This window comes from Bartonella sp. B10834G3, assembly GCF_016102505.1.
Taxonomy (GTDB): Bacteria; Pseudomonadota; Alphaproteobacteria; order Rhizobiales; family Rhizobiaceae; genus Bartonella; species Bartonella choladocola.
In genome coordinates this window covers 1153429-1211099 of record NZ_JACFOM010000001.1, presented here as the reverse complement: position 1 = coordinate 1211099, position 57671 = coordinate 1153429, and the positions used below count along the sequence as shown (strand labels likewise).

The 57671-nt window shown below is 46.8% G+C and carries 55 protein-coding genes, 3 tRNA genes and 1 other RNA gene (2 of these 59 only partly in view); 24 read left to right on the top strand and 35 right to left on the bottom strand.

Annotated elements, in window-relative coordinates; genetic code table 11:
- The 8 genes from H3S94_RS05330 to H3S94_RS05295 all read right to left on the bottom strand — a co-directional run.
- Positions 1 to 94: the beginning of a Maf family nucleotide pyrophosphatase gene (locus H3S94_RS05330; protein WP_077993903.1), read on the bottom strand. The gene continues 566 nt to the left of window position 1, outside the view; only the first 94 of its 660 coding nucleotides appear in the window; the start codon lies at positions 92 to 94; the stop codon falls past the left edge of the window.
- Between the two features lies 1 nt (position 95).
- Positions 96 to 314, bottom strand: coding sequence for a translation initiation factor IF-1 (infA, locus tag H3S94_RS05325; protein WP_075869273.1), 219 nt, complete (start codon positions 312 to 314; stop codon positions 96 to 98).
- Between the two features lie 157 nt (positions 315 to 471).
- Entirely contained in the window at positions 472 to 912 is a 441-nt protein-coding gene (locus H3S94_RS05320; protein WP_077993905.1) for a low molecular weight phosphatase family protein, read from the bottom strand.
- Positions 913 to 914: 2 nt separating this feature from the next.
- Positions 915 to 1385 (bottom strand): UPF0262 family protein, encoded by a 471-nt coding sequence (locus H3S94_RS05315; RefSeq protein WP_077993907.1) that lies wholly within the window; start codon positions 1383 to 1385, stop codon positions 915 to 917.
- Between the two features lie 20 nt (positions 1386 to 1405).
- Entirely contained in the window at positions 1406 to 2698 is a 1293-nt protein-coding gene (gene hisD / locus H3S94_RS05310; RefSeq protein ID WP_198230286.1) for a histidinol dehydrogenase, read from the bottom strand.
- A 20-nt stretch (positions 2699 to 2718) separates the two neighbouring features.
- Positions 2719 to 3162 carry a DUF2948 family protein gene (locus tag H3S94_RS05305; protein WP_077993911.1) on the bottom strand — a complete coding sequence of 148 codons (444 nt, stop codon included), beginning with the start codon at positions 3160 to 3162 and terminating at the stop codon, positions 2719 to 2721.
- Positions 3163 to 3219: 57 nt separating this feature from the next.
- A complete protein-coding gene (gene murA / locus H3S94_RS05300) occupies positions 3220 to 4509 on the bottom strand; it encodes a UDP-N-acetylglucosamine 1-carboxyvinyltransferase (protein ID WP_077993913.1) in 1290 nt (429 codons plus the stop codon).
- 239 nt (positions 4510 to 4748) lie between these two features.
- Positions 4749 to 4910, bottom strand: coding sequence for a hypothetical protein (locus H3S94_RS05295; RefSeq protein ID WP_188318049.1), 162 nt, complete (start codon positions 4908 to 4910; stop codon positions 4749 to 4751).
- A 168-nt stretch (positions 4911 to 5078) separates the two neighbouring features.
- Here H3S94_RS05295 and H3S94_RS05290 point away from each other — a divergent pair.
- Both H3S94_RS05290 and H3S94_RS05285 read left to right on the top strand, forming a co-directional pair.
- Positions 5079 to 5153: transfer RNA gene (locus tag H3S94_RS05290), tRNA-Thr, on the top strand.
- Positions 5154 to 5620: 467 nt separating this feature from the next.
- Entirely contained in the window at positions 5621 to 6913 is a 1293-nt protein-coding gene (locus tag H3S94_RS05285; RefSeq protein ID WP_198240446.1) for a L,D-transpeptidase, read from the top strand.
- A gap of 53 nt (positions 6914 to 6966) precedes the next feature.
- Here H3S94_RS05285 and H3S94_RS05280 read toward each other — a convergent pair whose 3' ends face one another.
- A complete protein-coding gene (locus tag H3S94_RS05280; protein ID WP_198240445.1) occupies positions 6967 to 8964 on the bottom strand; it encodes a hypothetical protein in 1998 nt (665 codons plus the stop codon).
- 86 nt (positions 8965 to 9050) lie between these two features.
- Between H3S94_RS05280 and H3S94_RS05275 the strand changes: the two genes are divergently transcribed.
- Positions 9051 to 9767, top strand: a complete 717-nt coding sequence (locus H3S94_RS05275) for an NAD-dependent deacylase (RefSeq protein WP_198240444.1) — start codon at positions 9051 to 9053, stop codon at positions 9765 to 9767.
- Between the two features lie 373 nt (positions 9768 to 10140).
- On the opposite strand, the gene arsC is transcribed toward H3S94_RS05275, so the two are convergent.
- Together arsC and H3S94_RS05265 are read right to left on the bottom strand one after the other, a co-directional pair.
- Positions 10141 to 10512, bottom strand: a complete 372-nt coding sequence (arsC, locus tag H3S94_RS05270) for an arsenate reductase (glutaredoxin) (protein WP_077993919.1) — start codon at positions 10510 to 10512, stop codon at positions 10141 to 10143.
- 413 nt (positions 10513 to 10925) lie between these two features.
- Positions 10926 to 11011, bottom strand: a tRNA-Leu gene (locus H3S94_RS05265).
- Positions 11012 to 11180: 169 nt separating this feature from the next.
- On the opposite strand from H3S94_RS05265, the gene H3S94_RS05260 reads away from it, so the two are divergent.
- From H3S94_RS05260 to dut, 6 genes are all read left to right on the top strand, one after another.
- Positions 11181 to 11768, top strand: a complete 588-nt coding sequence (locus tag H3S94_RS05260; protein WP_077993921.1) for a YqaA family protein — start codon at positions 11181 to 11183, stop codon at positions 11766 to 11768.
- Positions 11769 to 11842: 74 nt separating this feature from the next.
- Positions 11843 to 12322 carry a disulfide bond formation protein B gene (locus tag H3S94_RS05255; RefSeq protein ID WP_198240502.1) on the top strand — a complete coding sequence of 160 codons (480 nt, stop codon included), beginning with the start codon at positions 11843 to 11845 and terminating at the stop codon, positions 12320 to 12322.
- Complete coding sequence (gluQRS, locus tag H3S94_RS05250; RefSeq protein WP_198240443.1) at positions 12309 to 13187, top strand: tRNA glutamyl-Q(34) synthetase GluQRS; 879 nt, start codon at positions 12309 to 12311, stop codon at positions 13185 to 13187. Before H3S94_RS05255 ends, gluQRS begins: the two co-directional genes overlap by 14 nt.
- A gap of 81 nt (positions 13188 to 13268) precedes the next feature.
- Positions 13269 to 13760 (top strand): GNAT family N-acetyltransferase, encoded by a 492-nt coding sequence (locus H3S94_RS05245; protein ID WP_198240442.1) that lies wholly within the window; start codon positions 13269 to 13271, stop codon positions 13758 to 13760.
- 634 nt (positions 13761 to 14394) lie between these two features.
- Entirely contained in the window at positions 14395 to 15381 is a 987-nt protein-coding gene (gene mbfA, locus H3S94_RS05240) for an iron exporter MbfA (protein WP_198230288.1), read from the top strand.
- An 85-nt stretch (positions 15382 to 15466) separates the two neighbouring features.
- The gene (gene dut / locus H3S94_RS05235; RefSeq protein ID WP_198240441.1) at positions 15467 to 15937 is read left to right on the top strand and encodes a dUTP diphosphatase; all 471 of its coding nucleotides are present in this window, start codon (positions 15467 to 15469) and stop codon (positions 15935 to 15937) included.
- A 226-nt stretch (positions 15938 to 16163) separates the two neighbouring features.
- On the opposite strand, the gene H3S94_RS05230 is transcribed toward dut, so the two are convergent.
- From H3S94_RS05230 to fdnG, 3 genes are read right to left on the bottom strand one after another with little or no spacing between them, the layout of a single operon-like run.
- On the bottom strand, positions 16164 to 16844 hold the full coding sequence (locus tag H3S94_RS05230) for a formate dehydrogenase subunit gamma (protein WP_077993929.1): 681 nt from the start codon (positions 16842 to 16844) through the stop codon (positions 16164 to 16166).
- Positions 16834 to 17778 (bottom strand): formate dehydrogenase subunit beta, encoded by a 945-nt coding sequence (gene fdxH, locus H3S94_RS05225; RefSeq protein ID WP_198240440.1) that lies wholly within the window; start codon positions 17776 to 17778, stop codon positions 16834 to 16836. The genes H3S94_RS05230 and fdxH overlap by 11 nt, the downstream gene beginning before the upstream one ends.
- Positions 17775 to 20873, bottom strand: a complete 3099-nt coding sequence (gene fdnG / locus H3S94_RS05220) for a formate dehydrogenase-N subunit alpha (RefSeq protein WP_198240439.1) — start codon at positions 20871 to 20873, stop codon at positions 17775 to 17777. Before fdnG ends, fdxH begins: the two co-directional genes overlap by 4 nt.
- A gap of 383 nt (positions 20874 to 21256) precedes the next feature.
- On the opposite strand from fdnG, the gene selD reads away from it, so the two are divergent.
- The gene (gene selD, locus H3S94_RS05215) at positions 21257 to 22300 is read left to right on the top strand and encodes a selenide, water dikinase SelD (protein ID WP_198240438.1); all 1044 of its coding nucleotides are present in this window, start codon (positions 21257 to 21259) and stop codon (positions 22298 to 22300) included.
- Between the two features lie 375 nt (positions 22301 to 22675).
- The gene (locus tag H3S94_RS05210) at positions 22676 to 23335 is read left to right on the top strand and encodes a DUF4167 domain-containing protein (protein ID WP_077993940.1); all 660 of its coding nucleotides are present in this window, start codon (positions 22676 to 22678) and stop codon (positions 23333 to 23335) included.
- A gap of 399 nt (positions 23336 to 23734) precedes the next feature.
- On the opposite strand, the gene H3S94_RS05205 is transcribed toward H3S94_RS05210, so the two are convergent.
- The 7 genes from H3S94_RS05205 to H3S94_RS05175 form a co-directional block, all read right to left on the bottom strand.
- Positions 23735 to 23830, bottom strand: a tRNA-Sec gene (locus tag H3S94_RS05205).
- A gap of 37 nt (positions 23831 to 23867) precedes the next feature.
- Complete coding sequence (gene selB, locus H3S94_RS05200; RefSeq protein ID WP_198240437.1) at positions 23868 to 25796, bottom strand: selenocysteine-specific translation elongation factor; 1929 nt, start codon at positions 25794 to 25796, stop codon at positions 23868 to 23870.
- Positions 25793 to 27175, bottom strand: a complete 1383-nt coding sequence (gene selA / locus H3S94_RS05195) for an L-seryl-tRNA(Sec) selenium transferase (protein WP_198240436.1) — start codon at positions 27173 to 27175, stop codon at positions 25793 to 25795. Before selA ends, selB begins: the two co-directional genes overlap by 4 nt.
- On the bottom strand, positions 27175 to 28059 hold the full coding sequence (gene fdhE, locus H3S94_RS05190; RefSeq protein WP_246786406.1) for a formate dehydrogenase accessory protein FdhE: 885 nt from the start codon (positions 28057 to 28059) through the stop codon (positions 27175 to 27177). Before fdhE ends, selA begins: the two co-directional genes overlap by 1 nt.
- A 392-nt stretch (positions 28060 to 28451) precedes the next feature.
- Positions 28452 to 28889, bottom strand: coding sequence for a TonB system transport protein ExbD (exbD, locus tag H3S94_RS05185; protein ID WP_077993950.1), 438 nt, complete (start codon positions 28887 to 28889; stop codon positions 28452 to 28454).
- Between the two features lie 6 nt (positions 28890 to 28895).
- Positions 28896 to 29918 carry a tonB-system energizer ExbB gene (exbB, locus tag H3S94_RS05180; RefSeq protein ID WP_198240434.1) on the bottom strand — a complete coding sequence of 341 codons (1023 nt, stop codon included), beginning with the start codon at positions 29916 to 29918 and terminating at the stop codon, positions 28896 to 28898.
- A gap of 129 nt (positions 29919 to 30047) precedes the next feature.
- A complete protein-coding gene (locus H3S94_RS05175) occupies positions 30048 to 31343 on the bottom strand; it encodes a glycerate kinase (protein WP_198240433.1) in 1296 nt (431 codons plus the stop codon).
- 184 nt (positions 31344 to 31527) lie between these two features.
- Here H3S94_RS05175 and H3S94_RS05170 point away from each other — a divergent pair, with 184 nt between their 5' ends.
- Entirely contained in the window at positions 31528 to 31839 is a 312-nt protein-coding gene (locus H3S94_RS05170) for a YqjD family protein (protein ID WP_077993954.1), read from the top strand.
- Positions 31840 to 31842: 3 nt separating this feature from the next.
- Positions 31843 to 32280 (top strand): phage holin family protein, encoded by a 438-nt coding sequence (locus H3S94_RS05165; protein WP_077993956.1) that lies wholly within the window; start codon positions 31843 to 31845, stop codon positions 32278 to 32280.
- An 82-nt stretch (positions 32281 to 32362) separates the two neighbouring features.
- Here the strand turns inward: H3S94_RS05165 and H3S94_RS05160 are convergent, their stop codons facing one another.
- The 13 genes from H3S94_RS05160 to H3S94_RS05100 all read right to left on the bottom strand — a co-directional run bounded on the left by H3S94_RS05160 (position 32363) and on the right by H3S94_RS05100 (position 47846).
- On the bottom strand, positions 32363 to 33091 hold the full coding sequence (locus tag H3S94_RS05160) for an outer membrane protein (protein ID WP_198240432.1): 729 nt from the start codon (positions 33089 to 33091) through the stop codon (positions 32363 to 32365).
- Between the two features lie 217 nt (positions 33092 to 33308).
- The gene (gene glmM / locus H3S94_RS05155; RefSeq protein ID WP_198230299.1) at positions 33309 to 34661 is read right to left on the bottom strand and encodes a phosphoglucosamine mutase; all 1353 of its coding nucleotides are present in this window, start codon (positions 34659 to 34661) and stop codon (positions 33309 to 33311) included.
- 264 nt (positions 34662 to 34925) lie between these two features.
- Positions 34926 to 37067: an ATP-dependent zinc metalloprotease FtsH gene (gene ftsH / locus H3S94_RS05150; RefSeq protein ID WP_198240431.1), complete on the bottom strand. Its 2142-nt coding sequence runs from the start codon at positions 37065 to 37067 to the stop codon at positions 34926 to 34928.
- A 113-nt stretch (positions 37068 to 37180) separates the two neighbouring features.
- A complete protein-coding gene (tilS, locus tag H3S94_RS05145; protein ID WP_198240430.1) occupies positions 37181 to 38518 on the bottom strand; it encodes a tRNA lysidine(34) synthetase TilS in 1338 nt (445 codons plus the stop codon).
- Positions 38509 to 39564, bottom strand: coding sequence for a tol-pal system protein YbgF (gene ybgF, locus H3S94_RS05140; RefSeq protein WP_077993963.1), 1056 nt, complete (start codon positions 39562 to 39564; stop codon positions 38509 to 38511). Before ybgF ends, tilS begins: the two co-directional genes overlap by 10 nt.
- A gap of 121 nt (positions 39565 to 39685) precedes the next feature.
- Positions 39686 to 40177 (bottom strand): peptidoglycan-associated lipoprotein Pal, encoded by a 492-nt coding sequence (pal, locus tag H3S94_RS05135; protein ID WP_075869304.1) that lies wholly within the window; start codon positions 40175 to 40177, stop codon positions 39686 to 39688.
- A 370-nt stretch (positions 40178 to 40547) separates the two neighbouring features.
- The gene (gene tolB, locus H3S94_RS05130; protein ID WP_246786432.1) at positions 40548 to 41819 is read right to left on the bottom strand and encodes a Tol-Pal system beta propeller repeat protein TolB; all 1272 of its coding nucleotides are present in this window, start codon (positions 41817 to 41819) and stop codon (positions 40548 to 40550) included.
- Between the two features lie 464 nt (positions 41820 to 42283).
- Positions 42284 to 43336 carry a hypothetical protein gene (locus H3S94_RS05125; protein ID WP_198240428.1) on the bottom strand — a complete coding sequence of 351 codons (1053 nt, stop codon included), beginning with the start codon at positions 43334 to 43336 and terminating at the stop codon, positions 42284 to 42286.
- Between the two features lie 21 nt (positions 43337 to 43357).
- Positions 43358 to 43819: a protein TolR gene (gene tolR, locus H3S94_RS05120; protein ID WP_077972976.1), complete on the bottom strand. Its 462-nt coding sequence runs from the start codon at positions 43817 to 43819 to the stop codon at positions 43358 to 43360.
- Positions 43820 to 43832: 13 nt separating this feature from the next.
- Positions 43833 to 44546, bottom strand: coding sequence for a protein TolQ (gene tolQ / locus H3S94_RS05115; RefSeq protein ID WP_077993971.1), 714 nt, complete (start codon positions 44544 to 44546; stop codon positions 43833 to 43835).
- Between the two features lie 731 nt (positions 44547 to 45277).
- Positions 45278 to 45967, bottom strand: a complete 690-nt coding sequence (locus H3S94_RS05110; protein ID WP_077993973.1) for a DUF1013 domain-containing protein — start codon at positions 45965 to 45967, stop codon at positions 45278 to 45280.
- Between the two features lie 131 nt (positions 45968 to 46098).
- A complete protein-coding gene (locus H3S94_RS05105) occupies positions 46099 to 47100 on the bottom strand; it encodes an NAD(P)H-quinone oxidoreductase (protein WP_246786405.1) in 1002 nt (333 codons plus the stop codon).
- 578 nt (positions 47101 to 47678) lie between these two features.
- Positions 47679 to 47846 (bottom strand): YdcH family protein, encoded by a 168-nt coding sequence (locus H3S94_RS05100; RefSeq protein ID WP_077993977.1) that lies wholly within the window; start codon positions 47844 to 47846, stop codon positions 47679 to 47681.
- A 269-nt stretch (positions 47847 to 48115) separates the two neighbouring features.
- On the opposite strand from H3S94_RS05100, the gene H3S94_RS05095 reads away from it, so the two are divergent.
- The 9 genes from H3S94_RS05095 to H3S94_RS05055 all read left to right on the top strand — a co-directional run bounded on the left by H3S94_RS05095 (position 48116) and on the right by H3S94_RS05055 (position 54077).
- Positions 48116 to 48319 carry a YdcH family protein gene (locus H3S94_RS05095; RefSeq protein ID WP_077993980.1) on the top strand — a complete coding sequence of 68 codons (204 nt, stop codon included), beginning with the start codon at positions 48116 to 48118 and terminating at the stop codon, positions 48317 to 48319.
- A gap of 21 nt (positions 48320 to 48340) precedes the next feature.
- A complete protein-coding gene (gene purE / locus H3S94_RS05090; protein ID WP_077993981.1) occupies positions 48341 to 48853 on the top strand; it encodes a 5-(carboxyamino)imidazole ribonucleotide mutase in 513 nt (170 codons plus the stop codon).
- Positions 48840 to 49919, top strand: a complete 1080-nt coding sequence (locus H3S94_RS05085) for a 5-(carboxyamino)imidazole ribonucleotide synthase (protein WP_198240427.1) — start codon at positions 48840 to 48842, stop codon at positions 49917 to 49919. The genes purE and H3S94_RS05085 overlap by 14 nt, the downstream gene beginning before the upstream one ends.
- A gap of 192 nt (positions 49920 to 50111) precedes the next feature.
- Positions 50112 to 50237: a type B 50S ribosomal protein L36 gene (ykgO, locus tag H3S94_RS05080; protein ID WP_075869311.1), complete on the top strand. Its 126-nt coding sequence runs from the start codon at positions 50112 to 50114 to the stop codon at positions 50235 to 50237.
- A 173-nt stretch (positions 50238 to 50410) separates the two neighbouring features.
- Positions 50411 to 51124, top strand: coding sequence for a hypothetical protein (locus tag H3S94_RS05075; RefSeq protein ID WP_369805169.1), 714 nt, complete (start codon positions 50411 to 50413; stop codon positions 51122 to 51124).
- 101 nt (positions 51125 to 51225) lie between these two features.
- Positions 51226 to 51387: non-coding RNA, 6S RNA (ssrS, locus tag H3S94_RS05070), on the top strand.
- A gap of 399 nt (positions 51388 to 51786) precedes the next feature.
- Positions 51787 to 52353 (top strand): 5-formyltetrahydrofolate cyclo-ligase, encoded by a 567-nt coding sequence (locus H3S94_RS05065; RefSeq protein ID WP_198240426.1) that lies wholly within the window; start codon positions 51787 to 51789, stop codon positions 52351 to 52353.
- Positions 52354 to 52373: 20 nt separating this feature from the next.
- Positions 52374 to 53195 (top strand): TIGR00282 family metallophosphoesterase, encoded by an 822-nt coding sequence (locus H3S94_RS05060; protein WP_077993991.1) that lies wholly within the window; start codon positions 52374 to 52376, stop codon positions 53193 to 53195.
- 132 nt (positions 53196 to 53327) lie between these two features.
- Positions 53328 to 54077: a YebC/PmpR family DNA-binding transcriptional regulator gene (locus H3S94_RS05055; RefSeq protein ID WP_077993993.1), complete on the top strand. Its 750-nt coding sequence runs from the start codon at positions 53328 to 53330 to the stop codon at positions 54075 to 54077.
- A 357-nt stretch (positions 54078 to 54434) separates the two neighbouring features.
- On the opposite strand, the gene rpmE is transcribed toward H3S94_RS05055, so the two are convergent.
- A complete protein-coding gene (rpmE, locus tag H3S94_RS05050; protein WP_075869314.1) occupies positions 54435 to 54656 on the bottom strand; it encodes a 50S ribosomal protein L31 in 222 nt (73 codons plus the stop codon).
- A 168-nt stretch (positions 54657 to 54824) separates the two neighbouring features.
- Between rpmE and H3S94_RS05045 the strand changes: the two genes are divergently transcribed.
- On the top strand, positions 54825 to 56618 hold the full coding sequence (locus H3S94_RS05045; protein WP_077993995.1) for an ABC transporter transmembrane domain-containing protein: 1794 nt from the start codon (positions 54825 to 54827) through the stop codon (positions 56616 to 56618).
- A gap of 48 nt (positions 56619 to 56666) precedes the next feature.
- On the top strand, positions 56667 to 57671 hold the 5' portion of the coding sequence (locus tag H3S94_RS05040; RefSeq protein ID WP_198240425.1) for an FAD-binding oxidoreductase. It continues 318 nt past the right edge of the window; only the first 1005 of its 1323 coding nucleotides appear in the window; its start codon is at positions 56667 to 56669; its stop codon lies beyond the right edge, outside the window.

Genomic DNA, 57671 nt, shown 5'->3' with positions numbered 1-57671 from the left:
GCAGCAATGCCAGACGACGCGGAGAGGCTGAAGCAAGAACAAGTTTGACTTTCGCCAAAGAGTCTTCTTCAGGCATAGCAGCACTTTCGGTCATATTATTTATAACGGTAGGTGATCCTACCCTTTGTCAGGTCATAAGGTGTCATTTCCACCATGACCTTGTCACCTGCGAGAACTCTGATACGGTTCTTGCGCATACGCCCTGCCGTATGGGCGATGATTTCGTGATCGTTATCAAGCTTTACGCGGAACATCGCATTGGGTAAAAGCTCTGTAATCACGCCGGAAAATTCCAAGACTTCTTCTTTGGCCATAAATTACCTATTTCAAGACTGTTTATTTTGATCAAAATTTGACAAACGGCCTATACCGTCCATCCAGTTGGGGCGAACCTACCCTATTCTCGGCCATTTGTGAACAACTGAATCAAAAGAGCGCAACGGTTTGTGCCGGTTTTTATCTAAATTGGCACTATTTATTGCCGAAACGCGCCAATATCCGTTTCTTCAGGTTTTCCCGAATATCCCGATAGGCATCGAGTATTTGTTCACGCGAGCCTGTTGCAAGTGCCGGATCGGGTGTGGGCCAATATTCGACATCGACCGAAAAACCGCGCATCTGTTCGAGCACTGCGTGATGGGCTTGCGGGGTGAGTGTGATAGCGAGATCAAAATAACCATCCGACAATTCTTCAAGCCCGCGCGGGTTATGTTCTTCCATGGAAAGCCCGTCTTCAGCAATAACTGCCGCTGCAAAAGGGTCGCGGTTACCTTTGACAACGCCGGCCGAGGCGACATAAATATCAGGAAACATTTTGCGCGTCAGTGCTTCGGCAATGGGCGAGCGTATCGCATTCTGTCCGCAAACAAAAAGCACTGATGAAGGGCGTGTTGACTTCCGGTCTTCGATCATTGTCACCCTTTCCAGTATAAAACGCAAAGAAGGGTGAAAAGGCGCCGCGCGGTTTTGAAATCCATATCTATTTTCCCCCGCAGCCGTTCTTCCAGAGTGGTCGAACCTTCATTGTGCAAACCGCGACGCCCCATATCAATGGCTTCAATTTTTGTGGGAGTTGCAGACCGGATAGCCTCGTAATAGCTATCACAAATAAGATAATAATCTTTAACAATGCGTCGAAACGGCCCAAGCGATAATATATGGGTGGTTACCCATTCGCCATTTTCACGGGAAATATCGAAAACCAGCCGCCTGTCGACAAGTGACAATTTTAGCTTATAGGGGCCGGTTCCAGTGTCGCCTACGGGCTTGAAACTATTTTCTTCAATCAGATCGAAAATAGCGACAGCACGTTCATGTTCTATTTCGGGCGTTGACCGCCCGATCGTTTCATCAAGTTCAACATCGATTAGACGTGCCTTGTCCACATTCCCCCTCCCTTTTTAGCCTAGAGGTTCAATCTTACTGCAACCGACCGCCCGTGGGCTTCCAGCCCTTCGGCATTGGCAAGCTCTATTGCAGAAGGGCCAAGTTTGCGCAATTCATCGGCTCCAAGTTTTAAAATCGAGCTGCGTTTCATATAGTCAAGAACCGAAAGACCCGATGAAAACCTCGCTGAACGAGCCGTCGGCAATACGTGATTCGACCCCCCTACATAGTCACCGATCACTTCCGGCGTATAGCGCCCGACAAAAATGGCTCCTGCATTGCGTATCAAAGGCAAAAAGCGGTCAGGGTCTTCAACTGCCAGTTCGAGATGTTCCGGCGCGATACGATTGGCAAGCGGAAACGCACTTTCAAGATCATTGACAAGAATAACCGCGCCAAAGTCCTGCCAACTGGCAGAAGCTGTTTTGCCGCGTTTCAATGTCGTCAATTGTGTTTGAACCGCCTTCATGACATCGTTTGCAAAAGCTTCGTCATCGGTCATCAGAATGGATTGGGCGGCTGTATCATGTTCGGCTTGAGCCAATAGGTCGGCTGCTATCCAGTCGGCATCGTTCATTTTATCGGCAATCACGAGAACTTCCGAGGGACCGGCAATCATATCGATACCGACTTTGCCGAAAACCTGTCTTTTGGCAGCAGCAACGAAGGCATTACCGGGGCCGACAATTTTTGCCACCGGCTTTATGGTTTTTGTACCATAGGCAAGAGCTGCCACCGCTTGCGCCCCGCCAACACGATAAATCTCGCTGACACCGCCAAGTTTGGCTGCGGCAAGAACCAGCGGATTGAGCTGGCCATCCGGTGTCGGAACCACCATAACAATACGCTCGACACCGGCCACTTTAGCCGGAACAGCGTTCATCAAAACCGAACTCGGATAACTTGCCGTACCACCCGGCACATAAAGCCCGACCGATTGGACGGCTGTCCAGCGCCAACCGAGTTCGACACCGAGAGGATCTACAAACCGTTCATCCTTCGGCAATTGTTTCCGGTGGTAAACAGCAATACGGTCATGGGCAAGCTTCAGCGCATCAAGAGTCTTTGACGGAACAAGCTTGACCGCTTCATCAATTTCTTCCTCGCTGATTTTCAGCCCTTTTTCTTTTAAATCCACGCGATCGAATTTTGCCGAATAGTCGATCAGCGCTTTATCACCCTGTTCCCGAACAGTTTGAATAATGGTGCGGACTGTATCATCAACGCTTTGGGAAACTTCCCGTTTTGAATCAAGGAATACACGAAACTCGTTTTCAAAATTTGTCGATGTCTGACGAAGAATTTGAACCATTCTTTTTCCTGTCGAAAAAACTATCTGTGATGGGGGTTGGCCTTGGCTTGCCATACGGGACCAAGGTCGGTCAATTGTGCTTCAATACATTCCACTTCAAGGCGGATAGCCGCTTCACCGGAAAAAATCAGCGTTACAATACCGGCAGGAGGAAGTGTTGGCTGGAATTGCATCGTCAGAAGTGACAAAACATTGTCTTTTTTGTCGCGATTGAAACCACGGCTTTTGACACTCAAAACACGATCGAAACGAAGAGCTGTGCGGTGGCGTTCTCCGGTTTTTGCACGCGAAAAAAAGCCCCCCTTCATCTGTTCTTCCCATGCAAAACGGTTGAGTGCCGCGATAAAACGCTTTTCATTACTGCGCCAGTCAAGATCGCCAACCTTGACAACAGCATCCTGCAAATGCGCCGACAAGACCTCCAAATCCTCATCATCCATGGCTATCAATTTCAAAAGTGGCATCTTACCAACCTATTTTAGTTTTATATTATCCTTCTGTCGACAAGAAAGATATTGTCATTATCCACTGATGCGTTCAATCTGTGCACCACAATTTGAAAGTTTTTCTTCCAGACGCTCGAAGCCGCGGTCGAGGTGATAAACACGATTGACCGTTGTTTCCCCTTCGGCTGCAAGTCCGGCTATGACGAGAGAAACCGAAGCGCGCAAATCGGTTGCCATAACCTGCGCACCTAATAGACGGTCGACACCTTCAACCGTTGCCGTTTGCCCCACAAGCGAAATATGGGCTCCAAGTCGGGCAAGTTCCTGAACGTGCATGAACCGGTTTTCAAAAATTGTCTCGGTGATGTGCGAAACACCTTTTGCACGTGTCATCAACCCCATAAATTGCGCTTGCAAATCTGTCGGGAAGCCTGGAAATGGCTGGGTTTCTATATCGGTCGGAACAATGTCAAGGCCGTTTCTTGCAACCCGTATTCCCTCATCACTTTCCTTTATTTCAAGTCCGGTTTTGGAAAGCGTATCGAGTACCGAACGCAAATAATCGGGGCGTGCGTCTTTCAGCATGACATCACCCCCTGTCATGGCAACCGCCATGGCATAGGTACCGGCTTCAATACGATCGGAAATAACTTTGACGCGTGCGCCAGAAAGCCCCTCGACGCCTTCGATATAAATCGTCGGGGTTCCGGCACCTTTGATTTTTGCTCCCATTGCATTAAGGCATTCGGCAAGGTTGACAACTTCCGGTTCGCAAGCCGCATTGTGTAAAACAGTATCGCCTCTTGCCAGACATGCTGCCATCAGCATGGTGTGAGTGCCTCCGACAGTTACCTTCGGAAAAGTAAATTCGGCAGCCCGCAGCCCTTTTGGCGCTTTGGCATGGACATAACCATTCTCGATATTGATTTCTGTGCCAAGTGCTTCAAGCCCTTGAAGGATAAAATCAACCGGACGGGTACCGATTGCGCAGCCACCGGGGAGCGAAACGCAAGCTTCTCCCATGCGGGCAACCAATGGTGCAATAACCCAGAAACTTGCCCGCATTTTCGAGACAAGCTCGTAAGGTGCACGGGTTGTCACAATCTGTCGTGCCGTAAAATGGACCGTTCGGGAATAGGCTCCATCCTGATGTTGGCGGCGGCCATTTACCGAATAATCGACACCATGATTGCCCAGAATTCTGATAAGCTGCTCGACATCGGCAAGGTGGGGAACATTATCCAGTGTCAACGTATCATCGGTAAGCAAAGAGGCAATCATCAACGGCAATGCTGCATTTTTTGCACCTGAAATGGGTATAACCCCATTTAAACGGTTCCCGCCGATAATTTTAATACGATCCATTCCGCAAGGCCTTTCTTTGTTTTTCCTGTTGGTAGCCGGATATACCGGTTTCCGTTTGTTCTTTAAAAATAAATCATGGCACAAACGGGACCTGATACGCACTTAACGTCACACACAACCGGCATAAAACACAACCGGGCACATCCGACAAGACAAGCCCGGCTTTTACAAGATTAAACCGGCAGTGGCAAATTGATCCGACAAATCCGGCTGATCCGCCGGATCCGGCCAATCCGGAATTATTCTGTCGAAGAATGTTTCAGCTCTTCCGCCTTTTCATGTCCGGTGTTTTCACGCACTTCATCGCGCCCGCGCGCTTGCTGCTTGCGCCGAACGAGATTGGCGCGCAATTGTTGAGCCAGCCGTTTCTGGCGACGTTCCTGGGCAATCGAATCTGCCATCCTTCAAACCTGTTGAATTTTGTTAAAAAACGCTTCCGGCATAACACCATGTAAAAAAAATTGCCAGACAAAGAATATTATCCCGATTTTTCTTACGAGAAAAGTGAATGTACGCTTGCCTATTTCTTTACAATGTGGCAGAACGCCGCCCGAAAACTGTTTTTATTGGCTGCGGTAGCTCAGTGGTAGAGCACTCCCTTGGTAAGGGAGAGGTCGAGAGTTCAATCCTCTCTCGCAGCACCAGTAACCTTCCTTCTTGAAATTTCGGCATTGTTACCGATCATCTTTCATCACTATTGTTACCGGTCATCGTTAAAAAGCAATGCGTGAATCATTTACGAAAAAATCGGAAGATGACTTCGCTGCAATTCGGCAAAAGCAATTATCCGGTCAGGAGAGACGGGAAAATCTTCCCGAATTTCAAAAATGCATGTGCCAAATACATATCGGGGAATAACAATTCAAAATATCGCGCTCGGTGCGTTCCAAACCTATAAATTCAGTGCATTCCGGTTCTCTAAATAATGAGAATAAAAAACTGTTCTCTTTTGAACGCCGTTTCAGTCCGGATATTCGATAACAGTCGACATTGTTTGAATAATGTGACGGCACACAGAATAAAGGCTGCCTTTTTCCTGCCTCCAATTTGGTCTAGAAAACGGGTTCTTTGATTTAAACGAATTTATGACAATAGATTTGCGCGGTTCATAATGTTTCAAATTTCTTCCGGTTCTTGTTTGGCTTTTACTATTTTTGTCACATCAATAACTCCTGTTTTTGCAAGCGAAGTTGAAAAAGATGAAATAATCCGGCTGGCACAGCTTTATGACCCCGCCGATGCGCCGCGCCATAGCCAGCAATTGCGCATTTATCAGGATCAATACGGGCGACGGATCTATGTCGACGAACGTGGACAGGTTGTGCGTGTTGAAGAACCGCAAAACTACCCGCACGGGCTAACCCCTCCGCCTTATGAAACAAATAATCAGGGGCCGGTAGAAGGCGGAGCACCATACGATCAGGATGTACCGGAAGCGCCTGACGCAAGGCCCTATCGCGGTGGCGGGCAAAATAATTCGCCTAACTATCGCAAAAATACCCCGCATTATCAGACCGGCGATACTCCGTCCGAACATACGCCTGCAATCAATGTTCCCAAAGGGCGTGAAACGATAGCAGCTGTGCAAATTCTGATGGATCGGCTTGGCTCTTCACCGGGAGCAATTGACGGACAGGTTGGAAGCAATTTTGATAAAGCAGCCGCCGCCGCAAGCGAAATCAGTGGTCGTTTCATTGACCCCAATGACAAGCAGCGGCTTGATTCGGCATTGCAAGCAACCGGCGGTCCGGCCTTTACACAATATACAATTACAGAAAGCGATGTTAACCGGCATTATGCGTCTTCAATTCCCGCCGACTATGCAATGAAGGCGCAAATGCCCGCTATGGCTTATACTTCGGTCAGGGAAATGTTGGCAGAACGCTTCCATATTGATGAGAATTATCTGCAACAGCTCAATCCGCAGGCCCATTTTTCCCGTGTTGGTGAAACAATCAAAGTTCCCAATCTCGTTTTACCAAAGCGGGAAAGTGTCGTACGCATTGTTGCCGACAAGGCTCGCAAACAAGTGCGCGGCTATAATGCGGAAGGCCGTCTTGTTGTGGCTTATCCGGCAACAATCGGTTCCACTGATAATCCCTCGCCTTCCGGTACTGTACAAGTTGAACGAATAGCCTTTAACCCGAATTATACTTATAACCCCAAAGTCAATTTCAAACAGGGAAGTAACAACGAAATTCTCACAATTCCCCCCGGCCCCAACGGACCGGTCGGCACTGTCTGGATAGCTCTTTCAAAACCCACTTACGGTATTCACGGGACGCCCGACCCGTCACGGATTGGCAAGACTTCCAGCCATGGTTGCATACGTTTGACCAATTGGGATGCCGAAGAATTGGCAAAATTGGTAAAACCGGGCGTGGTGGTTCACTTTACCGATTGATATTTGAAGTTGATAAGCTCTTTGCGTGAGAGGTAACAATACAAAAAGCGGTTTTATTTCCGGCTGAATGGCCAAAAATTCAAAAACCGCTTTTTGGTGAGTTCATCGATTCTCGATCTAACTTCAGTCAAAGCATTGTTGCAACGTTTTGTAGCCTTCTTGTCATCACTGGCAACTGCTACCGCATGGAGTTCTGCAAGCAGTTCTGCTGCTTTTTCGAGCAATGGTCGCGCCTGTTTTGCGGGCACAATTTCTGCCCAGTCTTTCAACATCAGCGCATAGCTATTCAATATGTTGACCAATTTGTTATATTTATCTTTCAATACCGGCGAGGCTAGCAATTCCTCATAAATTGCCTGCGATTTCGGGAACGCATCCGGTATGCCGCCGAACGAGCCAAGGCGCCATAAAATAAGTGCATGGTGAGAACGCGTGTCCAGTTGTTCTTCTATATTATCAACGGTTCCCTTCGCGACAACAGAAAAGGCTGTTTCTACGGCAATATTGGCAGCCTTTAACAAATCAACCGGAGTTTCGGAATCTTTGCGCCGCGCCATTGCGTAAAGAACATGAGCGAGATTGCTATAAAGGCGGAATAGATCTCTTTTGTCTTTTTCCGGATCGAGTTTGGAAATTGCCAGCCGGAAATCCAGCTCCGCCTGTTTAAGCAATATCAATCCCTGATGGCTTTTTTCATCCTCTCCGAGACGGGCACGGGCAAGAGCACGCCATTGCAAAATCCGGTTCACAAGTTTTGCATTTTGCTGGCCTTTGACCGTTTCCAGAACCTGATTATAAAATTTCACCGCCTCACGAAGCATGTCGCCGCGTTTTTCCGGCGCTTCGATATTGGCTGCAGCCTGAAGGGCTGCACCAAGTTCAATAAAATACGACAACCAATCCAATGGACGGGCAACTTTTATTTCTTTACCGACAGCTTTTCTCAACGCGGAAATAGCTTCAAGCCTTTTTTCAAGCTCCCGAAATGGTGAAGATGCCAAATTGGCAAGCTGCGTCAGATCTTTTCCCATATTGCCGTAAGCAAGTGCAAGCTCCACGGTTTCTCCCTTATCTTTGACAAGGGCTATATTTGACCGGTAAAGCGCAACCGCCTTTTCCAAAAGTGGAATTGCATTTTCACTATCTTTTTGCTGGGCGACAAGGGAAAGTGCCAATGCTGTTTCATTCTGAAGGCGAAAAAGGGCATTGCTCGTATTGTCATTCTTCAATGATTTTTTAGCATTTTCGTAAGCCTTCAGCGCATTTTCCATAAGGCTCACATTGTTCGGACTATCCAATGTTGCAAGCTGCATCAATGTTCGCCCCATTTCAAAATAGACATAGGAAAGATCCTGTGGGGCATCATCACCGTTGAAAAAGACCAATGCCGTCTCGAAACGTTCGATTGCCTGTTCGAGGTATCCTCTCGCTTTTTCAACCGGCTCTATGCGAGCCAATTCCGCCGCAACCAGCGCACTTGCAGACACGGCGAGCGACCAATAATGGAAATTTTCTTTTTCCCTTAGAATAGCAATGGCTGCATCGAATGCTTCCATTGCCAATTTCAATCTTTCCTGACGTGGCCGTGAAAAATCTATGTCGGAAAGCGCACGATAGACGTGGCCTTTTTCCGTCAATATCAGCGCGCGATCAAAAGCACCTTTCTGCTCTGGCAGGCCGCTATAAACTTCTTCAAGTAAAGAAAGCCCGCGTTTTAACCGCAAAACTGCAATTTCGCCACCTTCTCTTAAAGCATAATTGCGCAGACACCGCACATAGGAAACAATGATTCCTCCCCAGCGGGTAAAATTTTTCTTGCGGGTAAAAACCTGTAGGGCTTTTTCAAATCCGGATGCGGCTTCACTGTAATGACCAAGGGCATCATCTTCCCCTTCTTCGGCATCGGCAAGTGCCAGCAGTGCTTCTGAAAGTTCGATATGCGCTTCTGCCCACGAGGCATTATTTTCAGCACGTTTTTTTAGCGACAATGCCAAATCTGCATCCTCAACCTTCTGTCGAAGCGTTTTTTTGCTGTCACTATCCAAAGCCAACCGAACGATTCCTTTTAAAAATAAATCCTTTGTAACATATGCATTTCTGATAAAACAGAAATAACCATGTCACGAGCGAGTAATAAATGAATGAATTCCCCAATATTGTTGTTCTAACAGGCGCAGGTATATCTGCCGAATCAGGGTTGGAAACCTTCCGTGGAAGCGATGGTACATGGAATAAATATAAGGTCGAAGATGTTGCTACGCCGGAAGCTTTTGCACGAAGCCCCCGTCTCGTCAATGACTTCTATAACAAACGCCGACGTGATGCATTAAAAGCCTCACCCAATAAAGCGCATTTTGCGCTCGCCGCGCTGCAAAAGCATTTCAAAGGATCCTTTGTACTTGTGACGCAGAACGTTGATGATTTGCATGAAAGAGCCGGTTCGACAAATGTTCTTCATATGCATGGAAGGCTCAATCAGGTTCTGTGCCTTTCCTGCCATAAAAAATCCGAATGGCTCACCGACGTAACAGAAACGAGTATTTGTCCGCATTGTCACGCCAAAGCGAGTCTCAGACCCGACATCGTATGGTTTGGTGAAATACCCTATTATATGGAAAAAATCGAAAATGCGCTTTCCAAGGCTGATATTTTTGCTGCTATCGGAACATCCGGCCTCGTCTATCCGGCGGCCGGTTTTGTAAACCTTGCACGTCTTTCAGGCGCAGAATGTCTGGAAATCAACCTTGCTGCCAATCCCCATTCCTATACGTTATTCGATGAAGTCATTTCCGGACCGGCAACAAAGACCGTACCGGAATTTGCACAAAAGCTCATTGAAAAATATCAACATTGAGGGTTTCAAACGTAAAAAACGGGTTTGGAACCATCGGAATATCGAATGATAATTCAAATTATTTTCAAGCAAAAAACAAGGTTCAAGACCGGACCGGAATGAACACGGAAATGTTTTCAATAAGTGACAAGGTTGACTGAAGTGACAAGGTCGGATGAAGTGACAAGGTCGAATGAACTAACAAGTTGAATTTTAATTTATCGGGTAAATCTATTTCAAAATTGAAGGAAATGTTTTCAACTGGCGATTTTTTAACCCGCATTTCGTCCGACACCATTTGTCCGGAAAATAGAAAGCCCTACCGGACTTTCATTATTTTTGTAGTTCTGCGCCCGAACGTTCGTCGGCTCGTCATCAGCTTTTATAAAAAGCTTTATTCTTCCGGTAAAATCAAAAGATTTGTTACCTTTTCGGCCGGTCTACACAATTGAACCCCTTTGGGACAAACGACAATCGGCCGGTTTATCAATTCAGGATAATCGTGCATCTTGCTGGCGATGACATCGTCCGGCAATGTTTCATCGTCGAGGCCCTGTTTTTTATAGGCCGGTTCTTTCGTCCGCAAAAATTCGCGGATGGAAACATTGGCCCGATTGGCAAGCCAAAGAAGCATTTCCGGTGTGGGTGGTGTTTTCAGATATTCGATAATATGGGGTTCATATCCCATGGCGCGAACAAGACCGACCACGTTTCGCGAGGTTGCACAACGCGGGTTATGATAAATGATAACATCGGTATTTTGCATAAATTGCCCCTTTTATAATTGAGTATTCTCTATCCGCTTTAACACGGCCGGAAAAGATTTGCCGAGGATAGTCTATCTGTTTCCCGACCGATAGAGCAATTATCAAACCCGTTTTTATGTTTTTGATATAAAAGCGGGTTACTGAAACGTTTTTAAAATATCGGTTGGGGAGACTTGAATTTTTGCGTCTATACGACACGAAAAAAGTGACGGAATTTTTCTTGAATAGATAAAAAGCCGAATGACAAGGTGTTTTTGTATGGGAGAAAAAAGCCGCATATGGGCTTTCATATCAATAAATTATTATCATCAGATAATTTTATAAAAATTATTTGCTTCAAGATATTTCTTGAAGAGCATCTTCAAGCGACCAACAAAATAGCAATGAAGACCAGGAATCATGAAAGTCTGATTGGTGCGGGTGGTCGGAATCGAACCGACACTCCTTTTGGGAACCAGATTTTGAGTCTGGCGCGTCTACCAGTTCCACCACACCCGCATCGATGAAGTGAGGACACAAACCTGTGTCATGGATTTGTTGAGTTATATTAAGAACCGATGTCTCGTCAACTGTCTTACGCACAATTATCTTAAAAAAATTTGTTCGAGCTACTGGATTAACGCTTTAACCCTCTTTAGAGATAGCATCATTGACGAGGAAAAGAAGAATGCTAAAAAAGCTCGGAGACTGGACACTATCTCTTGCGGGCCGCCGGTCGGCAGAATATTGGCTGGCGTTTATCGCTTTTGTGGAAAGCTCTGTCTTTCTCATTCCCGCCGATGTTCTGTTTATCCCGATGTCGCTTATCAATAAAGAAAAGACCTATCGCTATGCCTTTATCGCATCGCTGTTTTCTGTTCTTGGCGGCGTACTTGGATGGCTTATCGGCCATTTTGCATATGAAGCAATAGCAAAACCGGTTCTCGAATTTTATGGAAAATTTGAAACTTTCGAGGCATTGCGCAGCAATACCAGTATGGAAATCATTCTGCTTTTGCTCATTACATCGGGAATATCACACCTGCCACCAATCAAGGTAGTGACGATTCTTGCCGGTGTTGTGGGAATGAATATATGGATTTTCATCCTTTCGGCAATTATCACACGCAGTGCGCGTTTCTATTGTCTGGCCTGGCTCATAAGCCGTTATGGTGCAGCCATGCTCGAATATATCCTGCCCAGGCTCAAATGGATTATCGCTATCGCTTGCACTGTTCTGATAATCGGCTATATTTTTTATAAAATATTGGTTTAAAGGAATTCGGAGTGATCGGTTTCGCCTCGCCCATTTATTTATCCGGACGGCTTCAAACGATTCTGTCATGTTTGATGCTGGTCATTATGGTGATCGCGATTGGAACGGCACTCGGCTTTGAACATATTGGCGGCTATATGCCGTGCAAATTGTGCCTTGAAGAACGTATTCCCTATTATTCGGGCATCCCTTTGATGGCTGTTACTTTTATTCTGTCTTTAAAGGGAAAGCCGGGGATTCTTATCCGTGTGCTTTTTTTAATTTGCGCCGTTTTGATGCTCTATAATTGCGGTCTATCTATCTATCACGCCGGAGCCGAGTATAAATTCTGGCAAGGGCCGACAGATTGTTCGGCTGCAGCAACCGCGATTACCACCGATGCAAATGATTTGCTCGCCAATTTGAATAGCAAACGCCCCCCCTCTTGCGACAAGGCCGCAGGATATTTTCTCGGTCTTTCATTTGCCGGTTGGAATGGTGTTTCAAGTCTCATTTTGACTGTTCTGGGTTTTATCGGCTCGTTTTGTGCCTTCAAGAAGAATGGTGAACACTAAAACTGCCAGATTACGTTTTGCCCCCAGTCCCAATGGATATTTGCATCTGGGGCACGCCTATTCGGCACTTGTGAACAAGCATATCGCCGATGAGTTGAATGGCGAGCTTATCTTGCGCATGGAAAATATTGATACAATTCGTTGCACAACAGAGTTTGAAAATGCAATTGTTGAAGATCTTTCATGGCTCGAATGCGATTTTCAAAAGCCGTTCAGACGCCAGTCGGAACATTTTTCCGACTATAGAAAGGCATTCAACGAACTTGAAAAACTCGGACTTGTCTATCCTGCATTTTTGACCCGTGGCGAGGTGAAAGAAATCATTGCCGAAGCTGAACGGAAGGGTAAGAATTGGCCGCGTGATCCCGATGGAGTGCCACTTTACCCGACAGATGAACGCTCTCTTTCACCTGTGAAAGCGAAAAAAATGATCGCCGAAGGTGTGCCCTATTCATGGCGGCTTAATATGGAGCTGGCACGGCGTTTTTTAAACAAAGAGCTTTTTTGGTACGAATTTAAAGGCCATGAAACCGAAAAAATTATAGCTCGTCCGGAACTTTGGGGTGATGTCATTATCGCGCGCAAAGACATCCCGACAAGCTATCATTTATCGGTTGTTGTCGACGATGCTCTTCAAAAGATCAGCCATGTCGTAAGAGGAGCCGATCTCTTTCAAGCAACTTCGGTTCACCGGCTGTTACAGGAGATTCTGGGTTATAAACCGCCGCTTTATTACCACCACCCGCTGGTTCTTGGTCGAGACGGGCACAAATTGTCAAAATCCAGCAAAGATACAAGTTTGCGCTCGCTGCGTGAACACGGGCTATCGGTACAAGACATTCTTGCCATTTTGCCGGAAATTTGACCGTTGCTACAGTTCCCCCTCTTCCCACCGTTTTAAAAAACGATTAGGGTTTGAAATCATAATATTCGATGGATTTTAAAAATGATTACTATTAGACCGGCCGAAGAACGTGATCTCGAAGCCATCACAGATATTTATAATGATGCAGTAAAAAACACACTTGCCATCTGGAATGAAAAAACCGTCGATATTGATAATCGTCGGGAATGGCTAAAGACAAGAAATGCAAGCGGATATCCGGTTCTTGTAGCAGATGATGATAGTAAAACTGTCGGTTATGCAAGCTATGGCCCGTTCAGACCTTTCGAGGGATATCGCTATTCTGCCGAAATATCCATTTATATTGAAAAAACCCAACGCGGCAAAGGCATCGGAAAAAAACTTCTCGGTGCCTTGATTACCCATGCCGAACAAAACCATATCCATGTGCTTATTGCCGGTATTGAAGCGGGTAATAAAGCATCCATAGCCATTCATAAAGCCTTCGGTTTCACCATTACCGGACACATGCCGGAAGTCGGCACAAAGGCCGGACAGTGGCTCAATCTTGTGTTGATGCAAAGAATTCTCTAGCTGTTAGCGAGGCTTTATAGATATTTGTCATGAATGTCTCTTTAATTCCGGAGACATCGGCTTTATCTTTATAGCCTCTTGGAGGAAGTGATAATTATTCCTTCCCCTTTATAGCGTTCCAAATATTGTTCCAAAATATAAGCGAATGATCGGGCATAAATAAACCGGTTGGAGTGGCAATGAAAACCAACGCCGATGGTCGCTATAGAGCACTTCTTACATTTTAATCCGGATTGTTCTGCGCTATCGGCGAATTTTCATCCGCGCCGGATAATGTGGAGAGGAAATTGCTTTTTTGCAATTCTAAGGGTGACATTCAGGTTTATTTTTGTCACAAATCAAAAGGGGTTAAATTCCGTTTATTGAAAACCGGAGATTGGGTAGAGCGATCATGTTTATCAAAACCAGACGGGTGCAAACAAAAATTCCGGTTGGAAACGGTTGGAGGAGCGCAGAAAAGCCCCGTATTCCGGCTTGCAACCTGATTTAAAAGGCTTAGGCCCCGCCACTCATCCATCTCAACACGCGTTCCAGCCGGATAAAGGCAATTCACAATCCGGTGCAAAGCGTATTTTACAATTGAAATTCTTACCAACTCGATTAGTTTAGAATAATTCTAATTTTCAGGTTCCAAATGTTTTCAAAACTTTTCGCCTCTTCCTATCGCAAACCATTTTCCTCGCTTAGCGAAAAGGAAATTCTCGCTCTTGCCATTTCCTCTGAAGAAGATGACGAGCGCATCTATCTTAACTATGCTGATGGTTTACGTGACGAGTTTCCCGCAACTGCCAAGATTTTTGAAAAAATGGCGGATGAGGAACATAGCCACCGCGACAGGCTGATAAAGATTTTTGAAAAACGTTTTGGCAAAATGATTCCGCTTATCCGGCGCGAACATGTCAGCGGCTTTTATGATCGCAAACCGGATTGGTTGGTTCGCCCGCTCGGTATTGATAAAGTGCGTGATTCGGTTGCACAAATGGAAGACCAATCGGCACGCTTTTATGAACAGGCTGCCGAGCATGCCAAGGATGCGGAAATCCGCAAACTCCTGGGCGATCTTGCGCTTGAAGAAAAACACCACGAAGATGTGGCGATCGAGCTTGAAAAAAAATACACGCCGAAATCGGTTGCCGATGAAGAACGTGCAAAAGAACGCAAGCAAACGCTTCTCACTTGGATCCAGCCCGGTCTTGCCGGTTTGATGGATGGTTCGGTTTCAACTCTGGCACCGATTTTTGCGGCTGCCTTTGCCACCGGTGACACGAGACAAACATTTCTCGTCGGTTTATCCGCTTCACTCGGCGCCGGTATATCAATGGGCTTTACCGAAGCCGCCCACGATGACGGAAAACTATCCGGTCGCGGCTCACCAATCAAACGCGGCATTGCCAATGGTGTTATGACCTCTTTGGGTGGTCTTGGACACGCGCTTCCGTTTCTCATTCCCGATTTTCACATCGCAATTGCCATTGCATTTGCTGTTGTGTTTTTTGAATTGTGGGCAATTGCATGGATCCAGAACAAATTTATGGAAACACCATTCTGGCGTGCCGCTTTACAGGTTGTTGTCGGCGGGGCTCTGGTTTTTGCAACCGGTATTCTTATCGGTAGCGCTTGAAAAAGACCGCTCCAAGAGAACTTGTAACTTTTCGCTATCCCCTTTAAAAGGGTTGGCAGTGATTATATCGTCCTGAAGGCTTTCCATGTCGCAAACAGATTCTTCCATAAAACTCGCCATTCGTCGCCTTCCCCATTCGGAAGGGCTGAAATTGCCTTGCTATGAAACCGCAGGCTCGGCGGGAATGGATTTGAGAGCGGCATTGGAAGAAGGAAAAGAGCTTATCCTTTCCTCCGGTGAACGCGCACTCGTCCCTACAGGTTTGATATTCGAGTTACCGGAAGGATATGAGGCACAAATTCGCCCGCGTTCGGGGCTGGCCTTCAAAAACGGCGTTACCTGTTTGAATACACCCGGCACAATCGACAGCGATTATCGCGGTGAAATCAAAGTTCTGCTTATCAATCTCGGTCAGGAACCATTCACAATTACCCGCGGCATGAGAATTGCACAAACTGTCATTTCTCCGGCTCCGCAAATTGCCGTTGTGGAAACCACAACAACTTCGGATACAATTCGCGGCACCAAAGGGTTTGGTTCAACCGGACATAACTAGACAATTAGAATCCGTAGAGATTTTAAAACAGCAAACCTGAAAATAAGACAAAGCCTCTGAAAAGAAGTGCGAATGCCCGATTTATTTCAGGGGTTCTTATCAGGTTCTTTCGACTTCTGCGGCATTGCTTTGATAATATCGACAACAAAACAACGCTTAAAAATATAAAACCGCAATGTTTGGAAAAACATTGCGGTTAAATTCATTGAAACCTCAAGGCCTGAACCTAACGGTCTTTAATGCGATTTGCCCTCAAAAGCGCAATATACCATTTGCGATGGTGAGCCCATGCAAAGCCGCCGGAAATCTTGCCCTTTATCATTGCGCCGATTGAACCGGCAACCCAATAACCGGCATAGACATGGAAAATCCACACCGCGATAATGCAGGCGGCAACCAGCGAATGGGTAAGCAATGCATAACGCTGCCATTCAATAGGAACAAAAGGTGCAAAATAGGCTTGCCAAACCATAAAGCCTGTCACAATCAATATGATAAGACCAATCGACATCGACCAGAAAATACATTTTTGGCCAAAATTGTATTTTCCGATCATTGGCAGTTTTTCTTCATCGCCTTCAAGAACATCCTTGATATCGACAATCCATTTCAAATCCGTATTTTCCCAGATATTGAGGCGCCAGAAGCGGAAGAAAAGTCCGGCAAAGCTGATGACCATGACAACACCGATATAAGGGTGAATGGTACGCACAACTTGCCCGCCTCCAATGAGGTTTGAAAGCGGGAAAAGCGGTGGCCAATACATCATCAGACCGGTCAATGCCAAAAGAATCATTGAAATGGCGCCAATCCAGTGGTTGATGCGCGCGCCTTTTGTATAGCGGTCGACCATAACCGGATTACCTTTATGGACGTAATCGTATTTTTCATAAAGCTTATGCGTCATGATCGATATCCTCCAGAGTCTTTTCGGCTCGTTCTTCATCGTGTTTGGTTACTCTTGTACGCCCGATGAAGATACCATGTGCGGCAGCTCCAAGGATAGCCGCAGCAATAGCACCAAGCCCGAAATATTTGGAAATGCCCTTCCACGTTTTCACAATCGGTGAAATGTGCGGGTCTTCCGGCAGATTTGCATAAATGCTTGGCTTGTCGGCATGATGGAGAACATACATGACGTGCGTTCCGCCAACACCTTGCGGGTCATAAAGGCCGGCATTCTTGTAACCGCGGGCTTTCAGATCGGCAATGCGCTCTTTGGCATGTTCTTTAAGCTCGGCTTTTGTCCCGAACATAATCGCTTCGGTCGGGCAGGTTTTTGCACAAGCAGGCTTCTGCCCGACAGCAACACGGTCCGAACACAAGGTGCATTTATAGGCTCTGTGGGTTACTTGCGAGACACGCGGAATATTGAAAGGACAGCCTTTAATGCAATAACCGCAACCGATACATTTATCGTGAATAAAATCCACAATACCGTTGGAATATTGCACGATAGCACCCGGTGACGGGCAAGCGGCAAGACATCCCGGTTCCGAACAATGCATGCAACCATCCTTGCGGATAAGCCATTCGAGTGCATCTGTTTCCGGATTAACCCATTCTGTGAAACGCATAATTGTGAAAGCGTCCGGAGAAAGGTCACGTGGGTTGTCATAAACACCGACATTGTCACCAATTTCGGGGTTCAGTTCGTTCCACTCCGAACAGGCCGATTGGCAAGCTTTACAGCCGATGCAGCGTGAAACGTCAATCAGCTTGGCGATTTCTTCCAATTTTCGCTTCGGTTTCGGCGCTGGCGAAGCGGAAATCCGGATGTAATCATCCGGACCGATCTGCGGTTCGATTTTATCCTGTGTTGGAGGATTGATATTAATCATTGTTCCGCCTTTCCATTCTCATCGACTGGTGCTTTCGATTTTTCCATATTCACCAGAAATGCCTTGAATTCAGGCGTCTGGGAATTGGCATCGCCGACAAACGGCGTGAGCGAGTTAGGACCGAAGCCTTTCTTCGCCTCGCCGATAAAGCCCCAATGCAGTGGAATGCCGATAACATGAACCGGTTTGCCGTCACAAATGATCGGACGAATACGTTTGGTAACCAGCGCTTTGGCAAAAACCTGCCCGCGTTTGTTCCAAACTCTCACCCAATCACCTTTTACAACACCTTTCTCTGCTGCCAGTTCTTCCGAAATTTCAACAAAGAATTGCGGCTGCAAAGCAGCATTGATCCGGTTGTTTTTCGTCCAATAGTGGAAATGCTCGGTCAAGCGATAAGAGGTTGCAGCATATGGGAATTCGTCACTCGTTCCCAATTGTGCAAGATCTTCATCGAAGATACGAGCGGCCGGATTGCCACGAATATTCGGTGCAATCGGGTTGACGACCGGCGATTCAAACGGCTCGTAGTGAACCGGGAACGGTCCGTCACGAAGTCCGGCAAGCGTAAACAGTCGTGCAGTACCTTCCGCATTCATAATGAATGGACCAACAGCGTGCGGATCGGATGCAGGCGGAATATCCGGAACATCAAATCCCGTCCATTTCTCGCCATTCCATTCGATAACTTTACGTTCCGGATCCCAAGCCTTACCGTCAAAATCGGCAGATGCACGGTTATAGAGAATGCGGCGGTTTGCCGGCCACGCAAATGTCCACTTCGGATAAAGTCCGGCACCGTCATAGTCGGTGTTATCACGCCGTGCCATCATGTTCCCGTCTTCGGTAAAGCTGCCTGAATAAATCCAGCAGCCCGAAGCAGTACTTCCATCGGCCTTCAACGAAGCAAAGCCTGGAACCTGTTTGCCTTTTTCAAGGATTTTTTTGGTCGGGTCTTTCGGATCATAAAGATCTTCGACAGCATAACCGTTCATTTCCTTGGCAAGTTCTGCCGGCTGAGGTTCGCTTTCGTCCTCATATGGCCAATGGAGGTTGACGATAGGATCGGGGAACACACCGCCTTCTTTTTCATAAAGCTTCTTCAGCCTCAACCAGAGTTGCGCCATGATCCAAGTGTCGTGCTTTGCGTCACCCGGCGGATTTTGCCCTGCCCAGTGCCACTGCAACCAGCGACCGGAATTGACAACAGCACCTTCATCTTCGGCAAAACAGCTTGTCGGCAATTGGAAAACTTCCGTTTTGATTTCGGATGTATTGACATCATTGAAATCACCATGGTTTTCCCAGAAACGTGCCGTCTCTGTTTCCAACGGATCCATCACGACAAGGAATTTCAATTTGCTCAAGCCACGCTCGACCTTTTTACGGTTCGGGAATGCAAGAACAGGATTGAAGCCTTGGCAGAAATAGCCGTTCATCTGATTATGATCCATCAGGTCGACAGCTTTAAGAATATCGTAATTGGCGATATCAAGCTTCGGCAGATAATCATAGGCAAAGTCGTTTTCTTTTGTTGCGGCCTTACCCCACATTGCCTTCATGAACGAGATGAAGAACTTGTCATAATTCTGCCAGTAGCTGACCTGATTCGGCCGTGTCGGCGTGAACTTGCGTTTTCCGAGATAGGTCTTGAGATCTGTCTCGTTTTCCATCGGAATATTCATATAGCCCGGAATGAGGTTGGACATCAGTCCGACATCTGTCAGGCCTTGAATATTGGAGTGACCACGAAGTGCATTCACACCGCCACCACGAACACCAATGTCACCAAGAATAAGCTGCAACATGCACATTGTGCGAATGTTTTGCGCACCCTTGGAGTGTTGCGTCCAGCCGAGAGCATACATGGATGTCATCGCCTTTGTCGGGCTTGAACATTCTGCAATCATCTCGCAGATTTTAAGGAACTTATCCTTCGGTGTACCGCAAATTCTTTCAACCATTTCAGGCGTGTAAACCGAAACGTGTTTTTTAAGAAGCTGCCAGACCGAACGCGGATGAGTCAAAGTCTCGTCATTCTTGGCGTAACCGTTCTCGTCCATTTCATAGGACCAGGTCGAGCGGTCATAATCACGTTTGGCTTCGTCATATCCGGTAAACAGGCCATCTTTGTAACCGAAACCTTCATTGACGATCAAACCGGCATTGGTGAAATGTTTGACATATTCATACTGAACTTTGTCATGCGTTATGCAGTAGTTGATGACACCGGACAAAAAGGCAATATCGGTTCCCTGACGGATCGGTGCATAAAAATCGGCAACCGAAGCCGAACGGGTAAAGCGCGGATCAACAACGATCAGCTTTGCACCGCGATGCTCTTTTGCATAGGTAACCCATTTGAAGCCACAAGGATGTGCTTCGGCAGCATTACCACCCATAATAATGACGAGATCCGTTGCGCGGATATCCGTCCATGGATTTGTCATCGCGCCACGACCAAATGTTGGGCCCAGACTGGACACCGTGGGGCCGTGTCAAACGCGTGCCTGGTTATCGAATACCAGCATACCGCATGAACGCACGACCTTATAAGTCGCAAATGCGGTTTCGTTTGTAGCCGCAGAGGCTGCGAGAAATCCTGTTGTCAACCAGCGATTGACTGTTTGGCCTTTTTCGTTTTTCTGAACAAAATTGGCGTCGCGGTCATCTTTCATGTAGCGGGCAATTTTATCGAGTGCCTCGTCCCATGTGATTTCTTCAAAGTGATCGGAACCGGGGCGACGAACCTTCGGTTTTGTCAAACGGTTCTTTGAATGGATTGTATCAAGAAGGGCTGCACCTTTCGGGCACAGAGTTCCATGATTGGTCGGGTGGTCAACATCACCCTCGACGTGAATAACTTTTGCTGTGCCGTCTTTCATTGATCCTTTTGAATAAAGGATAATGCCGCAAGCAACCGAACAATAAGTACAGGTTTGTCGGGTCTGGGTTGTTGAAGCCAACCTGAAAGGCTTTATCGCCGAAACAACGGTCGCCTCGGCTTCACTAAAGCCGAGTGCCCCCAAGGCTGTTGCGCCGACACCCGCACCAGCACCCTTTAAAAAGGCGCGACGCGAAATTTCTATATTCATACGGGCTTTCCTCTAGTATTTTTCGATCATCCCACAAGTTGACAATTGTAAATCAACAATTGTTCCAAAGCAACCAATCCTGCTTTGAAAAAGTCCAAACAACGCTCTGTTAGAACATGAGCGGATGTCTGCCGGTCGGGTGAGATCATCTACAATATTTCGATATGTGTCGCAAAAACCGATAATGCAATCGGCTTTTCTATGACAGTCGCGTTATTGTGAACACAATTAACGTCTGGTCAACGATCTGGCGAACGATCTGACGAACGATCAGGGATGAAGAAGCGCTGCATTGCACGCAGGTTTGACAAATGGTAACATTGGCTTACCACCGGATATAAACTGGTATCCGCGGGAAAATGAATAATTAAGAGGATATTTTGATGACACCCTTCCGTTTGACAAGTCTTGCTCACGGTGGGGGTTGCGGTTGTAAACTGGCACCCTCCGTTTTGCAGAAAATGCTGAAAAACCAGCCGGAATATGGACCATTTGAACATTTGTTGGTGGGAACCGAAACGAGTGATGACGCCGCCGTTTACGAACTTGACGATGGCACTTGTGTTATCGCTACAACAGACTTTTTCATGCCGATGGTTGATGACCCTGTCACTTTTGGTCAAATCGCCGCGACAAATGCTATTTCCGACGTTTATGCCATGGGCGGAAAGCCGATTATGTCGCTGGCAATCCTTGGTATGCCGGTTGACAAGATTGATCCGGCCATTGTCGGAGAGATTTTAAAAGGCGGGCGACAAAAAGCCGCAGAAGCCGGCATTGCTGTCGCCGGTGGCCATTCGATCGACAATCCCGAACCTGTCTATGGTTTGGCCGTTATCGGCATCTGCAAAAAAAGCGAGATCAAATTGAACGCCCGTGCCCATGCCGGTGACAAACTCGTTCTCATGAAAGGTATCGGCGTCGGTGTTTATTCGCATGCATTCAAAACCGGAAAACTTTCCGATGAAGCCTATCAGGAAATGATTGCATCCATGACGCTCCTCAATAAAATCGGTACAGAGCTTGGAAATAACCCCGATGTTCACGCCTTGACCGATGTGACCGGCTTCGGGATTCTGGGACACAGTCTTGAAATGGCTCAAGGTTCCAATGTCGAGATTGCTATAAATTATTCAAAAATTCCGTTTCTCAAGCAAGCCGAGGCACTCGCAAAAGACGGTTGTTTTACCGGTGCTTCGCGCCGTAACTGGGATAGCTATGGCGAACATATTGTGTTGCCGGAAAACTATCCCGATTATAAACGCTTTCTGTTGACCGACCCGCAAACATCGGGCGGCCTTCTTGTATCAATTTCGCCGGAGAAAGCCCAATCACTCGTTGCTTATGCAAAAAGCCAAGGCTATCCACTCTCTACCATTATTGGCGAAGCCCGCAATGGCGCTCCAAAAGTCGTTATAGAAGAGTGATTCGAGTGGCTTTTCTCGCCCGCGGACGGGGTTGCTATCGGCAATTTCCCGCCCGAACGGGCGACGATTTACCAATATGACCCATTTTTGCGAACAATTTTCTCTTTTCATTTGAATTAGATAATGAATTTTGAAAAAAATGCTTGGCAATTCGGTTGAAGAACGCTAATTTCCCCCATATCAAATAGATCGTCATGGAACTTAGCTATTGGAGTCGTTTCCATAGGCTTTTTGAGATTTTCAAAAAATTGGTTTGAGCTTGATGGCTTGTCAACAAGCATAATCAAAAACGGATATTGGCGCGAACGCCATCATATCCCTGTCTGAAAATCAACTGAATAAAATTAGATAAAACATATTCTTAAAGAGATCATTATGAGGCCACAACAAAATAGGCGCATCCGTGGACGCAATAATAACAATAATAATCGTCGCGGTCCAAATCCTCTTTCACGCAATTATGAAAGTAACGGTCCGGATGTAAAAATTCGTGGTAATGCACAACATATAGCAGATAAATATACTGCTTTGGCTCGCGATGCGCAGGCTGCCGGTGATAGGGTGATGGCAGAAAATTACCTGCAACATGCCGAACATTATGTCCGCATCATTCTGGCAGCACAGGCACAAATGCCGCAACCGATCCAGCGTGAAGAACTGATTGATGACGATGAAGAGGACGAGAATACACCGGTCGTTTCTTTGGAACTGAATGAAGAGCATGAAGCCGCAGGAAGTGGCCCGCAACCGGAAATTCAGGGTGTTCCTGCTGAAGTCGCTCTTGCCGAGGATTCAGACGAAGTCGGTAAGGTTGTAGAACTCAAGAAACCCCGTCGTGCACCACGTCGTCGCAGCACACCGTCAAGTCGTTCCGATGGCGGTGAAAACGAGGCCGAAGAGCAAGTAAAAGAAAAAGCGGAAGCTTCTGAAGAGACGGTTGAAAAACCGGTTGCAGCCGAAGAGGTTGTTGAAAAGAAACCGCGTCGCAGACGCACGACAAAACCGAAAGTGGAAAAGGCTGAAGAAGAAGCCTGAGCCACTCCCTGAGCCACTCTATGAGATTCATCAAATCAGACGGGCTATTGCCCGTCTTTTTTGTTTTGCTCGCATTAATAAGGGTTTTTACCGGTCTTTTCGGTTGTTACTTACCCTTTTTATTTCCCCGTTAATGGCAGACCAATTTTTGCTGATTACAAGCTTCCAGAACTTTGCGGACACATATCCTGCCAATTTCAAAAAACTATAATGATGAATCCTGTTTTACAGAAGACAAACTTGGCCGAAAACGTCTCTAACGCCCGTTAGTTTTCTTGTTCCCGACGCTCAATGGCTTATGCCTTTCCCGACACTTGACGTGCCAAGGCAATAAAACAGTTCGGGAATAGTGATGATAAGCGATGGGCTTCAACCGGACATCATTCAATTGAAAACAATTGGCGGAAGAGCATGGGAGTCGAACCCATAAAAGACCGTCTCACGGCCCCTTACGGCTTTGAAGGCCGCATCCATCACCGGATGAAAAGCCCTTCCGAATGTCTTATGCGGCTTTTAGGCAAAAACTGCAAGCCTAACTATCGGCAAACAGGTCAAGCCGATGCGGATTTAACCGCCTTATGTCGCCCTTTCTGATTGTCACACCGTGGCGATCAAAAAATTCCAGCAGAAAAATGGAAACCTTGCGGCCGTTATTCAGCCGGTCACGCAAATCGGCGGCGATAAATTCGTGCTTTTCTTTTTTTTCGGCGATGTCCCGCATAATCATAATAATTTCAGCCAGCACTTCACGCGGGAAGAAATAGTCTTGCGCCACTTCATAGACACGCCCCATTCGTGCGCATGATTTAAGGATTTGCCGCATATGATTTTCGTCAATTGCGAGGTCTTGCGCAAAATCGCGCGTACGCGGCGGGCGAAAACGTTCTTCACCTTTCAGAACTTTATAGACACGTTGCCAGATTGCTTCATCTTCAGGCGATAATTTGGCTTCATGACCGGCAAGGCCAACCCAGGCACCGCGAATTTTCAACCGGCCTTTATCAATTTCGTTCTGTAACAGATCACGAAAATAAGGGGCACGAATTTCGCGGGCAACGTCACGCCGCAGCTTTTCAAGGCCGACACCGAAAAGATCAGGCTCGTTTTTATGAAATTCAACAAGATAATCGACAATCGCCTTTTGCAGGCGTTGTTCTTGTTGTTGTTCCATAACAAACCGGTCTTGACCATGTTCGAGAACAACAAAATTTCCACTCGAAAGAAGTTTGGCCGCCTCGACTTCAGACAGGTTACGCGCACGACAAAAATAAAGCCAGTCAATGCCATAAGGTGGCAATGCCAGAATTGCCGACAAAGCTTGAAGATGATCTTCATTTTCCATTGCGGCAAGAAATTTGAAACGCTCAGGTGAGCGACGGTGGCGTTCCGGTGCCAGCGGGTCAAGAATAATACCGCCACCAATTGTACGGCTTGCCGATGTATCCCGAATAACAAAACGGTCGCCGCTTGCGGCAATCACAGCTTTATCGGAAATAATCTGCACATAAGCGGTTTCACCGGCTTTCATTGTGTCTTGCAACAAAAATACAAGACGGGCATTGGTTTCCAATGAACCATGGTGCAAGTGAACAGGAAACCATTGTTTCAAAGGTTTCGGTTCAGATGAAAGAATGGTGAGACGAACATCGAACCTTTGACTTGGCTTATCAAGAAACGGGTCAATAACCATCATACCCCGTTTAACTTTATCCTTGTTGATTGCGTCACCAACAATATTGAGTGCTGCCCTGTCGCCCGTTCTTGCCTTTTCGGAAACTTCATCCTGTACATGGATAGACCGTAATCGCGCTGGCAGATGATTGGGTGCAATCACCATAAGATCATTGGTCGATGCTTCACCTGAAAGCACGGTTCCCGTCACCACAGTCCCCGCACCGGAAAGCACAAAACAGCGGTCGATTGCATGGCGGAAACGCCCATGGGAAACACGTTTTTTCAAATGCAGGGCTGCATTTTCTATCTCTTCCCGAAGAGCCGCTATCCCCTCGCCGGTCAGTGACGACACGGGAAAAATCGGTGCATTTTCAAGAAACGAACCTTTGAGAAATTCGTGCAATTCCGCTTGCAATGCATCAACACGCTCTTTGTCGACAAGGTCGATGCGTGTGATGACAACAACCCCGTGTTTTAACCCCAGAAGCTTCAATATTTCAAAATGCTCGCGCGTTTGCGGCATAATACCGTCATCGGCAGCCACAACCAGCATGACATAATCAATGCTACCGGCTCCTGTCAGCATGGTATGGATGAGTTTTTCATGCCCCGGAACATCCACAAAACCGATACGCTCGCCATTTTTCAAAGTCTTATAGGCAAAACCCAGTTCAATTGTGATACCACGTTGTTTTTCCTGTGGCAGACGATCTGTATCAATGCCTGTCAATGCTCTGACGAGAGCCGTTTTTCCATGGTCAATATGACCGGCAGTACCAATAATCATGATAATTTATCGAGATTGTTAACAAAACCGTTTGTGTCATCAAGGCAACGTAAATCAAAAACCAGCCGGTTGGCATGCATGCGTCCGATAACGGGCTTTGGCAATTGGCGCAAACGATAAGCGAGTTCCGTCAAGGAATTTGTCGGGTCAACAGGACTTACCGAAATACCGTAGCTTGGCAAAGTTTCCATCGGCATAGCGCCTGAGCCTACCTGACTATTACACGGGCAGATTTCAACATGATAAGCCGGTTGAAAAAATTCGCTTATTTTTGCGCATAAATCGGCGGCCTGATGGGCAATATCGCTTTGGTTGCGTGAAAGATAACGCAAGGTCGGAATTGTGGTGTTGCGCTTTTCTTCATTGCGATAAGCACGCAAAACCGCTTCCAGTGCCGCAAGGCGCACTTTGTCGACACGAAGCGAGCGTTTCATGGGGTTTTTATTGACCCGCGCAATCAATTCCTGCTTGCCGATAATAAAACCGGCCTGGACGCCGCCCAATAATTTATCGCCGGAAAAAGTGACAATATCCGCGCCCGCTTTGATGACATCCTGAACGGTCGGTTCATAGGGGAGCCCGAAATTAACGAGATTGACGAGCGTTCCCGAACCGAGATCTTCCATCAAAGGTATATGACGCGTTGCAGCCAATGCCGCGAGTTCTTTTGTGGTAACTGCTGAAGAAAATCCTTCAATACGATAGTTCGATGTGTGCACTTTCAATAAAAGTGCGGTCTCTTCATTGATGGCTTTTTCATAATCGGCAAGGTGGGTGCGATTGGTTGTTCCCACTTCCACCAACTTGCAGCCGGCACTTTCCATAATATCGGGCATACGGAAAGCACCGCCAATTTCGATAAGTTCGCCACGCGAAATAATGCTTTCGCCCTGTTTACCTGCTAGCGTATTCAACACCAGAAGAACGGCTGCCGCATTATTGTTGACAAGGGTTGCATCTTCCGCACCGGTAAGCTCGCAAATCAATTCGCGTAAATGGTCGTCGCGTTCTCCCCGCTCGCCACTTTCAAGATCATATTCCAGCGAAACGGCGTTACGCATGGCATTAACGGCATTCTGGATTGCAACTTCCGGAAGTTGCGCACGTCCGAAATTGGTGTGCAAAATTGTGCCGGTCAGGTTGAACACGGCGCGCATGGTCGATTGGGCATCCACCTCAAGCCGTTCAAGTGCCATCATTGCCAGAACAGCGCTTGTGCGCGGTGTGCGTCCTGCCTTGATGAGAATGCGCTCGTCGGCAAGGGTTGCCCTGATAGCATCAACCGTTGCACTGTGCCCGAATTCGGCTTCCGCCTCTTTTGCCGCTTGTTCGGCAAGAATTGCGTTGACCGGAGGTAGGAGAGAAAAATCTGCGACCATCAATAACCCGCCAGAAATGGATTGAATGCACCTCTTTTGAATGTACCATCCTCTTTCATCAAAAGATCAAGTGCCAATGAACCTATATCATCGGCAAACACATCGAAATGGCTATCTTTTTGATGATTCATCTGTTTGCAATAGCGTTTGCAGGTATCACATGTCTCCGCAAGTATCGTTCCCGGCCCCCCGTCTATCTCGCGGAAACTGATACCCTTGGTTTCTTCGCAAAACGTGCATTTGATGCGTACATAACGCCACATGGATCCGCAATAAAGGCATGAACAGAACCGGATACCTTCCGAAGATGGCCAACCGACAATCATCGAAGCCGAATGCGTACCACCGCAACAGGGGCAAAGATTGCCTTCGATAGGCTGCAATTTCTTTGCGTCAAGTTTTGCAGCAGCCAATGCCAATGTAATCTGCAAAGCGCCGGTTACATAAATATGCTGCGCCAAATTTTCCTGCGGCAATTTGTGCGCAATAATATCGGAAGCCCAATTTTGCCATTTTGCCTTATTGGCTTGTGTATCCTCAAGGGCAAGGAGGCTTGAACCTTTCAACTTTCTTTTGCCGAGAATCTTGAAAAAACTATTGGCAATCTCGTCAAAAACAGGGGCAGATATAATTGCCTGCCGGTCGATCGGCGGCATAACGAATTTTTGTGCCTGAACCTGATCGGCTGTCGGAATATCGCTTGTAGAAAACTCGTTACAGACGAATTGCTGTGCTCCGGTAAATTCCACCATAAAATCTATATAGTCTTTAACCGGACTTGTGGGAGCAAGCTCTTCAAAACGTTTGCTCCGTTCCTCGAATAACGTATTAATATCGGGAAGCCGGACGAAAGGAGGCGTGCGCATATGACCGACTTCGGTCATATCTCCTTCGAATTTTTTATTACGCGGCATATTTCAATGGACTCCATTTTTAGTTCGGTCAATTTTATAACCGGAAAACGGAACTTGTCCAACCAATCTATAAATGTCGAAGGATAACACTTGAAAAATAAGGCGCAGAATTCAATAGGGCTGCCTTTGAATGATAATTTTGCCATCTGATTTGAGCGATGATTTTGCTTTCAAATTTGAGCAATGCTTTGGCCGCCAGATTTGCATGATGCTTTTGCCATCTGATTTGAGCAATGATTTTGCCGTCAGATAGGTCAATTTTTTTGGCAAGAACAGGATTTTAACACCATCCGAAGTGAAACAAACCCGCTTTGACAGCCTGTTTCACAGGGGACAGCTTGTTTCACAGGGGACAGCTTATTTTACTGTGGAGCTGGCGCCGATGTTTTTTCCAAACCGACAAGACCTATTTTTGTGTATCCGGCCGCACGCAATTCATTAAGAAGTTCGATAATGCCGCTATATTCCACGCTTGCGTCACCACGAATAAAGATTTTTTCTTCATGATTGTTTGAAGTAAGCCGATCAAGAGTCGTCCTGAGGTCATCCAAAGACGCTTTTTCTTCTCCTACATAAAGCGATTTATCCTGCTGCAATGTGATATAGACCGGTTTGTCAGGTTTTGGTTGCGCAGGTGTCGAAGATGTCGGCAGTTGTACCGGAATATCGCTTGTTGCCAGAGGTGCGGCAACCATGAAAATGATGAGCAAAACCAGAATAACATCAATGAACGGCGTTACATTGATTTCATGACTGACATCAAGTTCATCACTGTCGAGATCTGAAAGCTTTGTTGCCATCTCTTCCTACTCCGCAGCAATCGACAAACTCGGCCGTGTTGCTGTTTCACGCTTGACTTTACGGAAGTCGAGATCACGACTGACAAGACGTTCAATTCCGGCTGAAACATCAATAAGCTGTTGCCGATAACCGGTAATCAAACGGGCAAAGACATTGTAGATAATGACAGCGGGCACGGCTGCAACAAGGCCGATGGCTGTTGCAAGAAGCGCTTCAGCAATACCGGGAGCAACAACGGCAAGATTGGTTGTTTGCGCTTGCGAAATACCGATGAAGGAATTCATAATACCCCAGACAGTACCGAAAAGGCCGACGAAAGGACCGATAGCGCCGATTGTTGCCAACACACCGGTTCCGAATGCAACATGACGTCCGGATGCTGAAATAATGCGCGAGAGAACCGAACTCAATCGTTCTTTCAAGCCCTCGGTTCCAGCCAAATCCACGGCTGCGAGCGAAGCTTCCACTTCATCTTGTGCCGCCTGTACCAAGCGGGGGCCGACACCTTTGTCATTTTTAACTGCCAAAGCAAGCTCGGAAAGGCTTTGAGCGCCGTTAACCTGCCTCATGGTCGCTCTTGCCCGCCTTTTCACCGCCGATACTTCGATAAGTTTGACAATGAAAATAACCCAGGTTGCAACAGAAGCGAGTGCCAGACCGACCATAACCACTTTAACGACCCAGTCTGCATTCAGGAACATACCGATAGGTGAAAGATCATGCGGGATGGAAGCGATAAAATGGTCGGCAGCCTGACTGGCCGTATCGGCAGCAGCTTTAGCTGTGCTTTCCGTTTCCGAAGCGGCCGATTGCAAAGCCTGTTCACCTGCTTTCAAAGCATTTTCGCCCGTCTGAACGGCACTTTCACCGGAATGCAAGACATTTTCACCGGTTTGTAAGGCTTTTTCGCCAGCTTGCAATACCTGATTTCCGGTTGTTTGCTGCACTTCATTTTGTGCCGATGCATAGCCGCCAGCCAGGCATAGAAATGCCGCGGCAGTTACAAGCCTTGTAAAAGATCTCATCATCGCTCTCGTTCCTGAACTTCAATTCGATGGCGATTAATTAACAAAATTTAATATGATAAATCAAGTCATGTTTATGCAAATATTGAAGTTATTTTCTGCCTGCCAAAAAATTCTACCCCCGGCGCCGTCTTAACGAACAATGATTGCACGGAAATCATTGACATTGGTTCCCGTCGGGCCGGTTTCAAGAAGGTCATCGAGCATATTGAATGCACTCCAAGCATCGTGGCGGGCAAGAAAAGTTGCGGGATCAAAACCTTGCTGTTTGAGACGTAAACAACTGCTGCCGTCACAAAATGCACCTGCATTGAATTCGCTACCGTCGCGACCATCCGTATCTGCCGCAAGTGCCGTGATAGAACTCTCCCCCTCTATTGCCATCGAAAATGACAGTAAAAATTCGCTATTTCTTCCACCCTTGCCAACGTCACCCTTGTTGTAATCGCCGGTGATCGTCACGGTTGTTTCGCCGCCCGAAAGCATAACGACAGGTTTTTCAAAGGGGCGGTTTTTCAAGGCAATTTCACGGGCAATGGCAGCATGCATCAATGCAATATCCTTTGCTTCACCTTCAATCGAATCGGAAAGGATAATGGCATTCAAACCGGCTTTGCGCGCATGAGCGGCGGCGGCTTCCAGCGATGTCGCCGCCGATGCAACAATATAGGCGGCATTTTTTTCAAAAGCAGGATTATCAGGGGTTGGAGCCTTGGCAAGCTCGCTCTTTAAAACGGAAACGGCTTTTGGAGGCAAAGCAATATGATATTGGCTTACAAATTTTAACGCTTCCTCGCGGGTTGACCAATCGGCAACTGTGGGACCGGATGCAACTTGCGAGGCAATGTCTCCCGGAATATCCGACACAATGAAACTGACGACGCGGGCGGGCGCTGCATAATAGGCAAGCCGCCCTCCTTTGATTTGTGACAAATGCTTCCTGATCGTATTCATTGCGCCGATAGGAGCACCACTTTTTAACAATGCCTCATTGATTGCGATTTCGTCTTCAAGTGTCAAAGGTTCAAGCGGCAAAGGCAACAAAGCCGAGCCACCACCGCAGATAAGCGCAATGACCAGATCATCGGCTGATAATCCTTGAACAAGTTTGACAAGCTTTTTTGCCGCTTTCAGCCCGTTTTCATCCGGCAAAGGGTGGGAAGCTTCCAGAACTTCAATCGAACGAAGCGAGGTCGCGTGGCCATAACAGGTGACAACCGCACCTTCAAGCTCGCCATAGCCGACTTTATCCCATAGTTTTTCAAGTGTCAAAGCCATTTGAGCGGAACCTTTGCCCGCTCCCACAACAATAGTCCTGCCTTTTGGCTTTGCAGGTAAAAACTGTTCCATCAAACATTCCGGATTGGCAGCGGCAACCGCACAATCAAAAAGTTCGTTCAATAATTGACGATCATTGTTATTTTTCAATTATGACCTCCCCGAAAAATCTGTTTCCCGTTTCTTTTGTTTCAGATTTTTATTTCCATTTACAGTTTATTGTTGCAGACTTTTGCGAAAAAAGTGGAAAAAACAAACATAATAACTATGTAATTAAAGTACATCGTCCGAAAATTTCGTACGGTCATTCATTCTTAAAGCAGGAGAAGACGATATGCCTAAGGAAAATGCGACACCAACCGAAAAAAGTCTCCAGGAACAATTTGAACAGTTGAAAAAAGAGGTTTCCAATATTCATTCCACATTGAATGATCTGGGTTCCGAAAAACTGACAGCCGCAAAAGGCAAAGCCGAAAAGCTTTATGCATCGGCGAAAGAAAATGGTGAGGAAGCGATCTCGCAGGCAAAAGAAAAGATTGGCGATGTGCAAGGACAATTGTGCAATTGCATACGCGAAAAACCGATTGCAAGCCTTGCCGCAGCCGCAGGTGTCGGTTTTATTCTTGCTCTGTTGATGCGGCGTTAAAATATGTTGCGGCTTATCGCGCCGCTTATTGGCGGTTTGGCAAATGGCAGCGTGAAAACGGCAGTCAAATCAACGCGTAATCAGGCAATTTGTTATTTACTGATCGGTTTGTCACTGTTTTTCGCGGTGATATTCCTGTGCGTCATAGCATTTATTGCCCTTACATGGGTGGTCTCTCCGATCTTGTCGGCAACGATTATTTTTGCCTTTTGGCTCATTGTGGCGCTTGCCGGTTTTTTAATCGGCCGGTCTGTTTCAGCCAAAAGACGAAAAATCTATGAAGAACAGATGAATGACGAGCGGTTCAACCTTGTGGCGGCATCTCTTGTTGCTGCCGTTCCTGCCATATTGAAAAACAAAAAGACGCTTACTCTTGCAATTCCCCTTATCGGATTGGCAGCATTGATGTTCTGGAACAAGGATAACAACCGGAAGTCGTAAAATCCGTATTCAAGGGATGAAATTTTAAAAAACCGGTTGTGTTCCAACCGGTTTTTGTCTTTTCGCAAGTAGTTACAATTGATTATTTGAAAGCGTATCTTATACCCACTTTTACATCATGTGATGTCAGATGGTCGAGCTTGAGAGCGCCGTTTTCCGAAATACCGGCAGTTTTTGCGTCGCCCAGATCGCTATAGCTATAACCGATGTCGAATATAACACGAGGGGAAAGTTTCACACCTATGCCTGCATGGATTGCAAAAGCAAAATCCCATTCGGTTTTTGCGGCTGCCTCATAGGTTTGTCTACCGTTATCCACCTCGAAGTCGCTGACACGATTGGCACTTGCTCCGAGGCCTGCCCCGATATAGGGCGTAACATCATGATAGGTTACAAGGTCGACATAAGCATTCGCCATGAATACGGTTGAAGATATATCACCTTCATATTTTCTTGTTGTATCGAAATCGCGATCCTTCGCAGTGATTGTATTTTTGGCACGATATTCGATCGTCCCGTCAAGGCGGACAATATCATTGAGACGATAGCCCAGACCGACCCCGCCAAGAAAGGCGTTATCCATATCACCTTTGTTTTTCCAGTGATAATCGGCACTTGCATCGCCCGAATCGAATCTGTCGAATTTATGGATGTCGCCGAGGCTGACACCGGCATATGCTTTTGCATAAAAGGGAATGTTTTCGGTTGTGATGGCAATTTCGGGAACCTTGTCAAGGTCGATGTCATTGGCCAGCGCCTGATTTGAACCAAGTGCCGACAATGCTCCAATAAATGCAAAGCAAAATTTCATTCTCAAGCCTCTAAACAAGACGCAAATGCCATCATCTTGTGAAGCTTTTTAAACATGATTGGTTAAGACGTTCTTAACCATAAATTTTAACTATCTATTTTCCATAACCAAAAAGCTATTCAAAGCCGGAACAGGCATAAAAAAAGCAGCCATTTTCAGGCTGCTTTTCAAAAAAACGAAAAGTCTATTTGCGCTCGAACTATAGTTCGGGCACTTGTCAGATGGCGTCTCTTACCTTTTTTAGCGCCTCGACGATCTCGTCAACCACATTTCCGATCAAACGTTCATCATCACCTTCCGCCATAACACGAATGAGAGGCTCGGTTCCCGACGGGCGAATAACCAGTCGACCATTTTTTCCCAAACGTTTTTCAGCGTTTTTGATAACATCTTTGACGTGGGCATCTTCAAGCGGTTTGCCTTCGGAAAAGCGGACATTCTTCAAGACTTGCGGCACCGGCTCGAAGCGGTGACAAAGCTCGCTCATCGGCTTTTGTGATTCTTTTGCACATCCCAGAATTTGTAACGATGTCACCAGACCATCGCCGGTCGTCCCGTAATCGGATAGCACAATATGACCCGATTGTTCGCCACCGACATTGAAACCATGCTGACGCATATATTCAACCACATACCGGTCGCCAACCTTGGTTCTTGCCATGGTCAGACCTTTTTGACCGAGAAAACGTTCAAGTCCGAGATTGGACATGACTGTTGCAACGATACCGCCACCACGTAAAAGACCATTTTCCAGCCACCGTTCGGCAACAACGGCCATCAACTGGTCACCGTCGATAATGGCTCCGGTTTCGTCAACCATCACCACGCGGTCGCCATCGCCATCAAGTGCGATTCCCGCATCCGCTCTCACTTCATGAACCTTGCGCATCAAAGCAATCGGGTGGGTCGAACCGCAATCTTCGTTGATATTTGTGCCTGTCGGCTTATCGCTCAATGTGACAACTTCCGCACCAAGCTCCCACAGCGCAAGCGGTGCTGCTTTATAGGCCGCACCATTGGCACAATCGACAACAATACGCATACCGTCCAATCGGACATCACGCGGCAATGTGCGTTTGGCAAACTCGATATAACGATAAATATCACCTTCAACGCGCTTTGCCCGACCGATTTGCGACTGTCCCGCAAGCTCGTTGGTCATGTCGCTTTCAATGAGTTTTTCGATTTTCATCTCGATTTCGTCGGAAAGTTTAAAACCGTCCGGACCGAACAATTTTATACCGTTATCGAAAAAAGGATTATGGGAGGCCGAAATCATAACGCCGACATCGGCACGCAGCGAACGGCAAAGCATTGCGACGGCTGGTGTGGGAATTGGCCCCAAAAGAAACACTTCCATGCCGCTTGCCGTAAAACCTGCAACCATAGCATTTTCCAGCATATAGCCCGACAGGCGTGTATCTTTGCCGATAACAACTCTTCCCGGCCGCCCCTGACTGCGAAAAAGAATACCTACCGCCATACCGACTTTCATAGCCACATCTGCGGTCATCGGAAATGTATTGGCTTTCCCCCTTATTCCATCGGTACCGAAATATTTAAACGCCATTATATTTTCCTTTTTCGATAAAATTCCGTGTTCGATAAAATTCAAATTTCGATCAATTCAAATTTCGATAAAATTCTGCCGGCCATTCATACTACAATTTTCAATGTTCCAACTAACAATTTTTAAGCAGAAAACCAACCGTCGACCGCATCAATGAAGGCCTTCATGGCGCGAATTATCACGACACGGTTAACATTCATATGTTTGAACAAAATAAAAGCGGCTTGAGCGTATCAAGCCGCTTCAGATTTTTTGAACCGGAATTCAGGCCTTTTTATCATCACCATGATCGGTGACGGTTTCTTCCTTTGCCGATTTTTTACTTTCCGTTACCGGTTTTTCGGACTTTTGCGATGGCGAAGTTTTTGTCGCCTTTCTTGTCCTTTTCGGCTTTTTTTCGGCTGCTTTTTTTTCAGTTGTCTTTTTTTCGATTTCCGGCTTTTCGGAAGTTTCAGACTTTTTATCGGCTTCATCAGCCGGTTGAGAAGCCGCTTTTGCCCTTACAACAACCGACTTCGACTGGTCGGTTTTAGGTTTTTCGGGCGTTTTCCCGGCTTTCGGAACACTCGAGACATGCGGTGTCGGCGAATCCTTGCCCATATCCCGTGAAGGCGGTTTGCCGTTAATAACTTCCTGAATTTCGGCTCCTGTAAGAGTTTCGTATTCAAGCAAGCCTTCGGCAAGTGCAACCCATTGTTTCTTTTTCGAGGTCAAGGTTTGTTTGGCCGTCTGATAGGCTTCGTCGATAAGGCGGCGTATCTCGGAATCAATCACCCTTGCAGTTTCTTCCGAAACTTGCTGGTTACGCCCGCCTCCCTGATACATATCTTCCTGACTTTCGCCATAAGTAACCTTGCCGAGTTCATCGGAGAAGCCCCAACGTGTGACCATAGCACGGGCAAGTTTCGTTGCCTGTTCAATGTCGGAAGACGCGCCGGAAGTGATGTTATCCTTGCCGAACTTCAATTCTTCGGCAACACGGCCACCCATCATGATTGCCAGACGCGAAATCATGTAGCGGTAGCTCATCGAATATTTGTCACCTTCCGGCAATTGCATAACCATGCCGAGTGCGCGACCACGCGGGACAATCGTTGCTTTGTGCACGGGATCGGCTGCCGGCATATTGATAGCAATAATGGCATGTCCGGCTTCGTGAAAAGCTGTCAGCTCTTTTTCTGCCGGTGTCATGGCGGAATGGCGTTCTGCCCCCATCATGACTTTGTCTTTGGCATCCTCGAATTCCTGCATGGTGACCAGACGTTTGTCGCGCCGTGCTGCCATAAGTGCCGCTTCATTGACAAGGTTCATCAAATCGGCACCGGAAAATCCGGGTGTGCCGCGCGCCACAATCTTCAAATCGACATTGGGCGCCAAAGGCACATTGCGAACATGGACTTTAAGAATTTCCTCACGCCCTGCAACATCGGGATTAGGAACAACCACCTGCCGGTCAAAACGCCCCGGACGCAACAATGCCGGATCAAGCACATCGGGACGGTTGGTTGCGGCAATCAGAATAATGCTTTCATTCGGCTCGAACCCGTCCATCTCGACAAGAAGCTGGTTCAAAGTCTGTTCACGTTCATCATTGCCACCGCCGAAACCGGCACCGCGATGACGGCCAACGGCATCAATCTCATCAATGAAAATGATACATGGCGCATTCTTTTTTGCCTGCTCGAACATGTCGCGAACGCGGCTTGCACCAACACCAACAAACATTTCGACAAAATCCGAACCGGAAATTGTGAAGAACGGCACATTGGCTTCACCGGCAACAGAACGGGCGAGCAATGTTTTACCGGTTCCCGGCGGGCCAACAAGCAAAACACCCCGCGGGATACGGCCGCCAAGACGCTGGAACTTTTGTGGTTCGCGCAAAAATTCGACAATTTCCTGTAGATCCTGTTTGGCTTCATCAACACCCGCGACATCCTTGAATGTTACGCGACCATGGGCTTCTGTCAGCAGTTTTGCTTTCGATTTGCCGAACCCCATAGCGCCGCGTGAACCGCCTTGCATCTGGCGCATGAAGAAGATCCACACACCAATCAGGATAACAACGGGTAAAAGCGAGAAAAGCAAATTCATGAATGTGCTGTTTCCCGTGCTTTCCGGTTGCGCCCGGACATTGACGTTCTTGCTTTCAAGACGATCGACAAGACCGGGATCATTAGGAGCGAAAGAAAGGACGGTCCGGTTATCGGTTGTGATACCGGTCAAACGTTGTCCTTGAATCGTGACGGTTTTGATTTCTTTATTATCAACCCGCTTCAGAAAATCTGAATAAGTAATCTCTCCTGTGCCAGCTTGCTGACTATTCCCGTTAAAAAACGAAAACAAAGTAATCAGCAAGAGTGCAATGATCCCCCATATCAGGAAGGAACGATAATTTGGATTCATATTAGGTCCACTCGATCTATTACGCTCTGTCAGATAATTTTAATGTAACATATGTGCTTGAAGTTGCCTTGCCAAGGTTGAAGATCACCTTTCATCATAATTCATCCGGCTTTTTAGTCATTTTCCCGCGATGTTGACAATGTCATTTCAAAAAACGGGCTTAATATATTGAAAAGCGAGTAATCGTCCGATGATATAAGCCACCCGAACGGCCGCATAAATCTTTTGCAAGTCAAATTTTCGGCGTGAACAAGTTTTCCGGTAAGCGCCGGAATATCGATTCCCGACCGGCTGAAAATTGCCAATGCTGTTTGCAATGAAAGAAAATGGATTGAACGGCTGCTTATATTCTGTTCTTCAGCGACAGCCTTTATATCGCAAACCGAGGGAACATTTACCCTGACTGCATTATTCGACCGGTTATCAACACGGTAGCGCCCATCCCAGATAATGGAAGATTGTGGACCGGCGACACTTGCCGTCTGGTTTCTCGCCTCGCGCCATAGCCTGATCGTTTTACCATTGATTTCGATGACTGTTCCAAGCAACGTAAAATGATAAAGTGACGTGCGTTTCTTCACCAATTGTTTTTTCAAAAAATCGACTTGTGAATCACTTGCAAGAGCCTGCGAACCACCAATAATTGAGGCAAGAACACCCATGACAAAAGGAAATCGGGGGTCATTCAATTGTTCATCTGATACATTGCTGATCGTACATAAAGCATGTTGCATCTTCATATCGAGTTTGGCAATCAATTCAACTGCGGCTTTGTTCTCGTCACGTCTGAAAATGGCTGCCTCTTCGACTTTTTTGGCGATAATATCAACATCCTCGTCTTTCAAACGTTGACGGATTCGCACCCGCTCATAATGCGGGTTTTCATTCGTCGGGTCGTCGATCCAGTCCTGTTTGATAGAGCGCAGATATTCCCGTAATTGTTCCCGTTTCACCCCCAAGAGAGGCCGGATTAAGCGTATTTTGCGCATCAGAAGTGATTCACGCGGCATACAGGCAAGTCCGCGACGGCTACCGCGATGCAACCGCATTTCATATGTCTCGGCCTGATCGTTCAATGTGTGACCGGTCATGATAACGCTCGCCCCGACTTTTTCAGCTTCCGAAAAAAGCAAGCCGTAACGGGCGATCCGTGCTTCGTGAGACAAAGCCGTTTGCGGTTTTGCATCTGCCCAACAAACGGTCTCGTGGCGAACATCGAGACGCTTGCACAATCGGGCAACTTCTTCCGCCTCGGCTGCGGATTCGGGACGCAAACGATGGTCGACTGTGACAGCAAGGAGTTCGGGTGCGTCTTCAAGTTGTTTCAGATAATCGCGCAGAAGAAACAGAAGCGAAGTCGAATCCCCGCCCCCTGAAACAGCAGCAATGACAATTTTACAGTTTTTGAAATCTGATGGCTGAAAGAGTTGTTTAAAATCTATTACTGACACTTGTTACGACTTTGCTCGTCCTTGACACGTTTTAAAACTGCCGGATCTACGGTTTTGTATCGTTTTGTCACTTCGGCAAAGGTTGCGCAAGCCACTTTCTGTTCATCAAGATGAGCCATGCTCATTCCAAGTTTTAAAAGATTTTCCGGTCCGCGCGGTGAATCCTTGTAATTGCGTTGCACATCAATATAGGCTTGTGCCGCTTCACGATAGCGCTTCTGCCCGAAAAGTGATTCACCAAGCCAGAAACCGGCATCGGCAATTTGCGGATCTGTCGGATAACGCTCCTGAAAGGCTCGAAAATCGGCCTCAGCCGTCCGATAATCACCGGAAAGAATATTTTTATAACCGATGTCATAGAGTTCTTTTGCACTCGCCGTCTGTGGAGCGACAGGTGCAGCAGAGTTCCCCTGGGTGGCCGCTTGTTCTTGCGAAGCTGTTGCCACCGCATTCTGGTTGATACTCCCGTTGAGGATATTGCCGTTTTTGTCGAATTCGATAGATCCCAGATCTTTCGGCGCTTCCTGCGGATTTATATTTTTTTGTTCGCCACTTTTGTCGCTTCCCACACCGGGAAGTGTTGCCGAACTTTCAGTCGAGGTGGCCGTTCTTGGCAATTCCTGCTTGCCATTGGTTGAAGATGAAGGCGATTGCGGTTCCACCGCTTGCGACTGTTTTTTCGGTTCCTGAGCAGTTTGTTGTGAAGGATTTGCCGCCGCTCCTCCTTGCAATTGTCGCAATTGCTCCTGCATTTGCAGAACCATGAAATTGAGTTCTTCAACTTTCCCCGTAAGTTCACGCACCTGTTGTTGAAGGTCGGTTACCCGACTATCGGGTTGCGGTGACATTTGCACCGTCTGGCTTTCAACGGTTTTTTTCTTGCCAAAGGGAAAAAGCCCGTTTGCAAAAGACGAGCCTCCCTGATCGGCAGATGCACTATAACAGGGCGAGAGAGCGGCAAATGACAATGCCGGTATAAAAGCTGCTGTGATAACCAGACGTTTTACCGAACATGTCAATAAACGGGGGGATGAAAGAAAACCCATAGCTTTGTCCTTTTATTTATGTTCGCGCACCAAAAACGTTATCAGGCAACTTCGGCGGAAATTTGTCACAAAAAAACGGCCCTTGAGGGGGCCGTCTTTAACATTGGAATAAAAATGTAAATCAGCGGGCGTTGTTCAAGACTGTAACAGCGCGACGGTTCTGGTTCCAGCACTGTGGAGCATCACAAACGGCAACCGGACGTTCCTTACCATAGGAAATTGTCCGCATACGGTTGGCTGCAACACCTTGCGAGATCAGGTAGTCACGTGCGGCAACCGCACGGCGCTGACCAAGAGCAATATTGTATTCGCGTGTACCACGTTCGTCGGCATGACCTTCAACAGTGATGGTGTATTGCGGATAACGCTGCAACCATTGTGCCTGACGGGTCAATGTCTGCTGGGCATCAGCACGAATGCTGGAAGAATCGAGATCAAAGAATACGCGGTCACCAACGTTGACTGTAAAGTCCTGCGCTGATCCCGGTTTTGCGTTGTTCAGTCCAAGCGCATTCGGATCATTCAGGCCGTGTTTGGCGCAGCCAGCGAGAGTTAGCGATAGGACAAATGCTATAGCAAGCGGATTGCGAGCAAGTTTTTGGAAACGGCCCATGTGCCGAGACTCCTTAAAAGTTAGCGGTTGATTTCAAGGCTTTTAGCTTGATTTGCTTAAAAAGCTCTCAACACGCATGGTTAATGAATACTTACGCATCACTTTTTATAAAAAATACAAATCCACCGGTTGCTCGCTGATTGAGGCGGAAAGACGGCAGACGTGTTTTTCCTTAGCGCGAAATGAGTAAAAAGTCCAATAGCAAGTTAAAGTGAAAAGAGCTTAAATAAAAACGCCGCTTTAAAACTTTCAAAGCGGCGTTGAAACCAACATATTTCCTTTTTGATCGCTCATGCAATGAACGGGCCGGAAAACCGAAAATTATAAAACGAGAAGGTCTTTTTATCGAAACCGGTTTTCAGGATTATTCCTAATCAAGCAATGGCGACCAGGCCGGATCGGATGCACCATTGGGAGTTGGCAATACGCGTTCGTTACGTCCGGTTATATCAATCGTATAGAGCTTTGGCTGCTGCCCCTGATTTTGCCGGAAGAACATGATAACGCGGCCATTTGGCGCCCATGTCGGACCTTCATTATGGAAGCCGGAAGTCAACAGGCGTTCACCCTGCCCGTCGGGCTTCATAACACCGATTGAAAATTGCCCCTGCGACTGCTTGGTGAAAGCAATGTAATCACCGCGAGGCGACCAGACCGGTGTTGAATAGCTGCCATCTCCGAACGAGATGCGGTGCTGGTTGCTGCCATCGGTATTCATGACATAGATTTGCGGTTTGCCACCGCGATCGGATTCAAAAACAATCTGTGTGCCATCGGGCGAATAGGACGCCGATGTATCAATGGCCGGTGTTGTTGTAAGCCGTGTTGTCGAACGCGAACGCAAATCCATAGTGTAAAGATTGGCGCTGCCATTATCCTGTAAAAGGCTCATAATCACTTTTTGACCATCCGGCGAAAAACGCGGTGCAATGGTCATATTCGGGAAAGTACCGACAAGTTCGCGCTGACCGGTTTCGATTTGTTGCAAATAAACCTTCGGGACATTGTTACCGGCATAAGCCATATAGGTAATTTCCTGACGGCTGGGCGAAAAACGTGGTGTTAAAACGAGTTCACGGCCGTTCGAGATATAAGTGAGGTTTGCTCCGTCCTGATCCATAATAGCAAGACGTTTGACACGTGCATTTGCTGCACCTGTTTCATCAACAAATACAATGCGCGTATCGAAATAACCTTTTTCACCGGTCATTTTCGTATAAATAGCATCGGCGATAATATGGGCAACGCGACGCCAGGTTTGCGGTGTTGCATAGAACTGGCGGCCTTCAAGCTGTTTGCCGCCATAAACATCCCATAGACGGAATTCTACACGCAAACGCCCGTCTGCTTCTTTTGTGACACGGCCGGTTACCAGACCTTGTGCGTTGATTTGCTGCCAATCGGGAAACCGTGGTTGTACATCCGGATTGGAAATACGTTCAAGAAATGACGATTTGTCAATCGGTTTGAATAGCCCTGAACGTTCAAGATCGGCGGTCACCACCGAAGAAATCTGTACGCCCATCTGGTCACCGGCAATAAAATCGGTAACTGCAATAGGTATCGGATTGAAATCGGCCGACGAGACAGTTCCTTTCAATTGCGCAAAAGCGGTTTGCCAGCTTAAAAATGGCAAAACCATTGACAAAAAAACAAAAATATAAAGGCGCTTATTTTTCTTAATCATCGAAGAAACCATTTTCTTTCCGTTGCCTTAAAGCATTCCACTTTACGTCTTTTTTGTATCGGAATCGTAAAAATTCCGGATATCCATTCCAATTGCATGAACAGCTTTTCAATCATGACAAGACTTGTTTGAAAAACCGGTTCCAAGCCATTTCGCATCAGATCCTTCCCGACCTTTCCAATACCTTCTGACCATTTTCGAGCAACGTCTTGTTTTCTGCCGCTATCATCATTGCCATGAGACAATTTTGCCAAGCCGGAAACCGGATATGCAATCGAAAACAATATGAACATCGAAAACTGTTTTCCGCCATTATGAAGAAATTATCTCATCAACACCATTGGCGAATAGTAAAGTCGGTTATCTCTCCTAAAATTGTTTACTTTGTTTAATCCCGTCACAAAAATTCATCGCCACAATCAGAACGAGTTGAACGGGTCGATTTTCAAATCAAATCCCTGACCCCATTTGTCATACTGGTCACGTGGCAAATCCTCGAACGGCTGACAGGCAAATATGGCCGCGCGTGTCTGGTTAATCAGCAAGTCCACTTTATTGGGGTTACCACTCATTCCGGTAATGATCGGTTCACCGACAACTTTACCCTCTATGCTCAAATTGAACTTGGCTTCGGCAACCGGATTTTCTCCGGCAACCCCGCCACCAAGGGCAGCCAATTTCAAGTTTTTGGTGATACAGCTTGTTGCCGCATTAACGAGTGTCTGTCCAACATCCTGACCATTGCCGATATTTTTCTTGGCACCAAAACCGGCCGGCCCCTGTGAACGGGCAGCACCACCGCCGGATGTGCGCGTTTTATCAATCAAGGCCTTTTCGTTCATTGCCAGAATATCATCGACACTTTCACCTTTGGCTTTTACAGCAGGCTTTGGTTCTGCCGGTTTCGGTTTTGCTGTCGGCAAAGGTGCTTTTTCCGGTAAATTCGGGAAAGGATCCTTCTTCGGCTCGCTAGCTGGTTCGGTCGCATCGGCTGATTCTTCCGGTTTCGGCTCGGCCTTATCCGGCTTGGAACTTTCTTCCGGTTTCTGTTCTTCTACCTTCGGTTTTTCTTCAGGTTTCGGAGTATTGTCCGGCTTTGTTTCGGGCGTTTTTGTAGGTGGAACAGGATTCGGATCCGCGTCGGGTGCACCCGAAGGCGGCGGTGTTGCATCCACATCGCGATCTTTTTCCTTGGGCTTTAATGGCGCTTCATTATCAACCTTGCCATCACCGACATGCTCGGCATCGGGTTTTTCAACCGGTTTTGTGGTCGGTTTCGGCGCGGCCTTATTCTCTTTGGATGCTGTCAACTCGCCCTTTTGTATCGAAGTCGTTTCGGCAATCGGCACCAGAGAAACCGGCAAAGCTTCGGTTACCTCCGCATTAAAATCGGCAGGCGAGGAAAGGCTGATAAGCCCCCAGGTAAGAATCAGGGCATGTGCCGCTACCGATGTTGCCAGACCTGCTTTCATAATATCAGTTTATCGCCAATTTTACTGTTGTGGCAGACTTGCCAATGCAACATTGGTAAAGCCCGCTTTCTGAATGATTGCAAGAAGGTCAAGAACCTTCTGGTATTCTACTGTTTTTGCCCCGCGAACAAAAATACGTTGTTTGGAAGCATCACCGCCTGATTCTGTAACCGCTTTCAATTTCGCAACAACTTCATCCGGCGTATCATAATATTCCTCATTAACGGCAAGGCGCCCCTGATCGTTAATGGAAACCGTCAAAGGTTTTGTTTCGGTATTGACGGGGCCTGCTTGCGTTTTCGGTAAATCAAGTGGCACACCATTAACAAGCAATGGTGCCGAAACCATAAAAATAATCAACAGAACCAGCATCACATCAACGAATGGTGTCACGTTGATTTCGCTCATCAAGCCACGGCGCGGTGCACCGCCACGGCGACCACGCCGTTTTGAACCACCGGAACTTCCTACAGCCATACCCATGACAGAATTCCTTTTAGTAAGACTGGCGAGAAGTCAATTTCTCATCAATTTGACGGGAAAGAATGGCTGAAAATTCGTCGGCAAAGCCTTCAAGACGGCCTGTAATTTTTCCCGCATCTCCCGACAATTTATTGAAAGCAATAACCGCCGGAATAGCCGCAAGAAGACCAATGGCCGTTGCCAACAAAGCTTCCGCAATACCGGGTGCAACAACCGCAAGAGAGGTATTTTTCGATGCAGCAATTGACTGGAAGGAACTCATAATACCGACAACTGTTCCGAAGAGGCCAATGAACGGCCCTGCCGAGCCGACTGTTGCGAGAAACCCCAAACGCGATTCCATCCTGTCGCTTTCGCGGGCAAGTGCAACATCCATGGCTTTATCAATACGGCTTTGCAAACCCATAGGCGAACGTGCACCCTTTTCGAGCGACTTCTTCCATTCCCGCATAGCCGCCATAAAAATAGCGCCCATGCCGAAAACGCGTCGGTCGTTCAAGCTTCTGTAAAGATCTTCGAGCGATTGACCGGACCAAAAGATCTGCTCGAAACGGTTCATCGCGTGGCGAATGCGACTATAGGTAATCAATTTGTCAATAATGATTGCCCAACTCCAGATAGATGCCAATAGCAAGCCGATCATGACAGCTTTTACAACCCAATTGGCCTGCATGAACAGGCTCCAGATTCCTACTGACGCTGGACTTGCTAATTCTATTCCCGGCATAATGTGTTAATCCCTGAATCCAAACGCCCGGCATCTTTTACCGGGCGGCCTTTAGCAAAACTCTTCAATTCCTGTCTAAACGCCCGAAGCATGTTTTCAAATTCTATTAGCAATGCTTCACGACATTTCTATGACGTTCAAATTTGGTGAAACAAAGGCCAAAACGCAAAGATTACGGCGCTTATGCTTCTCGTTTATAGATAGCCAAAGATGGTTAATTTTTAGTAATTTTTTCTCGCTTGCTACAAAGTCGATCGCCATAAAATGGATGATCTCTGCTTTTCCTGTTTTCCTTTCCCGATTATCTAAAAAACAGCCAAAAAAGCATTTCCAAGCGTGCTGAAATAATTAGTAAAAATATAATCAACCATCATATTCAATTTTTGAAACAATATATATTTTATAATGACTTATTTTATTTCTATTCTGCTTTCATCACTTATATTTTCAACTTGTCTACAATAATAAACTCCGGATTTTACCATTTTTTACCCGAACATATGAAATATAATGTTTCCCGTTGATATTATACAACGGGTCATGATGACTTCCGTCATTTTGAAAACTTGGGTAGATGCTATAAAGACAACCCGCAATTTACAAAAATTGCGGGTGCTTAAAAAATAAAATTCAGAAATTCAACAATTCTTCAATCGTGATAAACACGTTACAATGTGTATAGGCACGGGGTCTATATACACAAGCAACTTCACCTATAAGAGAAAGCTCTTTTACTTGTCGTCGCTATCGTTTGTTTCGCTGTTATCACTTTTGAGCGAAGAAAGCTTGGCGAAAACCTTGTCGGCGTCCAGTTCTTCGTCTTTCTTATCGTTAATTTCAAGGTTTTCGGTTGCCGATGCCGGTAGCAATGTGCCATCTTCTGGCATTGCAGCAGGACGGTTTTTGGCTGCTTTTTCTACTTCTATATCAAGTTCGATTTGCGAGCAAAGTCCCAGTGTTACCGGATCCATCGGTGTCAAATTTGCCGAATTCCAGTGTGTACGATTGCGAATTTGTTCGATTGTCGATTTGGTTGTGCCGATCAAACGGGCAATCTGTGCATCTTTCAATTCGGAATGATTGCGTACCAGCCACAAAATCGCATTCGGACGATCCTGACGCTTTGAAAGGGGTGTATAGCGCGGCCCTTTGCGCTTGTTTTCCGGAAGGCGAACTTTGGGTTCGGAAATTTTCAGGCGGTAATCATTATTCTTTTCGCCGCGTTCGATTTCATCACGCGTCAATTGACCGGTAATGATGGGATCAAGCCCTTTGATGCCTTGTGCTGATTCTCCATCGGCAATCGCTTTGACTTCCAATGGATGCAATTTGCAAAAAGCGGCGATCTGGTCAAAAGAAAGCGCCGTATTATCAACCAGCCAAACGGCTGTAGCTTTGGGCATCAATAGTTGTGTTGCCATAACATTATCCTCTCGTTCGCCCGCTCCGGTGAGGCGGGACGTGGAATAGACCACATTTTCCGGGAATTCGCCAAGCCTTATAAACCGAATTTTATAAAACGACAAGACATGAGGTGAAACTCGCAAGCCCCTTAGTCAATTTCGAGAATTATTTTGCCTATATGGGCGCTTGATTCCATGCGTTCATGAGCCTTTGCCGCCTCTTCAAGCGGAAAAACCTTATCAATAACCGGCTGAATTTTACCTGTTTCAAGAAGCGGCCAGACTTTTTCCTTTAATTGGGCGGCGATGGCGGCTTTGAAGACAGTATCGCGTGCCCGCAAGGTCGAGCCGGTATGAATAAGCCGTTTTACAAAAATGTAGTTGAGATTGACTGTTGCCATAGAGCCGGAAAGATTGGCAATCTGGACAATACGTCCATCAGGTGCAGCGATTTTGTAATTCTTGTTGGTATAATCTCCCCCGACCATATCAAGGATTACATTGACACCTTTTTTACCGGTAAATTCCTGAGCTTTGCTGACAAAGTCCTCTGTTCGGTAATTGATTGCAAGATCGGCTCCAAGTTTCAAACAGGCTTCGCATTTTTCCGCTGTTCCTGCTGTAGTAAGCACCTTGGCACCGAAAGCTTTTGCCAATTGGATAGCTGTCGTGCCAATGCCGGAAGTACCGCCATGAACAAGAAAAACTTCCCCCGATTTCAAATGGGCACGATCAAAAACATTGCTCCAAACGGTGAAGAAAGTTTCAGGAAGCGCCGCCGCTTTGATAAAATCATAGCCTTCCGGAACAGGCAAAGCATTATCGGCAGCAACAGCGGCATATTCGGCATAACCACCACCGGCGATCAGCGCCGTGACTTTGTCGCCAATCTTCCATTGTTTGACTGCAACACCAAGTTTGACAATTTCACCGGCAACCTCCAACCCCGGTAGTGGCGAAGCGCCTTCCGGCGGCGGATAACTTCCTTGTCTTTGAAAAACATCAGGGCGGTTCACACCGGCTGCACGGACACGCACAAGAATTTCATTATCTTTAATATCCGGAACATCGACTTCGACAAGTTTGAGGACTTCAGGCCCGCCCTTACCGGCAATTTCAATAGCCCGCATTGTCTTTTCAGAAAAAGTCATTGTGTTCCCTTTCATCGAATTTCTTGTGTTTTCTACCAAATTTTCCGGCATTGACCTTGCAAATATTTTTCTTCCCCCCCCAAGACAATTCCGTTTACAAGACAATTCCGTTTGCAAGACAATTCCGTTTAAACGAATTTCCCTCAAAAATAGCTGTTCTTTCGGGCAATCACCCGATGCTTGTGATCGCTTTGCCGATCCGGTCGTTCAACAGTTTACGTTTTTCACATCAAACATTTGAATTGTTGAAACGCGTTTTTACAAAAATTCGCTCTTCTTTTTCGCTCGTCTCTGTCACACACCGGTTTCTTTTCTGTCACACATCGGCTTCTTTTTTGTCACACACCGGTTATTGCCGGAAAAACAGACCCGCCATTTTCGCGAATACCACTTCTTTGACAAAGGTCAAATAGCGTTCAACATCGCGCTTCCATCATAGTTCAAGTAAATTTTATTCAGACCACTTATATCTTGTCGGGGGGCGTTCGGAACTTCGTTGTGTCCGGTTCGGGACACAATCATTTCTTGTTCGGGGCACGATAATTCGCGCCCCGTTTTAAAAAAGCAAATGCCGGCGTTTAAAGATTCTTCAGCTTTTCAATTTCATCTTTGAGTGCAAGCTTTTTCCGCTTGAGTTCATTGATCGACAAATCGTCAGCCGAAGGTGAAGCCATAGCTTTGTCAATTTCCGTTTCAAGCTCCTGGTGTTTACGTTCCAAAGATGCCAGATGTGCTTCAGTTGCCATACCATGCTCCTTATTTACGGTATTAACTTTGTATTTTATGCAAAGCCTGTTTCAATTATTATGAAATAGCTTGGCGTTGAAAAATAACTTGGCATCTTTAAGATTAATTGTCGACTTCAAAATCGAATAATACAGAATTTGACAATTAAACATTTCCGCAATTTTTCTTTCGTGATATAGGCAAAAAATTAATGATGGGCTTTAAAGACCGACTGATAAACAAGCTCCATGCCATATAAGCACGATTGCAAAAATAGGACGGCCAGAGAATGTCAGAACAGGAACAGGTTGATGTCAAATTGGCCGTTGCCAAGCTGAAGCAGGAACATGCTGATTATGATGCAGCAATTGACGCTATGATAAAAGCTGGTTGTGACCAGTTACAAATCCAGCGGATGAAAAAAAAGAAGCTGGCAATCAAAGACCAGTTACAGAAACTTGAAGATCGAATTATTCCCGACATCATCGCCTGATATAAAGGGGCAGGAAAAATTATGGGCACAGAAACACATGATGTTGCCATTATTATGGGCAGCCAATCCGATTGGGAAACAATGCGCCATGCGGCCGAAACGCTAAAAAGTCTCGGCATCGGTTATGAAGCAAGAATCGTTTCGGCTCACCGCACGCCTGATCGCTTGTACGATTTTGCCAAAGGCGCCAAAAAAGCCGGTTTCAAGATTATTATTGCCGGTGCCGGAGGTGCTGCCCATTTGCCGGGAATGACCGCTGCCATGACCAGTCTTCCGGTATTCGGTGTTCCTGTCCAGTCACGCGCATTATCGGGACAGGATTCGCTTCTTTCCATTGTACAAATGCCGGCAGGTGTACCGGTCGGAACACTTGCGATCGGCAAAGCCGGTGCCATTAATGCGGCACTTCTTGCCGCCGCTGTCCTTGCCCTTTCAGACAAGGCTCTCGCAGAGCGGCTTGATGAATGGCGCACCAACCAGACTGCCGGTGTTTCGGAATTTCCGGCTGACGAGGTAAAAAATGAAAAGTCTTGAACCAGGAGATACAATCGGCATCATCGGCGGCGGGCAACTTGCTCGCATGATGGCGAGTGCTGCGGCACGGCTCGGATTTCATACAATTATTCTTGAGCCAACGCCGGATTGTCCGGCAGCACAGACGGCCAATCGACAAATCGTGGCGAATTACGACGATGAAAAAGCCTTGGATGAACTCGCCAATTTATCCGATGTTATTACTTATGAATTCGAGAATGTTCCGGCTCGCGCCGTTGACCGGCTTGCCAAAAAAGCAACTGTTTTGCCAAAGCCCGCAGCACTCGAAGTTTCGCAGGATCGTTTTACCGAAAAGAAATTTTTGAACGACAGCGGCATAAAAACCGCTCCGTGGTTTCTTGTCGACAATCGTCAAATGCTGATTGCCGGTCTTGGCAATGTTGGCGGCAAAGGCATTCTGAAGTCACGCCGATTCGGTTATGATGGCAAGGGACAGGTGCGGCTTGATAATCCGGATGAAGAAGAAATCGACAAAGCGCTTGCCGATATTGGCAATGTGCCTGCCATTCTTGAAGGATTTGTTCCGTTCAAAAAAGAAATATCGGTTATTGCCGCACGTGACTTTAAAGGCCGTGTTGCTTTTTATGATTGCCCTGAAAATGTTCACCGCGATGGAATTTTAAGGACATCCACCGTTCCGGCTGCCATTGACAAAAAAACCGCTGAAACAGCGCAAAAAGCTGCGGAAACAATTCTTCATGAACTCGATTATATCGGCGTGATCGGGGTCGAATTTTTTGTTCTGGAAGACGGCTCGGTTCTAGCCAATGAATTGGCACCGCGCGTTCATAATTCCGGCCACTGGACAGAGGCGGCCTGCCTTATCTCGCAATTCGAGCAGCATATACGTGCAGTCACCGGTCTTCCTTTGGGCAAAACAACGCGGCATAGCAATTGTGTAATGGAAAATCTGATCGGCGAGGATGTGAAACGCTTGCCCGATCTATTGGCTGAACCGCAAACTTTCATCGACCTTTATGGAAAAGCGGAGTTGAGAGCGGGAAGAAAAATGGGGCACATTATAAGGCTGACCGGTCGACCTTGATGACAGATAAAAGGCAGCGATAAACATCTTCATTGCCTCATTCCTGATAGAATTTGCCAACAGAAACACTATTTTTACGTGATTTGCAGTTGACAAACCCTCTATCGTCAGGCTATTTGACCGACGAAATTCAAGCCCGATTACGGGACTAATCCTTTTACCCGGCGACGGGTTATACAAACGGTGATTGAAATGAAAATTAAAAATTCGCTCAGAGCGCTCAAGGGTCGTCACCGCGACAACCGCATGGTTCGCCGCAAGGGTCGTATATACATCATCAATAAGACCAACCCGCGCTTCAAAGCCCGTCAGGGTTGATTATTCGATATATGATTTAAAAAGGCTCCGTTTCGGAGCCTTTTTTATTTCCCCCGGATTTTTCCGGCATTGCTTCGGTTCGTTCATCCATATAAGATCGCCAACAAGATATGTTGCAGTTTTGAATAACAAAATCATGTGTCACAGGCGACAAGTGACAAAGAAAAACGACAGTGGCAGAGGAAATAATGTTGAAGAGATTGAAAATTCATTTTTTCATTATGTCGCTATCTATTGTAATGGCGGTGTTGCCTGCGACAGTTTTTTCCCAAGGCTTGCCGGAACTTCCACCACAAGAAGATCCTGATTCTCCGCCATTATCGCCTGAAGATATGATTCCGGAGAAACCTTCACCGGATGAAGCATTGCCCGATCTTGGAAAAGACCAGAATGCATTACAAAAAAAGCAGGCTGAAATCGACCGTTTGCTCGCTGTTTTGAAACGAACACCCGATTACAAGGAAGCGGGAAAAATAAGCCGCCAGATTCAAGGCCTGTGGGCGCAATCGGGGAGCGATACGATTGATCTTCTCATGCAATGGGCGGAAGACGCAATCAACGAGCAAGATTATGCCATGGCGCTCGATTTTCTTGATAATGTGGTCGCTTTGCAACCTGATTATGCCGAAGGTTGGGCGCGTCGTGCTGCCGTTCATGTGCAATTGAATGACCTGAAACTTGCAATGAGCGATCTGAAACGTTCCCTTGAGCTGGAACCCAGAAATTATAATGCCCTGTTTCTTGTCGGGTCGATTCTGGAAATGACAGGGCGCAATAAGCTTGCGCTACACGCCTATGAAGATGCATTGAAAATTTATCCACAAATGCAACGCGCCCAAAAACATGTTGCCGATATTCTGGAAGAACAGACCGGGCAAGCCATCTGACTTTCAGCCAAATCACACCACTTCCGGATGCGGTAAAAATTACTTTTCAAAAACTACTTTGCAGACTGGTAACAGGCGGTGACTTGACCTATATTGGCGAAGGCGTTCTGCTCTTCTCGACAGGAATAACTGCATCCCCGGGGCCTTATTGATCTCTAAGGGAGCTGTCCCTGATTAGGCTCGTGGGCCTTTTCATATGGCGCCCACCTACGTTGTAGGTTTCCCGGGATCAAATACATTCCACCGGTTGCTGCGGATCGCCACTTTCTCTCTCCAAATTGTGTGGCGCCTAAACGAAAATCTTTCCACACCTATAAGCCACTGCCCGTTTCAATTTATAGCTGCACTCCTCTTCCTGCTTCAATTTTATTTCTTCAAATCAACCTCATCATCTTCTTCAAATTGTTTCGATCAATATTGCGGGTTCGGCCTTTCCCCTGTTTTCTTGCCGATTTTCATGCCGATGCGTGGTGATTGAAGAAATCATGGAGTTTATCGAAGCGATTGACCGGTTTCCACCATTCTCTTGGCAATATTTTATAAAACAGCTTTGAAAAAACCGGATGATCGTCCATTATCGCGCATGAGTGAACCGGATTTTAACACTAAATCGCAGAGCAGCTTTGAAGAAATAAACGGAAGTGGAAAACGTTTCTCGCAAAATGACCAACAACAAAAACACGCTTCGACGGGAAGCACTGGCAAAACGCGACCGGATACCGGAAAAACAACGTGTTGTCATTTCACAAAAACTCGTCGTTGAGCTTCAAAAGCTGCTCGCCATTTTGAAAGGCAAAACGGTTGCAGGGTTCTGGCCGATCAAAAGCGAAATCGACCCGCGCCCTCTCATGTCGGCCTTGAAAAAACATGGCTTTAAACTGGCTTTGCCCGCACTTATTGATAAAACGACGATGGTTTTCAGAATTTTTGAAGATGAGGGAAAACTCGTTGATATGGGTTTTGGCACAGTGGGGCCATCTGAAGACGCGCAAATTGTTGCGCCGGAAACACTCCTCGTTCCGCTTTCGGCTTTTGACAGCAAAGGAAACAGGATCGGTTATGGCGCCGGTTACTATGATCGGGCAATTGCAAGCATGAGAGAAAACGGGCATAACCCGTTATTGATCGGGCTTGCTTTCGATTGTCAGGAAGTTCCATCAATACCGGCAGAGCCACACGATCAAAAATTGGCAATGATACTGACCGAAAGCGGTTTGAGGTCTTTTTAAAATATGTTTAGAGCAAAATTATGAGATTTTTATTTTTAGGTGACATGGTTGGCAAATCCGGCCGCACAGCAGTGTTCCAGAAGCTTCCCGGCCTGATATCGGGTCTCAAGCTCGACTTTGTTGTCGTTAACGGTGAAAATGCAGCTTCCGGCTTCGGCATTACCGAAAAAATCTATAATGAAACACTGGAAGCCGGTGCAAATGTTGTAACCACCGGCAACCATGCGTTCGACCAGAAAGAAACTCTGACTTTTGCCGATCATGCCGACCGGTTTTTAAGACCTGCAAATTTTCCGAAAGGGACGGCGGGCAAAGGTTCGGGTGTCTATATTGCAAAAAACGGTGCGCGTGTGCTTGTTGCCAATGTTATGGGGCGGGTATTTATGCATCCTGATCTTGACGATCCGTTCGAGGCAGCCGAACGCATTGTCGGCGAATGTCCGCTTGGCGAGCAGGCCGATGCCGTGATTTTTGATTTCCATGCCGAAGCCACAAGCGAAAAACAATGTTTCGGCCATTTTCTTGATGGTCGCGCCAGTGTGGTGGTGGGCACTCATACCCATGTTCCGACAGCCGATTATCAGATTTTCAGTGGCGGCACTGCGTTTATGTCGGATGCCGGTATGTGTGGCGATTATGATTCGTCACTCGGCATGGATAAAGAAGAACCGCTCAACCGTTTTGTTACAAAAATATCGCGTGGTCGCTATGAACCGGCGAGCGGGCCTGCAACCATTTGTGGACTTGCAGTTGAAATTTCCGACCGCACAGGACTTGCAGAAAAAGTATCCGCCTTGCGACTTGGACCGCGATTGGAAGAATGCTTGCCGGATTTTTGGTGAAAGACGGGCAACTCTTTACCTTTTCACTCGTTTTCCGTATAAGGCGCTCATTCAGATTTTATTAGAACATTGTCCGACAGGAAACTTCGATTATTCCAAGGCTCGCTGTCGGTGAAAACCGAAAGGTGATCTATGTCAGGCCATTCACAGTTTAAGAATATTATGCATCGCAAAGGTCGTCAGGATGCGATGCGCTCGAAGATGTTTTCCAAACTCGCCCGCGAAATAACCGTTGCGGCCAAGCTTGGTGTGCCGGATCCTGCGATGAATGCCCGTTTACGCTTGGCTGTGCAGAATGCAAGAGCCCAGTCCATGCCGAAAGACAATATCGAACGGGCGATTAAAAAGGCTGCCGGTAATGATGGCGAAAATTATGAAGAAGTCCGCTACGAGGGTTACGGCCCGGCTGGTGTCGCTGTTATTGTTGAAGCTTTGACAGATAACCGCAACCGTACCGCCTCCAATGTTCGTGCCGCTTTCACCAAAGCAGGTGGTGCATTGGGTGAAACAGGTTCGGTCGGCTTCATGTTCAATCGCGTTGGCGAAATTGTTTATAAACCGGAAGCCGGTGACGCAGACAAAGTTATGGAAGCTGCCATTGAAGCAGGTGCCGATGATGTCCAGTCTGATGAAGATGGTCACGTCATTACTTGCGCTTTTGAAAATGTCGGCGAAGTTTCCAAAGCACTTGAAGCCGCACTCGGTGAAGCCGAATCGGTCAAAGTTGTCTGGAAACCATCAACGACAACGCCGATTGATGAAGAAAAAGCCGAATCGGTTCTTCGTCTGATTTCTACCTTGGAAGAAGATGATGACGTCCAGAACGTCTATGCCAATTTCGAGGTTAGTGACGAAGTCATGGCAAAGCTTGCCGCCGAATAAATTTATTCTTGAAGTTTCAAACTGGATTGTTCCGGCTTTCGGGTGTTTTTTAAACCTCCCGAAGGCCGGTTTTTTATCGGAGTGCCGACTTCATCTCCCGTCTGTGGGATTTGTCTCCTGTTCACATGCCGGTTGCTTGTTAAAAAACAGCTTGTTTTTCAAAAGCAGGCTTTGACCTCAAGATAGTTAGAATTTTTCTCGACCTTCATCTTCTTGCCTGCCGTGGCAACCAAGTCTTTCGACAACCGTTTCAGAGGTAGAGTTGGAAAATATCGTGCATTCGAGAACCATTGCGATATTTTTTAAACAATAAAAAACCCGCCGGATTGGCGGGTTTTTAGAGGAAATAGAAACTTATTAAAGGCCGAGATTGCCAAAACGGTTTTTGAACTTGGAAACGCGACCACCGCGGTCAACGAGGGTTTGTGAACCACCAGTCCAAGCCGGATGTGTTCTCGGATCAATATCAAGATTCATGGTGTCACCTTCTTTGCCCCAAGTGGAGCGGGTGAAATACTCGGTGCCATCTGTCATCACAACCTTGATGGTGTGGTAATCGGGATGAATATCAGCTTTCATGACGCGAACTTCCTGCTTCTAACGGGAACGAACAGTCACATGGTGTATTTTCATGATGCCATCCGTTCATCAATTTGATAAACAAAGCCCGGACTTCACCGGACTTCGATAAAAATCTGGTGTTGCCTATACAACAGCACGAACGATAGCACAAGGGCACAATAGAATATGGATAAGAAGAACAGCATGGAAAATAGCGAAAAAAGACTATCTGCCCCGAAAAAACATAGCTTGCGTCCCTTATCAGCACTGCAACCTTATGTATTCCGCTATAAAAAACTTGCCTTTTCGGCTGCTGTTTCTTTGATTGTTGCTGCCCTTGTCATGTTGGCACTTCCCATTGCAATCCGCCGTATGCTCGATCATGGCTTTAGTTTAAGCAACGGTACCATGATAAATTCCTATTTTGCGGTGCTGTTTCTGCTTGCTGCAATCCTGGCTCTTGCTTCAGCCGGACGTTATTATTCGGTAATTACTCTGGGTGAACATGTGGTGGCCGATCTCCGGCGGGATGTTTTTTCCCATATTATCAACTTGTCACCGGAATTTTTCGACAAAGCCCGTTCCGGTGAAATTATCTCGCGCTTGTCTGCCGATACAACACAAGTAAAATCTGCTGTCGGTGCTACAGCTTCGGTTTTCTTGCGCAATATTATCATGGCCGTTGGTGCTGTTATCATGATGATTGTAACCAGTCCGAAACTGTCGGCTATGGTGCTTGTGGCAATTCCCATTGTTGTTATTCCGCTCATTGTTTTCGGCCGCAAAGTGCGCAAAAGAACCCGCCTTGCACAAGACCGTCTTGCCGATGCGACAGCACTTGCTTCCGAACAGGTGAGTGCTATCCGCACTATTCAGGCTTTTACGGCTGAACAAAATGTCAATAAACGGTTTTCCCAATTGATAGAACGGGCTTTCCAATCGGCACGTGGCTCCATTCTGTCGCGCGCATTTTTAACCGCCTTTGCCATTTTTCTTGTTTTTGGCAGTGTTGTAGCCGTGTTGTGGATTGGCTCGAACGATGTCTTGAATAAAACCATGACGGCCGGAACATTGGGGCAATTCGTTCTTTATGCGGTTTTCGGTGCCAGTGCATTCGGCCAATTATCGGAAGTTGGTGCAGAACTCGCACAGGCAACAGGGGCTGCCGAAAGACTTGCCGAACTGCTTGTTGAAAAAACTGCAATTACTGTTCCCGCAAGCCCGTTGAAACTGCCTGAACCGGCACGGGGTGCAATCAACTTCAATCATGTCGATTTTGCCTATCCGACCAGAAAATCGCAAGCTGTCTTGCACAATTTGACATTTTCGATCAAAGCCGGAGAGACGGTTGCTTTTGTTGGCCCGTCCGGTGGTGGCAAAAGCACAATTTTCTCATTGATCTTGCGCTTTTATGACCCTGATAGTGGCAATCTTACTTTTGATGGTACGGAAATTTCCAAAGTCAAGCTTGAAGATTTACGCTCGCGCATTGCCTATGTCCCGCAGGATGTCGCCATTTTTGACGGAACTTTGCGGGAGAATATCGCCTTTGGCAATCCTTTAGCCGATAATAAAGCTATTGAAGAAGCGGCCGAGGCTGCCCATGCACTCGACTTCATTCATAATTTGAAAGACGGTTTTGAAACTGAAGTCGGCGAGCGCGGCATTACCCTTTCAGGCGGACAAAAGCAACGCATAGCCATTGCCCGCGCAATTTTGCGCAATGCTCCGCTTCTTTTGCTTGACGAAGCAACATCCGCACTTGATGCGGAAAACGAGATGCTTGTACAAAGAGCACTTGAAGGATTAATGAAAAATCGCACAACACTGGTTATCGCCCACCGTTTGGCAACAGTTTTGAAAGCCGACAGAATTGTTGTTCTTGATAAAGGTGCTATTGTCGAAGAAGGCACACATGACGAACTGGTTGCGCAAAACGGCCTTTATGCGCGCTTGGCAAAACTCCAATTCTCGCATTGAAGACAATACGGCAAAAGAAAATACAGGAATTAGAAAACAGGCCAGACTATGGTTCAGATTCGCGTTGAGCCCAAAATTGACGGCGTTTCAGGTTGGTTTGCCACATCGCCCGATCATGGAATAACAATTGGCAAAAGCTTTGAAGAAAATAAAGACTTTGATTTTGTGATTATCGGAGCGGGCTTTATCGGCCTTTCTTTGGCTCATCGGCTCTGCGAACGCCAACCTGATGCCAAGATTGCGGTCATTGATGCACTTAAAGTTGGCGAAGGCACTTCGGGGCGGAATGCCGGCTTTATCATTGATGTTCCGCACAATGTGGATGGCGGCAAAACAACCCCCGATCATGACCGGCGGCTTTATGCATTAAATAAATTTGCCATAAAGCGTTTGCGTGATTTTAAAGACCATTATGCTATTTCCTGTGACTGGCAGGAAAGCGGTAAATATATGGCCGCCCGCGAAACAAATAACCTCGGCAATCTGAACCATTTTGCCGCACAACTCAAAAATGACGGGTTTGATTATCAGGATATTGCCGGAGACGATTTAGCGAAACGATTGGGAACTAGCTATTATCAACGGGCAATCTATACAAAGGGCAATGTTCTTGTTAACCCTGCCGCACTTATCCGTGGTATTGCCAAAGCCTTGCCATCTTCTGTCAGCCTTTTTGAACAAACACCCGTTACAGAAATCACTTATGGTTCTAAGCATGTGATTAGAACCGCCCGCGGGCATATTACGGCAAAATTTATCTTCGAGGCAGGCAATATTTTCAACAGTGAATTCGGCTATGAAAAGCACCGTCTTGCGCCCGTCTACACTTATGCCAGCCTGACAAAACCGCTTGAGGCTAATGATGTCGAAAAGTATTTTTCCAATGTAAAACCGTGGGGCATTACCTCGGCTCATCCGGCAGGCACAACAGTGCGCTATACCCCCGACCACCGCATCTTTATTCGTAATATATTGCGTTTTGCACCAACATTGACGACTTCAAAAGATGATCTCGACTTTGCCTTGAACCATCATAGGCGTTCGTTCGAGAAC

Coding starts and splice junctions, on each gene's coding strand:
- purE (WP_077993981.1), top strand. CDS start 48,341: ATGGGCACAGAAACACATGATGTTGCCATTATTATGGGCAGCCAATCC.
- H3S94_RS05320 (WP_077993905.1), bottom strand. CDS start 912: ATGATCGAAGACCGGAAGTCAACACGCCCTTCATCAGTGCTTTTTGTT.
- selB (WP_198240437.1), bottom strand. CDS start 25,796: ATGATTATTGGTACTGCCGGTCATATTGACCATGGAAAAACGGCTCTC.
- H3S94_RS05045 (WP_077993995.1), top strand. CDS start 54,825: ATGGATAAGAAGAACAGCATGGAAAATAGCGAAAAAAGACTATCTGCC.
- H3S94_RS05160 (WP_198240432.1), bottom strand. CDS start 33,091: ATGAAATTTTGCTTTGCATTTATTGGAGCATTGTCGGCACTTGGTTCA.
- H3S94_RS05100 (WP_077993977.1), bottom strand. CDS start 47,846: ATGGCAACTGAAGCACATCTGGCATCTTTGGAACGTAAACACCAGGAG.
- mbfA (WP_198230288.1), top strand. CDS start 14,395: ATGTTTTCAAAACTTTTCGCCTCTTCCTATCGCAAACCATTTTCCTCG.
- arsC (WP_077993919.1), bottom strand. CDS start 10,512: ATGCAAAATACCGATGTTATCATTTATCATAACCCGCGTTGTGCAACC.
- H3S94_RS05245 (WP_198240442.1), top strand. CDS start 13,269: ATGATTACTATTAGACCGGCCGAAGAACGTGATCTCGAAGCCATCACA.
- H3S94_RS05065 (WP_198240426.1), top strand. CDS start 51,787: ATGACCAACAACAAAAACACGCTTCGACGGGAAGCACTGGCAAAACGC.
- glmM (WP_198230299.1), bottom strand. CDS start 34,661: ATGGCGTTTAAATATTTCGGTACCGATGGAATAAGGGGGAAAGCCAAT.
- H3S94_RS05055 (WP_077993993.1), top strand. CDS start 53,328: ATGTCAGGCCATTCACAGTTTAAGAATATTATGCATCGCAAAGGTCGT.
- gluQRS (WP_198240443.1), top strand. CDS start 12,309: ATGGTGAACACTAAAACTGCCAGATTACGTTTTGCCCCCAGTCCCAAT.
- H3S94_RS05295 (WP_188318049.1), bottom strand. CDS start 4,910: ATGGCAGATTCGATTGCCCAGGAACGTCGCCAGAAACGGCTGGCTCAA.
- H3S94_RS05210 (WP_077993940.1), top strand. CDS start 22,676: ATGAGGCCACAACAAAATAGGCGCATCCGTGGACGCAATAATAACAAT.
- selD (WP_198240438.1), top strand. CDS start 21,257: ATGACACCCTTCCGTTTGACAAGTCTTGCTCACGGTGGGGGTTGCGGT.
- H3S94_RS05165 (WP_077993956.1), top strand. CDS start 31,843: ATGTTGCGGCTTATCGCGCCGCTTATTGGCGGTTTGGCAAATGGCAGC.
- ftsH (WP_198240431.1), bottom strand. CDS start 37,067: ATGAATCCAAATTATCGTTCCTTCCTGATATGGGGGATCATTGCACTC.
- ybgF (WP_077993963.1), bottom strand. CDS start 39,564: ATGGGTTTTCTTTCATCCCCCCGTTTATTGACATGTTCGGTAAAACGT.
- H3S94_RS05275 (WP_198240444.1), top strand. CDS start 9,051: ATGAATGAATTCCCCAATATTGTTGTTCTAACAGGCGCAGGTATATCT.
- dut (WP_198240441.1), top strand. CDS start 15,467: ATGTCGCAAACAGATTCTTCCATAAAACTCGCCATTCGTCGCCTTCCC.
- H3S94_RS05085 (WP_198240427.1), top strand. CDS start 48,840: ATGAAAAGTCTTGAACCAGGAGATACAATCGGCATCATCGGCGGCGGG.
- H3S94_RS05305 (WP_077993911.1), bottom strand. CDS start 3,162: ATGCCACTTTTGAAATTGATAGCCATGGATGATGAGGATTTGGAGGTC.
- tolB (WP_246786432.1), bottom strand. CDS start 41,819: ATGGTTTTGCCATTTTTAAGCTGGCAAACCGCTTTTGCGCAATTGAAA.
- tolQ (WP_077993971.1), bottom strand. CDS start 44,546: ATGCCGGGAATAGAATTAGCAAGTCCAGCGTCAGTAGGAATCTGGAGC.
- rpmE (WP_075869314.1), bottom strand. CDS start 54,656: ATGAAAGCTGATATTCATCCCGATTACCACACCATCAAGGTTGTGATG.
- pal (WP_075869304.1), bottom strand. CDS start 40,177: ATGGGCCGTTTCCAAAAACTTGCTCGCAATCCGCTTGCTATAGCATTT.
- fdhE (WP_246786406.1), bottom strand. CDS start 28,059: ATGACCGAAGTCGGTCATATGCGCACGCCTCCTTTCGTCCGGCTTCCC.
- H3S94_RS05110 (WP_077993973.1), bottom strand. CDS start 45,967: ATGGCAACACAACTATTGATGCCCAAAGCTACAGCCGTTTGGCTGGTT.
- H3S94_RS05260 (WP_077993921.1), top strand. CDS start 11,181: ATGCTAAAAAAGCTCGGAGACTGGACACTATCTCTTGCGGGCCGCCGG.
- exbD (WP_077993950.1), bottom strand. CDS start 28,889: ATGGCAACAAAGCTTTCAGATCTCGACAGTGATGAACTTGATGTCAGT.
- fdxH (WP_198240440.1), bottom strand. CDS start 17,778: ATGATTAATATCAATCCTCCAACACAGGATAAAATCGAACCGCAGATC.
- infA (WP_075869273.1), bottom strand. CDS start 314: ATGGCCAAAGAAGAAGTCTTGGAATTTTCCGGCGTGATTACAGAGCTT.
- tolR (WP_077972976.1), bottom strand. CDS start 43,819: ATGGGTATGGCTGTAGGAAGTTCCGGTGGTTCAAAACGGCGTGGTCGC.
- murA (WP_077993913.1), bottom strand. CDS start 4,509: ATGGATCGTATTAAAATTATCGGCGGGAACCGTTTAAATGGGGTTATA.
- exbB (WP_198240434.1), bottom strand. CDS start 29,918: ATGATGAGATCTTTTACAAGGCTTGTAACTGCCGCGGCATTTCTATGC.
- H3S94_RS05060 (WP_077993991.1), top strand. CDS start 52,374: ATGAGATTTTTATTTTTAGGTGACATGGTTGGCAAATCCGGCCGCACA.
- H3S94_RS05105 (WP_246786405.1), bottom strand. CDS start 47,100: ATGACTTTTTCTGAAAAGACAATGCGGGCTATTGAAATTGCCGGTAAG.
- H3S94_RS05170 (WP_077993954.1), top strand. CDS start 31,528: ATGCCTAAGGAAAATGCGACACCAACCGAAAAAAGTCTCCAGGAACAA.
- H3S94_RS05285 (WP_198240446.1), top strand. CDS start 5,621: ATGTTTCAAATTTCTTCCGGTTCTTGTTTGGCTTTTACTATTTTTGTC.
- selA (WP_198240436.1), bottom strand. CDS start 27,175: ATGGTCGCAGATTTTTCTCTCCTACCTCCGGTCAACGCAATTCTTGCC.
- hisD (WP_198230286.1), bottom strand. CDS start 2,698: ATGGTTCAAATTCTTCGTCAGACATCGACAAATTTTGAAAACGAGTTT.
- H3S94_RS05255 (WP_198240502.1), top strand. CDS start 11,843: ATGCTGGTCATTATGGTGATCGCGATTGGAACGGCACTCGGCTTTGAA.
- H3S94_RS05230 (WP_077993929.1), bottom strand. CDS start 16,844: ATGACGCATAAGCTTTATGAAAAATACGATTACGTCCATAAAGGTAAT.
- H3S94_RS05125 (WP_198240428.1), bottom strand. CDS start 43,336: ATGAAAGCAGGTCTGGCAACATCGGTAGCGGCACATGCCCTGATTCTT.
- H3S94_RS05095 (WP_077993980.1), top strand. CDS start 48,116: ATGTCAGAACAGGAACAGGTTGATGTCAAATTGGCCGTTGCCAAGCTG.
- ykgO (WP_075869311.1), top strand. CDS start 50,112: ATGAAAATTAAAAATTCGCTCAGAGCGCTCAAGGGTCGTCACCGCGAC.